Source organism: Streptococcus sp. KCJ4932, assembly GCF_004352745.1.
In the GTDB taxonomy this organism is placed as follows: Bacteria; Bacillota; Bacilli; order Lactobacillales; family Streptococcaceae; genus Streptococcus; species Streptococcus ruminicola.
Window position 1 is genome coordinate 1 of sequence record NZ_SJWW01000003.1, and the last position, 57,671, is coordinate 57,671.

59 protein-coding genes and 1 riboswitch (1 of these 60 running past the window's edge) are annotated in these 57,671 nt (G+C 38.3%); of the genes, 11 read left to right on the forward strand and 48 right to left on the reverse strand.

The window, feature by feature from the left end; genetic code table 11:
* Positions 1 to 90 precede the first annotated feature (90 nt).
* The 27 genes from E0E02_RS01790 to E0E02_RS01920 all read right to left on the reverse strand — a co-directional run bounded on the left by E0E02_RS01790 (position 91) and on the right by E0E02_RS01920 (position 25,710).
* A complete protein-coding gene (locus E0E02_RS01790; protein WP_206282009.1) occupies positions 91 to 609 on the reverse strand; it encodes a hypothetical protein in 519 nt (172 codons plus the stop codon).
* Between the two features lie 24 nt (positions 610 to 633).
* Positions 634 to 2,364, reverse strand: coding sequence for a DUF2075 domain-containing protein (locus E0E02_RS01795; RefSeq protein WP_133017685.1), 1,731 nt, complete (start codon positions 2,362 to 2,364; stop codon positions 634 to 636).
* A gap of 136 nt (positions 2,365 to 2,500) precedes the next feature.
* Positions 2,501 to 2,662: a hypothetical protein gene (locus E0E02_RS09400; RefSeq protein ID WP_165937127.1), complete on the reverse strand. Its 162-nt coding sequence runs from the start codon at positions 2,660 to 2,662 to the stop codon at positions 2,501 to 2,503.
* Positions 2,663 to 2,682: 20 nt separating this feature from the next.
* Positions 2,683 to 3,042: a hypothetical protein gene (locus tag E0E02_RS01800; protein ID WP_133017686.1), complete on the reverse strand. Its 360-nt coding sequence runs from the start codon at positions 3,040 to 3,042 to the stop codon at positions 2,683 to 2,685.
* A gap of 1 nt (position 3,043) precedes the next feature.
* The gene (locus E0E02_RS01805; RefSeq protein ID WP_133017687.1) at positions 3,044 to 4,459 is read right to left on the reverse strand and encodes a Y-family DNA polymerase; all 1,416 of its coding nucleotides are present in this window, start codon (positions 4,457 to 4,459) and stop codon (positions 3,044 to 3,046) included.
* Positions 4,460 to 4,663, reverse strand: coding sequence for a hypothetical protein (locus E0E02_RS01810; RefSeq protein WP_074563634.1), 204 nt, complete (start codon positions 4,661 to 4,663; stop codon positions 4,460 to 4,462).
* Between the two features lies 1 nt (position 4,664).
* A complete protein-coding gene (locus tag E0E02_RS01815) occupies positions 4,665 to 5,351 on the reverse strand; it encodes a helix-turn-helix transcriptional regulator (protein ID WP_133017688.1) in 687 nt (228 codons plus the stop codon).
* Positions 5,352 to 5,561: 210 nt separating this feature from the next.
* The gene (gene dhaM / locus E0E02_RS01820) at positions 5,562 to 5,939 is read right to left on the reverse strand and encodes a dihydroxyacetone kinase phosphoryl donor subunit DhaM (RefSeq protein ID WP_133017689.1); all 378 of its coding nucleotides are present in this window, start codon (positions 5,937 to 5,939) and stop codon (positions 5,562 to 5,564) included.
* Positions 5,932 to 6,522 (reverse strand): dihydroxyacetone kinase subunit DhaL, encoded by a 591-nt coding sequence (gene dhaL / locus E0E02_RS01825; RefSeq protein WP_133017690.1) that lies wholly within the window; start codon positions 6,520 to 6,522, stop codon positions 5,932 to 5,934. The genes dhaM and dhaL overlap by 8 nt, the downstream gene beginning before the upstream one ends.
* 156 nt (positions 6,523 to 6,678) lie before the next feature.
* On the reverse strand, positions 6,679 to 8,004 hold the full coding sequence (locus E0E02_RS01830; RefSeq protein ID WP_133017691.1) for an MATE family efflux transporter: 1,326 nt from the start codon (positions 8,002 to 8,004) through the stop codon (positions 6,679 to 6,681).
* A 151-nt stretch (positions 8,005 to 8,155) separates the two neighbouring features.
* Positions 8,156 to 8,815, reverse strand: a complete 660-nt coding sequence (locus E0E02_RS09530) for a CPBP family intramembrane glutamic endopeptidase (protein WP_240789005.1) — start codon at positions 8,813 to 8,815, stop codon at positions 8,156 to 8,158.
* A 231-nt stretch (positions 8,816 to 9,046) separates the two neighbouring features.
* Positions 9,047 to 13,396, reverse strand: a complete 4,350-nt coding sequence (locus tag E0E02_RS01845; protein WP_133017692.1) for a glycoside hydrolase family 70 protein — start codon at positions 13,394 to 13,396, stop codon at positions 9,047 to 9,049.
* 53 nt (positions 13,397 to 13,449) lie between these two features.
* Positions 13,450 to 14,346: an Rgg/GadR/MutR family transcriptional regulator gene (locus tag E0E02_RS01850; protein WP_074964681.1), complete on the reverse strand. Its 897-nt coding sequence runs from the start codon at positions 14,344 to 14,346 to the stop codon at positions 13,450 to 13,452.
* A 218-nt stretch (positions 14,347 to 14,564) separates the two neighbouring features.
* Positions 14,565 to 15,236, reverse strand: coding sequence for an isoprenylcysteine carboxylmethyltransferase family protein (locus E0E02_RS01855; protein ID WP_133017693.1), 672 nt, complete (start codon positions 15,234 to 15,236; stop codon positions 14,565 to 14,567).
* A 19-nt stretch (positions 15,237 to 15,255) separates the two neighbouring features.
* Entirely contained in the window at positions 15,256 to 16,077 is an 822-nt protein-coding gene (locus E0E02_RS01860; RefSeq protein WP_165937128.1) for a CPBP family glutamic-type intramembrane protease, read from the reverse strand.
* Positions 16,078 to 16,158: 81 nt separating this feature from the next.
* A complete protein-coding gene (locus E0E02_RS09535; RefSeq protein ID WP_240789006.1) occupies positions 16,159 to 16,899 on the reverse strand; it encodes a hypothetical protein in 741 nt (246 codons plus the stop codon).
* A gap of 27 nt (positions 16,900 to 16,926) precedes the next feature.
* Entirely contained in the window at positions 16,927 to 17,694 is a 768-nt protein-coding gene (locus tag E0E02_RS01870) for a type II CAAX endopeptidase family protein (protein ID WP_133017695.1), read from the reverse strand.
* A 147-nt stretch (positions 17,695 to 17,841) separates the two neighbouring features.
* Positions 17,842 to 18,579 carry a LiaF domain-containing protein gene (locus tag E0E02_RS01875; RefSeq protein WP_240789007.1) on the reverse strand — a complete coding sequence of 246 codons (738 nt, stop codon included), beginning with the start codon at positions 18,577 to 18,579 and terminating at the stop codon, positions 17,842 to 17,844.
* The gene (locus tag E0E02_RS01880; RefSeq protein WP_074563605.1) at positions 18,576 to 19,037 is read right to left on the reverse strand and encodes a LytTR family DNA-binding domain-containing protein; all 462 of its coding nucleotides are present in this window, start codon (positions 19,035 to 19,037) and stop codon (positions 18,576 to 18,578) included. The genes E0E02_RS01875 and E0E02_RS01880 overlap by 4 nt, the downstream gene beginning before the upstream one ends.
* A 127-nt stretch (positions 19,038 to 19,164) precedes the next feature.
* Positions 19,165 to 19,650: an NUDIX domain-containing protein gene (locus tag E0E02_RS01885; protein ID WP_074601844.1), complete on the reverse strand. Its 486-nt coding sequence runs from the start codon at positions 19,648 to 19,650 to the stop codon at positions 19,165 to 19,167.
* Positions 19,651 to 19,721: 71 nt separating this feature from the next.
* Positions 19,722 to 20,129 carry a helix-turn-helix transcriptional regulator gene (locus E0E02_RS01890; RefSeq protein WP_133017696.1) on the reverse strand — a complete coding sequence of 136 codons (408 nt, stop codon included), beginning with the start codon at positions 20,127 to 20,129 and terminating at the stop codon, positions 19,722 to 19,724.
* A 385-nt stretch (positions 20,130 to 20,514) separates the two neighbouring features.
* The gene (gene guaA, locus E0E02_RS01895) at positions 20,515 to 22,077 is read right to left on the reverse strand and encodes a glutamine-hydrolyzing GMP synthase (protein WP_133017697.1); all 1,563 of its coding nucleotides are present in this window, start codon (positions 22,075 to 22,077) and stop codon (positions 20,515 to 20,517) included.
* Positions 22,078 to 22,293: 216 nt separating this feature from the next.
* Entirely contained in the window at positions 22,294 to 22,761 is a 468-nt protein-coding gene (locus E0E02_RS01900; protein WP_133017698.1) for a GNAT family N-acetyltransferase, read from the reverse strand.
* Between the two features lie 15 nt (positions 22,762 to 22,776).
* A complete protein-coding gene (locus E0E02_RS01905; protein WP_133017699.1) occupies positions 22,777 to 23,427 on the reverse strand; it encodes an HD domain-containing protein in 651 nt (216 codons plus the stop codon).
* Positions 23,428 to 23,502: 75 nt separating this feature from the next.
* Positions 23,503 to 23,802: a rhodanese-like domain-containing protein gene (locus E0E02_RS01910; protein ID WP_133017700.1), complete on the reverse strand. Its 300-nt coding sequence runs from the start codon at positions 23,800 to 23,802 to the stop codon at positions 23,503 to 23,505.
* Positions 23,795 to 25,450: an FAD-dependent oxidoreductase gene (locus E0E02_RS01915; protein ID WP_133017701.1), complete on the reverse strand. Its 1,656-nt coding sequence runs from the start codon at positions 25,448 to 25,450 to the stop codon at positions 23,795 to 23,797. The genes E0E02_RS01910 and E0E02_RS01915 overlap by 8 nt, the downstream gene beginning before the upstream one ends.
* The gene (locus E0E02_RS01920) at positions 25,447 to 25,710 is read right to left on the reverse strand and encodes a rhodanese-like domain-containing protein (RefSeq protein ID WP_240789008.1); all 264 of its coding nucleotides are present in this window, start codon (positions 25,708 to 25,710) and stop codon (positions 25,447 to 25,449) included. The genes E0E02_RS01915 and E0E02_RS01920 overlap by 4 nt, the downstream gene beginning before the upstream one ends.
* A gap of 205 nt (positions 25,711 to 25,915) precedes the next feature.
* Between E0E02_RS01920 and E0E02_RS01925 the strand changes: the two genes are divergently transcribed.
* A complete protein-coding gene (locus E0E02_RS01925) occupies positions 25,916 to 26,176 on the forward strand; it encodes a metal-sensitive transcriptional regulator (protein ID WP_133017703.1) in 261 nt (86 codons plus the stop codon).
* A gap of 131 nt (positions 26,177 to 26,307) precedes the next feature.
* Positions 26,308 to 27,090: a protein-ADP-ribose hydrolase gene (locus E0E02_RS01930; RefSeq protein ID WP_074868748.1), complete on the forward strand. Its 783-nt coding sequence runs from the start codon at positions 26,308 to 26,310 to the stop codon at positions 27,088 to 27,090.
* Between the two features lie 73 nt (positions 27,091 to 27,163).
* Here the strand turns inward: E0E02_RS01930 and E0E02_RS01935 are convergent, their stop codons facing one another.
* The 3 genes from E0E02_RS01935 to E0E02_RS01945 all read right to left on the reverse strand — a co-directional run bounded on the left by E0E02_RS01935 (position 27,164) and on the right by E0E02_RS01945 (position 30,339).
* The gene (locus E0E02_RS01935; protein ID WP_133017704.1) at positions 27,164 to 28,135 is read right to left on the reverse strand and encodes an alpha/beta hydrolase; all 972 of its coding nucleotides are present in this window, start codon (positions 28,133 to 28,135) and stop codon (positions 27,164 to 27,166) included.
* A 207-nt stretch (positions 28,136 to 28,342) separates the two neighbouring features.
* Positions 28,343 to 29,707: an MATE family efflux transporter gene (locus E0E02_RS01940; protein WP_133017705.1), complete on the reverse strand. Its 1,365-nt coding sequence runs from the start codon at positions 29,705 to 29,707 to the stop codon at positions 28,343 to 28,345.
* Positions 29,708 to 29,838: 131 nt separating this feature from the next.
* Positions 29,839 to 30,339, reverse strand: coding sequence for a pyridoxamine 5'-phosphate oxidase family protein (locus E0E02_RS01945; protein WP_206282010.1), 501 nt, complete (start codon positions 30,337 to 30,339; stop codon positions 29,839 to 29,841).
* A gap of 169 nt (positions 30,340 to 30,508) precedes the next feature.
* On the opposite strand from E0E02_RS01945, the gene E0E02_RS01950 reads away from it, so the two are divergent.
* Both E0E02_RS01950 and E0E02_RS01955 read left to right on the forward strand, forming a co-directional pair.
* Positions 30,509 to 30,817 (forward strand): DUF898 family protein, encoded by a 309-nt coding sequence (locus tag E0E02_RS01950; RefSeq protein ID WP_133017707.1) that lies wholly within the window; start codon positions 30,509 to 30,511, stop codon positions 30,815 to 30,817.
* A gap of 58 nt (positions 30,818 to 30,875) precedes the next feature.
* The gene (locus tag E0E02_RS01955; RefSeq protein WP_133017708.1) at positions 30,876 to 31,646 is read left to right on the forward strand and encodes an FxLYD domain-containing protein; all 771 of its coding nucleotides are present in this window, start codon (positions 30,876 to 30,878) and stop codon (positions 31,644 to 31,646) included.
* A 52-nt stretch (positions 31,647 to 31,698) separates the two neighbouring features.
* Here the strand turns inward: E0E02_RS01955 and E0E02_RS01960 are convergent, their stop codons facing one another.
* Both E0E02_RS01960 and E0E02_RS01965 read right to left on the reverse strand, forming a co-directional pair.
* The gene (locus E0E02_RS01960; RefSeq protein WP_133017709.1) at positions 31,699 to 32,688 is read right to left on the reverse strand and encodes a lipoate--protein ligase; all 990 of its coding nucleotides are present in this window, start codon (positions 32,686 to 32,688) and stop codon (positions 31,699 to 31,701) included.
* Positions 32,689 to 32,758: 70 nt separating this feature from the next.
* A complete protein-coding gene (locus E0E02_RS01965) occupies positions 32,759 to 34,165 on the reverse strand; it encodes a PLP-dependent aminotransferase family protein (protein WP_133017710.1) in 1,407 nt (468 codons plus the stop codon).
* Positions 34,166 to 34,255: 90 nt separating this feature from the next.
* Here E0E02_RS01965 and E0E02_RS01970 point away from each other — a divergent pair, with 90 nt between their 5' ends.
* Positions 34,256 to 35,149, forward strand: coding sequence for a DMT family transporter (locus tag E0E02_RS01970; protein WP_039696939.1), 894 nt, complete (start codon positions 34,256 to 34,258; stop codon positions 35,147 to 35,149).
* A gap of 184 nt (positions 35,150 to 35,333) precedes the next feature.
* Here E0E02_RS01970 and E0E02_RS01975 read toward each other — a convergent pair whose 3' ends face one another.
* The 5 genes from E0E02_RS01975 to E0E02_RS01995 form a co-directional block, all read right to left on the reverse strand.
* Entirely contained in the window at positions 35,334 to 35,666 is a 333-nt protein-coding gene (locus E0E02_RS01975; RefSeq protein ID WP_133017711.1) for a DUF1648 domain-containing protein, read from the reverse strand.
* Between the two features lie 105 nt (positions 35,667 to 35,771).
* Complete coding sequence (lpdA, locus tag E0E02_RS01980) at positions 35,772 to 37,511, reverse strand: dihydrolipoyl dehydrogenase (protein ID WP_133017712.1); 1,740 nt, start codon at positions 37,509 to 37,511, stop codon at positions 35,772 to 35,774.
* Between the two features lie 26 nt (positions 37,512 to 37,537).
* Positions 37,538 to 38,881 carry a dihydrolipoamide acetyltransferase gene (locus tag E0E02_RS01985; protein WP_133017713.1) on the reverse strand — a complete coding sequence of 448 codons (1,344 nt, stop codon included), beginning with the start codon at positions 38,879 to 38,881 and terminating at the stop codon, positions 37,538 to 37,540.
* Positions 38,882 to 38,896: 15 nt separating this feature from the next.
* On the reverse strand, positions 38,897 to 39,901 hold the full coding sequence (locus E0E02_RS01990; protein WP_133017714.1) for an alpha-ketoacid dehydrogenase subunit beta: 1,005 nt from the start codon (positions 39,899 to 39,901) through the stop codon (positions 38,897 to 38,899).
* Positions 39,902 to 39,931: 30 nt separating this feature from the next.
* Positions 39,932 to 40,897, reverse strand: coding sequence for a thiamine pyrophosphate-dependent dehydrogenase E1 component subunit alpha (locus E0E02_RS01995; RefSeq protein WP_133017715.1), 966 nt, complete (start codon positions 40,895 to 40,897; stop codon positions 39,932 to 39,934).
* Between the two features lie 371 nt (positions 40,898 to 41,268).
* Between E0E02_RS01995 and E0E02_RS02000 the strand changes: the two genes are divergently transcribed.
* Both E0E02_RS02000 and E0E02_RS02005 read left to right on the forward strand, forming a co-directional pair.
* Positions 41,269 to 41,868 (forward strand): VTT domain-containing protein, encoded by a 600-nt coding sequence (locus tag E0E02_RS02000; RefSeq protein WP_133017716.1) that lies wholly within the window; start codon positions 41,269 to 41,271, stop codon positions 41,866 to 41,868.
* Positions 41,869 to 41,982: 114 nt separating this feature from the next.
* A complete protein-coding gene (locus tag E0E02_RS02005) occupies positions 41,983 to 43,440 on the forward strand; it encodes an alpha-amylase (RefSeq protein ID WP_133017717.1) in 1,458 nt (485 codons plus the stop codon).
* A gap of 76 nt (positions 43,441 to 43,516) precedes the next feature.
* On the opposite strand, the gene E0E02_RS02010 is transcribed toward E0E02_RS02005, so the two are convergent.
* From E0E02_RS02010 to E0E02_RS02050, 9 genes are all read right to left on the reverse strand, one after another.
* Positions 43,517 to 45,253 carry an ABC transporter ATP-binding protein gene (locus E0E02_RS02010; protein WP_133017718.1) on the reverse strand — a complete coding sequence of 579 codons (1,737 nt, stop codon included), beginning with the start codon at positions 45,251 to 45,253 and terminating at the stop codon, positions 43,517 to 43,519.
* Between the two features lie 3 nt (positions 45,254 to 45,256).
* Positions 45,257 to 46,981: an ABC transporter ATP-binding protein gene (locus tag E0E02_RS02015; protein WP_133017719.1), complete on the reverse strand. Its 1,725-nt coding sequence runs from the start codon at positions 46,979 to 46,981 to the stop codon at positions 45,257 to 45,259.
* A gap of 45 nt (positions 46,982 to 47,026) precedes the next feature.
* The gene (locus tag E0E02_RS02020) at positions 47,027 to 47,629 is read right to left on the reverse strand and encodes a lysozyme family protein (RefSeq protein WP_074601803.1); all 603 of its coding nucleotides are present in this window, start codon (positions 47,627 to 47,629) and stop codon (positions 47,027 to 47,029) included.
* Positions 47,629 to 48,606: a nucleoid-associated protein gene (locus E0E02_RS02025; RefSeq protein ID WP_039696955.1), complete on the reverse strand. Its 978-nt coding sequence runs from the start codon at positions 48,604 to 48,606 to the stop codon at positions 47,629 to 47,631. The genes E0E02_RS02020 and E0E02_RS02025 overlap by 1 nt, the downstream gene beginning before the upstream one ends.
* 41 nt (positions 48,607 to 48,647) lie before the next feature.
* Entirely contained in the window at positions 48,648 to 49,898 is a 1,251-nt protein-coding gene (gene glyA / locus E0E02_RS02030; protein ID WP_133017720.1) for a serine hydroxymethyltransferase, read from the reverse strand.
* Between the two features lie 82 nt (positions 49,899 to 49,980).
* Positions 49,981 to 50,580, reverse strand: coding sequence for an L-threonylcarbamoyladenylate synthase (locus E0E02_RS02035; RefSeq protein WP_133017721.1), 600 nt, complete (start codon positions 50,578 to 50,580; stop codon positions 49,981 to 49,983).
* Positions 50,573 to 51,403 (reverse strand): peptide chain release factor N(5)-glutamine methyltransferase, encoded by an 831-nt coding sequence (gene prmC / locus E0E02_RS02040; protein ID WP_133017722.1) that lies wholly within the window; start codon positions 51,401 to 51,403, stop codon positions 50,573 to 50,575. Before prmC ends, E0E02_RS02035 begins: the two co-directional genes overlap by 8 nt.
* On the reverse strand, positions 51,403 to 52,482 hold the full coding sequence (prfA, locus tag E0E02_RS02045) for a peptide chain release factor 1 (RefSeq protein WP_074482165.1): 1,080 nt from the start codon (positions 52,480 to 52,482) through the stop codon (positions 51,403 to 51,405). The genes prmC and prfA overlap by 1 nt, the downstream gene beginning before the upstream one ends.
* A 36-nt stretch (positions 52,483 to 52,518) precedes the next feature.
* Positions 52,519 to 53,100 carry a thymidine kinase gene (locus E0E02_RS02050; RefSeq protein WP_074869362.1) on the reverse strand — a complete coding sequence of 194 codons (582 nt, stop codon included), beginning with the start codon at positions 53,098 to 53,100 and terminating at the stop codon, positions 52,519 to 52,521.
* Positions 53,101 to 53,656: 556 nt separating this feature from the next.
* Between E0E02_RS02050 and E0E02_RS02055 the strand changes: the two genes are divergently transcribed.
* From E0E02_RS02055 to E0E02_RS02070, 4 genes are all read left to right on the forward strand, one after another.
* Entirely contained in the window at positions 53,657 to 53,935 is a 279-nt protein-coding gene (locus tag E0E02_RS02055) for a hypothetical protein (RefSeq protein ID WP_133017723.1), read from the forward strand.
* 11 nt (positions 53,936 to 53,946) lie between these two features.
* Positions 53,947 to 54,156 (forward strand): hypothetical protein, encoded by a 210-nt coding sequence (locus E0E02_RS02060; protein ID WP_074560026.1) that lies wholly within the window; start codon positions 53,947 to 53,949, stop codon positions 54,154 to 54,156.
* Between the two features lie 131 nt (positions 54,157 to 54,287).
* On the forward strand, positions 54,288 to 54,473 hold the full coding sequence (locus tag E0E02_RS02065; RefSeq protein ID WP_002888803.1) for a 4-oxalocrotonate tautomerase: 186 nt from the start codon (positions 54,288 to 54,290) through the stop codon (positions 54,471 to 54,473).
* Positions 54,474 to 54,589: 116 nt separating this feature from the next.
* Positions 54,590 to 55,525 (forward strand): FAD:protein FMN transferase, encoded by a 936-nt coding sequence (locus E0E02_RS02070; protein WP_133017724.1) that lies wholly within the window; start codon positions 54,590 to 54,592, stop codon positions 55,523 to 55,525.
* A gap of 53 nt (positions 55,526 to 55,578) precedes the next feature.
* On the opposite strand, the gene E0E02_RS02075 is transcribed toward E0E02_RS02070, so the two are convergent.
* Together E0E02_RS02075 and E0E02_RS02080 are read right to left on the reverse strand one after the other, a co-directional pair.
* Positions 55,579 to 56,847, reverse strand: coding sequence for a nucleobase:cation symporter-2 family protein (locus tag E0E02_RS02075; RefSeq protein WP_133017725.1), 1,269 nt, complete (start codon positions 56,845 to 56,847; stop codon positions 55,579 to 55,581).
* Between the two features lies 1 nt (position 56,848).
* A complete protein-coding gene (locus tag E0E02_RS02080) occupies positions 56,849 to 57,430 on the reverse strand; it encodes a xanthine phosphoribosyltransferase (RefSeq protein ID WP_039696962.1) in 582 nt (193 codons plus the stop codon).
* Between the two features lie 179 nt (positions 57,431 to 57,609).
* A riboswitch (purine riboswitch) is annotated at positions 57,610 to 57,671 on the reverse strand; it runs 34 nt beyond the window's last position.

Here is a 57,671-nt window from a genome sequence, read left to right on the forward strand (position 1 = left end):
CTATTATAATTAATTTCACCCAAGGCCATGGAACATTAGAAGGTGGGATAGAAAATGTTTTTTTAGCTAATTCTACTAAAGAATTGTAGTTTAATAAAAATAATGTCGGTAAAATAATTCCCAATATAGCAAGGGATAAGCGTGTATGCTCCGATTTTTCTTTGACTTAAATACTGTCAGTGGAATATTTTTTGAATCAGTCTGATGTAGTAACTGATTAATCACCTTTCCTTCGATAAGGTTAACTTGACTACTTGATTGATTTTGTTCTTCACTGACATCAATTTTTTCTTTCCCGTCATCCATAGCAGAAAAATGTGCTAATGAAATATGTATTGGTTTAAAGTTTTTATTAATCTCTTTATAAGTTTCAATAAAGCTACTTTTCCCTGAACCATAGTTTCCTGCTATGGCTACATTCTTAATATCATCATCCTCTAAAGCAAACTTCATAGCAGCAACATATGATTTATCAATATCAATATCATTTAAAGGAGTTAATTTTTTGAATTCAAAATTTACAACGTCTTTGTCTTGTTCAGTATTATTTTTAGGAAAGAATGTTTTTATTTTATGAAATAACGTTTTTATTTTATCTAGGCTCTTCATTTACACCTCTCAAAATAATTAATTTTACTCACTTGCCTCTTTCAACGCTTTTTGCAATTCTTCATCGATAGCAAACAGATACAAGCCGTTAACGCCACGAGTTAGTAAAACATTCAGTTCATTTTTTAATAATGTTTCGCCAAATTTCATTTTAGTTCCATCGGCTAGTGTTCTGTTGCGAATTGCCTTTTCGTTACAACTAGCGCTTGGATCAAAAATGATTTTTCCATCACGATATTTTACTGATGGCCCAATAATAACTGCAGCGTAGTTTAAGTCAAATCCTTGGATGGTATACGTTGAACCAACTTCAGCAATTGTTTGTTTCTGTTCTGCCCAAGAAAGACTTTTTGTTGCTTTATCTTTAGGAAGTTGTAAATTCCAAGGCATTGAAAAATCCCCAATTGTCACATTCCAATATTGGTCATCTTCTGGTTTAGCATTTTGCTTATATTTCCAATCATAAGTTGCTAACATTCGTGAAATGCCATGTTCTTGGTCTTGGTTCTTTTCTTTGATGGCTTCGTACATCTCTTGTGGAGAATCAAATACTCTAAAATCATATTTATCGTCTTTTCTGAACGGATAAATAACTTGCTCATCTACTAAACTGCGAATCCAATCAATGGTTGATTGTTGGGCATTAATTCGCATTTGATTACGTAACGATACTACATATTCAGCATCTAATTTGATTACTGCAAAATCATCACTTTCCCAAACTTGTTCAGTTGTCAAAATCTGATTTTCATCAAAAACGGCTACAACAACTTTGGCATTTGCTAATAAATCTTTTAAGTGATTTTTTCCTCGATATGATTGTTTCCCCTGAGTTAATAATAAGTGCGCCTCATCGACAATAACAATATCAGCTTTCGAATTAGTTTTAGACTGTGAATTAATAAAGCTTGTTGGTTTCATAACAACATCAACGCCATTTTTATTCTTCAATCCTAATTTCTTAGCCAATTGCTGATAAACCGTTAATTGTTGTTCATGGTTAACCAAAAGATGGACAGACACCTTATCTTTATCAATAGGAAGCTCGTCTGAATTAAACAGTTCATATAGCAAACTACTCATCAAAACTGTCTTCCCAGAGCCTGCTTCTCCCTCGACTAAGATTAATTTTCCTTCAATTTTTTTACCTAGAATTGAAATTATTTGAAGAAGGATATTATTTTTAGCATCGTCTTGTTCCCTTGTTAATTTATGAAAAGGTGATGCCTTAAATAGCGCCGAATCACGAATAACAGATTCTAATGGGAAAAGTACACTATTTAACGAATGTAGCTTACGCCATACTTTTGAAAAAATTGAATCCATCAATTCAGAAGTATAATAATCATTTTGAGGATTTCCTCTTCGATTACTAACATTTTTTACAGATTCTGAACTTAATAAGTATTGTAGGAGTTTATTTTCAATATCTAGCGTCAGCGATTTATTAAAATAACGATGACCTATGATATACATCTCAGATGTTGTTGACCCTTTTAATTTTTTAAAATCTTCACGAGCCTCATCATTTAAATGTTGTTTTGTCCGACGTTTAATGTCAGAGGTTTCCCCGACGTAAACACTGTAATTATGTTTTTTATTAGATAGTTCATCATCAATGATATAAACCGTTGGATAATCTAAAAGTAATTGTTCCTCTTTCTCAGAGAGGTTCTTATCCTTAATAGCTTTTACCGAGAAAGAATTATAACTCACCTTTTCTATAATTGGTGAGTATTTATCTTTGAGTGACATAATCTCAATCCTTTTCTGAAAACGTTTCGTTAGCTTCTATTATATCACTTAAAATCAAAAAATTAATACTTTGATACATCAAAAAACACCCTATCTAGCTACTTCATTAGCCAGATAAGGTGAATATTTATTTTTATTAGTCTTCCAACCCCACCAACTGTTGTTGGCGTTTGTTGGCTTGGTCTGCGATGTACTTCATCACAGTTTTAAATTCTTTTGCGGTGCCATTGTTAGACAGCTCTGAAAAGCTTTCGTTATATTTATCAACGATTCTTTTTACTTCTTCCTTTGTGGTCATTGTAGTCTCCTTATCTCTCCTCACACTCCCTCGACTTCGACGCCGATTGCTAGGATGTCCTTGGTTTTGATGAGGTGGTAGTGGGATTTTGTTTTGATGGTGATTTCTTGTGGGGTGATTTCGGTGATTTTGCCCCTGAGTTGTTGGCTGTGGTCTTTGTCTTTTGCGGTTGTAAAAACACCAGTGAGGTGGCTGGTGTAGAGTTGGCTGAGGAGCAGCGCTTTTTGTTCTTTAGTAAGGTTGGTGTGTAGGAGTTCTTTGGTTTTGTCAGCTTTTAGTGAGCTGGTGTGTTCTGATAAGAAAAAGCCCATCCATTTTTCCATGCCTCTGTCGTAGTGCTCACGCGCCGCTTGAAATGGTAAATAACTGCGGTCAATCATCTTAACTTAATCCATCCAATCCTCCCGCTGAATGCCCTCCGACCAATTTGCTGCGCTCTAAACTGCGTGAGGCTTCCTGCAGAGCATTAGCCTTTTGAATAGTTGTAAAGCCAAACTGATCACGAATAGCATCAATAGCTGATTGGAGCCTTTCTTCTTTTTCTATTTTTTCAATGTCATCAAATAAGGAAAACGTACTGTACGATTCATCGACTAAGCCTGAATAAGATACCGCGATATGTCTGACTGCACCCGAATTATATTTTTTGCGCAGCAAAGTTAAGACGTGCTCAGCCAGTTGCTTAGTGTTATTGCTAGGCTCGATTTTCATTTGCGCCTGAATACGGTGCTTTTTCTCTTGCTTTGAAAAACCGACATAAATCGACACATTTGTCGCCTTCTTGTGAGCTCTTCTCAGGCGAATAGCAACCTGCTCTGCCATTTCCCTAAAAACTAACTCAATATCGGCTTTCTTGCGATAATCACGTGGCAAAACCTGAGAATTGCCAATACTCTTAGATTTAGGCTTGTAGGGCTGGTGAACGTTGCTTTCATCAATGCCGTTAGCATGAAAGAAGAGGTCGACCCCCACGATACCAAGCTCTTTCTTGAGAATATCGGGATTGAAATTAGCGAGTTCTTTGATAGTAAAAATGCCAAGCTTATTAAGACGCTTTTCCATACGGCTTCCAATCCCCCAGAAGTCAGTCATCTTAGGAATCGCCCAAACCTTAGTCTCGACATCCTCGTAAGACCAATTGGCACGCATGTTCTGATTGTGCTTTGCTTCGTTATCAAGAGCAAGCTTTGCAAGCAATGGATTGGCATTTGACATGCCAACCGTTGAGTAGATGCCTGTCTTTTGCCAAATTTCTCGCTGAATCATAGCAGAAACCTTATCTAGCTTTTCTTTCTTACCTAGGGTCTTGTCAGGGATAAAATAGTTCAGCGACGAGGTCAAATCAATAAAGCCTTCATCAATAGAGTAAGGCAAAATGTCCTCAATGCTACCGTAATTCTGGAAAATATGCTGGATTTCCAGATTTTTCTCGATGTAACGGCTCATTCTCGGTGGCACAATCCAAGTCGCCTTTGCCCAATTTTCAATGAAAGCCACATACTCAGGCGTGATTGGTAAACCTTGACGTTTGGCATTGTAATAAGAAAACTTGCGCGTGTGCACATCAAAAGGCAAATCATAAGCACGGCTGACATTGGCTTTTCCAAAGACTTTTTTAAACATGGGCGACGAGGCTAGGATTAAGCCGCTAGCATTTTCAGCACGACTCATGACGCAAAGCGAAGTTTTTAACGGGTGCAAACCACGGTCGACACATTCCACACTAGCATAAAATGATTTCATATCCACAAAAGCGATGTCTGCGCGTGGCTCCCGTGAATAATCAAAGTAGCCCATCTAAGCCTCCATGGTAATCAGGATAGAATCATTGACCAAAAAGGCATATGGTGAGAGTTCGCTGTCTTGATTTTCTGGTAAATAAACTCTTGAAAACCGCTGATGCATGACAGATTCCGCAAAATCATCCATATCAAAAATTTCGACCTTGCTATCAGGAGCTAAGTCATATGAATCCAAGTCTAAAATATCTTTTAATCGCATCTTATCCTCCTATGATTGGTATAAAACTTCCGACGATTTTCCCGACAATGCGCGGATTTTCATCGTATGGTGCAAATTTATCGGCGTAATCTTTGTTAATCGATACTAGGCGTAGCCCATTTTCCTCGCGGTAAACTTTTTTGATATAAGTCTGTGAATTCCAAACAACGGCGTAAACCGCGCCGTCATAATCAAAACCAGTGTCACGAATGAGAGCTACTGAGCCATTATGATAAGTCGGTTCCATAGAATCCCCATCAATCCACGAGGCAAAATCATGCGCCAAGTCTTTATCAAAATAAACCGTATCGTAATCCATATCATCATAGACATTAGCACCTATACCAGCTGACAAACGTTCGTAAACCTTGTAGGCAAAACGTGGTTCTTGAACCATAGTAACCACCTTGCGCTGCTGTTCAAGTAAATCTTGAACATAAGTCAAAGCTTTATCCTGATTTTGGTCAGTTAATTGCTTATAAAGAGTCGCAATCTCAAGCTCAGAAAAATAGCCGTGCGACACTTGTAAAAGCTCTTCTAACTTAGCCAAGTTAGCTTTTGTTGGCTTTGCCGTACCTTTTTCCCAAGCAAAATAAGACTGCTTAGAAATCCCAAGCTCCTTTGCTAGTTCTGTCTGCTTCAAACCAAGCTCCAAACGACGATTTTTTAACTTTTCAGGATAATACATCAAACTCACCTCTTTTATCGTATTTTGTAAAGATAAACTGATTTGCTTTTAGAAGTCAGTTATATAACTGACTTAATTATATAAAAAAAGTGGAACATTGTCCACTTTGACATGTAGATGAAATCGCAAAGATTATTACCAATTTTTCCATTAAATCTGGATGTTTAGCAGAAAAAAAGCGAACCTAGGCCCGCTTAGATTTTTTTATCATTATTTATCGATATCCATTTCACGAAGTTGTCCAATGACAGCCTCAAATGGAACACCTGCTTGCAGTAAAGAGGCTGCTGTATAAGCCCCTTCAACGAGAGGAACTTTACACATAAGGATGTTCTTTTCAGACAATTCCCCAACCATTTCTAGATTCATCTTTGAAGAGCCAAAATCAAAGAATCCTAATATAGTATCTGCAGCATTATTGTCGACTGTTTCTTTGATTTGTTGGAAACTTGTTCCGATTCTGCCATCTTCAGTCCCACCAGAGAATGTAATGGGAACGTCTGTCGCAACTTGTGAGATTAATTCTACAACGCCTTGAGCAATATCTTTTGAGTGTGACACAATAACAATACCAGTTTTCTTAGACATAATCATTTTCCTCCGCTTCTAATAATGCTTTAAACAATAAACCTGATGAATACGAACCAGGATCGACAAGCCCAAGTGAACCATCTGCAGCATATGCATGACGTCCCTTTTTAGCTCTCAAAAGAGCTGTCTTTAGAATATACTCATCAATACGCTCTGGTGTTAACTGATGATTTTTCAGATCTTCCACCACAGGCGCCCAGACATCAACCATGGTCTTATCACCAATTTCTGCTCGACCACGTCTTTGAATCATAACCAAACCTTCTTTGATGTCTTTGTAAAGCGTGCCATCAACTTCTTCAGCTCTCGCCATTCCCAAGAATGCTGAACCATACAACGTTCCAGACACACCACCGACTTTTGTCAAAAGAAGCATCCCCGTTTCTGTAAACAAATCAACTGTCGATGCAAATTCTTTTGGTTCAACGGCATTGACAACAGCTGTCATACCACGTAGCATGTTTTCACCATGGTCTCCATCTCCTCCCATCGTTGAGTCCAATTCAGCTAAAACAGCTACATTTTCTTGGATTTTTTCGTAGAACAAGATGAGCCATCTTTTTGCAGTCTCTAATTTCATATAAAACACTCCTTTTATCATCCTAAACACTGCTAAAAAGAAAGCGGTATCATAGAAACCTTTTTCTTCATTATAAAACTTTTTAATCAAAAGGTCTCACATAAAGTCGTAAAACGGCCTATTTTTTGACAATTTGTCAATTTTGGTGAAAACAGCTTATTTAATGGTATTCATCCATTTTCTACTGCGGAACATAAAGACTGACACGATAAAACGGAACAATTCCTCTTGTGAGAGGATAAAATAAACCCAAACAATCGGTAATTTTAAGACCAAACCGGTAAAAAGTCCTAGTGGAACACCAATACACCAAGTCCCTAAAATATCGATAATCATAATATACTTAGTTCTACCACCACTTCGGATAACACCACCACCCAAAATCATATTTTGAACTTTAACAGGTGCTAAAATCGCAAAAGTCAACAAGAGTTGTGACCCGACTTGTCTAACATCAGGACCAACATTATATAAGTCAATGTAGAGATTTTCACCTAAAACCAAGAAGATTGATAAAATGAGTGACCCTACAAAGCCATAAAAACACAAACGTTTCGAATCATGATAAGCTCGTTCGTAATCATGCTCACCAAGCCTGCGTCCGATTAAAATCCCCGCAGCTTGTGACAACCCAGACAAAGCCCCGATAAATAGCCCCTGAATGGGACCAGTTAGAGACATCCCAGCAAGTTCGCTCGTTCCCATGTGCCCATAAATGTAGGTATTGACATTTTGCCCCAAAGTCCAAAGCAACTCATTAACCACAATAGGCGTTAGCATGATGAGGTACTGACTAATCTCAGAGCCCTTCATCCGCAAATCAAAGCTAAATTGACAAGTTCTATGGTAAAAATAAACCATCAAAGCCAGATTCACTACTTGAGACATTAAGCTAGCTAGCGCTGCCCCCTTGATTCCCATGGCAGGAAAACCAAAATGTCCAAAAATCAAGAGATAATTTAAGCATGTATTGACCACCGCAGCGACTGCACTGATGTAGAGCGGATACTTAGCGTAATTTCGGCAACGCAGCTGAACCGCTAAAAGCGTTGCAACCCCAGATAAAGGATAGACCCAAGCTAAGAGCTGAATATAGGGCTTAGCCGTCACCACAACTTCAGTATCCTTAGTAAAGATTCCTGCCAAAACATCAGGGAAGATTAAGCACAAGCACATGGTAAATAGAGCCAAGCACAGCATGACTAAGAGATTGACTGACATGCTGGTATTAATCTTTTTCTGATCATTTTTTCCCATATATTGAGAAACCATGATACCTGTTACGGTCGCAATTGCTCCGCTAACAAAGGCAAAGACAAACTGTGGCTTTCCGCCAACTTCCACAGCTGCAATGGCAGTCTTTCCAAGCTGTCCGACCATTAATTGGTCAATCATCGAAAAGGATGACTGCAGCATGGCTTGCAAAGCCACAGGGATTGCAATCGTCATTGCTTCTCTCAAGAAATGTTCTCTTTTTGCCATAATTTTTCTCCATCATTATTACTAAGTGCATTATATCGCAAGCGTTTGCATAAATCTAGTAGTAAGCCTGCACAATTTTTTTGGTCATTTAAACCTAAAAAAAAGCACCTCTAGCCAAATTCAGCTAAGAGTGCCTATTGTAAGATTTCAGTTAAGATAACCAATGAATCAAGGTAGCTATCACATCGCTACCATTGCCGATAAGATTTCCAATAAAATGCGCCGTCATGACAACGTAAATATTTCTAGTTCTGATATACGATAAGCTCAACGGTAGCGCCCAAATCATGGTCAAGAAAATTCCCCAAAAAGAAAGCGAATGTTCCAAAGCATAAAGTAACATACTAAAAAAGGTTGTGAGGAAAATTGCCTTCTTACTATCAAGCAGAATCATGTTCTTGCGGTAAAACGTCTCTTCTGTTACAGCTGGCAAAAAGATGGTCGAAATGGAAAATACGATTAAGGTCAGCCAACTATCTCTTCTTAAACTGATACTCCCTATCTCAAAGTTTGGAAAAAATCCTTCTAACATCCTTGTCAAAGCAAAGGTAAGCACGAATCCTAAAAACGTCAATAAAACCTGAATCCAGTACTTTCTGCCGCTTTTAAAACTCCTAAACCATTCTTTTAAATTAAGGTCTTTAGAGATGAGAAAATAAACCAAAAGCAAAAAGTAAAACAAAGCGTTGGTGTAGATAAGGTAGCTTGACGGAACAATCAAACACGACAAGATAAAAACCACTTCAATCAAAATAGGAATAGCATTTAAAGTAATATAATCTCTAAAACTAGTCTTTTTCTGTTTACTCATCATAGCCTGAAATCTCCTTTTTAGATGTTAACTTATCTTAGTATTGAAATACTAAAGCGTCTTCCTTCACCCAAATTATACACCAATGCTAATGAAACTTAAAGTTTTAAGCATAAAAAAGCTACCAAATACTAGCACGCACATCACTAGATTTGATAGCTTTTTATTATGGAGTTATTACTTGTTTAAATTTGTTTAGTATTTAAATACTAACACGCTTTTGATGACTGATTAAGCTTCTACAAGAGCTACATCTTCATCTTCCAAGTCACCAGTTTTTGCATCGTAATAGTGTTTGTTCCCTTCAGCGTCTGTTGCGAATCCGCCTTTAGTTTGAACACCATTTTCATCGAAATGCAATTCTTGACCGTTGATTTCTTGGTCACCAGTTACCACTTGACCGTTTTCGTCAAAGTAATACCAGTTGTCACCATCAGCGATAAATTTATTTGTGGCAAGGTCACCTGAATCTGGATCGTAAAAGTGACGATTTCCTTCTGCATCTGTTACGAAGATACCTTTAGCTTGGAGACCATCTTCAGCAAAGTAAAGTTTTTGACCACGAATAACTTGTGAACCTGTTGCCAAGTTACCATTTTCGTCAGCGAAATACCAGTGGTTGTCACCTGTTGTGAAGAAATCACCAACAAATTTTTCACCAGATTTAGCATCATAGTAACTACGTGTACCATCTTCATTGGTTACGAAGATACCTTTGGCTTGAACACCATTTTCATCGAAGTACAATTGTTGACCGTTAATAGTTTGAGCACCTTTAACAGCTACACCATTTTCATCGAAGTAATACCATCCACCGTTGATAAGAGCGAATTCAGAAGCAACCATTGCACCTGAGTCACCTTTGAAGTAACGTGTATTACCATCTTTGTCTTTAACAAGTTGACCTTTAACTTGGTTACCATTTTCATCGTAGTATTGGTAATCTTCACCGATTTTAACAAGACCACGCGCCATGATACCATCTTTACCGAAGTAGCGCCAGTTAGTTACAGTTTTGGCAACACCATCAACTGTTTCAGTTGTGTTGAAGGCATAGTAATGACCACCTTCGTAACGGCTACCTGTTTTACCAAAGTAGTATTGGTTTCCTTCTGCATCTTCATAGATAGCATCACGAAGTTCAATACCATTTGGCAAGAAGTAATAAGTTTGACCGTCGATTTCACGCATACCAGTTACCATGTGACCATTTTCGTCAAAGTAGTAACGGTTTCCGTTGTAAAGAACGAATGAAGATTTAGCTTGGTAACCACTTGTTGAGTAGTAAGTCATACCTTTACCATCATAGTAGAAACCAGTTTGTGCTGAATCTGATGTCATTTGTTTTGGAAGGAATGCGCCATTTTCATTAACTGTGAAGTAAGTACCTGTTGCTTGGTCGTTAAGAACGTAATCTGAACCTTTACCAAGGATGTTTGTACCGTTGAAGTATTCAGCTTTCCAAACTTTAATCTTAGTTGATGGGTCAATTTTCTTACCGTTAGAAATCATGACACGTTCAAAGATTGATGGGTAGTTTTCTTGAAGGTATTCTAAGAATTCACCACCGTATTTAGCTTGGTAGTCTTTACCACTACTTTTAGTGTTTGCGGCATATGGTTTGTTCTTAATTTGAGCACCTTCGCGTTCTTCACCGTAATCGTTAACACGTGTTGCAGTAACGATTTCTTCACCTGGAAGAGCGTAAATTTGGTCTGGAACCCAGTCAGCGATTACTTGAATACCTTTAGAGTGAAGGGCTTTGATAGCATTTCTAAGGTCTTCTGCTGAACCGTATTTATTGTTTTTACTCATTGCCAAGTCATAACGGTCACTGAAGGCATAACCATTTTGGATGATTGAGTCAAGGAATGTACCGTCAGTTGATGACACGTATTGTGGTGCCAATTCAAATGATGTGATACCCCATGAAGCAAAGAGATCAGCATTTTCAGCAATCACTTTGTTAGTGTATTGTGATGGATCTTTAACAAAGTCTTGGAAGTTTGAGAATCCTTCGAAGATAACTTGTGAATCAAGAGCTGCTGAAGTTTCGTAAGTTAATTTACCTGCTTCTTTTGCTTCTGTACTTGCTTTAACACGAATGTCTTGGTCAGCAGCTGCACCAACTGGTACCCAAACAGTAAGGAAACCATTCATATCAACAGTTTGGAAACCTTTGATTTCATCACCTGTGAAGTAGATAAATCCGTTTTCGTCTACAAGTTTAGTGATGTCTGTATCAGAATCGTTAAGGTAAGCTTGCAAACCATTTTCAGTTGGTGAAAGCAATGGACGGTAGTATTGACCAGCGTGAGCAATACCAACTTGTACAGCAATTCTATCTGAGCTGTTCAATTTAAGGTTTGGATTGTTAGAAATGATTGTCACAATACCTGAAGTTGGGACTGATTCATCAGTTGCTTTTTGATCAGCTGTCATGATACCTTTACCAAAACGAACAGATGTCAAAACGCCACCGTTAGCACCTTCTGGGTATTGAACGTTCATTGCTTGACCACCAGCTGCGTATTTGATACGTGATTTAAGAAGAGCTACGATTTGATCATAGTATGGAGATTTAACTGCCATGTATTGACCGTTATCAGTGAACAAATCACCGTAGTATACACGTGGAACAGATTCCATATTTGTCAAAAGAAGAGCGTAGGCTGCTGGGATATTGAAGTGAGTGTATTTTTTGTGAACACTGTTCATATCAGCGTTATAGATTTCAAAGGCTTTTTGCAATTCATCAAGTGTGAATGTGAAACCATCTGTTTTAGGATTGATTTGACCAGCGATGATTGATGCAATGATACCTTGAACTTCACTATCGTGTGCACGAACGAAAGCATATGATGGCATTGTATCACCATAAGCGCTATCTACAGTACGGTCAGTCATACCAAGGCTATTGTGAATCAATGATTCCAAGTTTGAACGGCTACCTTCTGGACGTGTCAAAACATCAAGGAAGGCCATACGAAGACCGTTATCGATAGCAAGTGCAGCACCGTTTGTATCGTGGTTGTAATCAGGGTCGTTAAAGCTCCAAGCTTCTAGGATAGAAATGTGAGCAAGTGCTTGTGCTTCTGTTTTGTTAACGCCGTAAGCTGCTTCAAACAAGTCAGTGTAAAGTTGAAGAAGGTCAGCATCCACGTTATCTACGGCATCGACACGAACACCATCAAAGTTAGCGTCAGCATCACCAAAGACCACTTTACCCCAGTTCATAAGGTAATAAAGTTGGTTCAATTGTTCTGCTTGAACAACTGGGTTTGAGTTATCAACGTCGTTTGCAAGCAAGAAGTCATAACCACCTGTACGGTCAGCTTTGTGGTAGTTTGTTTGACCATTTTGGTAAGTAGGTGCGCGGTTAAGAAGACGGTAGTCTGAATTAGCCCATTCAGTCAAATCGCTGTTAACGTAAAGAAGGGCACCACCTTGCAAGTGGTCAGTGTCACGATCTTCTGAGTTCATGTTCCATTTGTCTTGAGTTGATACAAATGAAGCAATGATATCACGCAACCAAGCTACGTCACCACGACGTTTGATTTCTTGTTCAATTTTAATTTGAATAGCTTCTGCTGCAACGTTTAGTGTTGATTGTTTATCAGTTGCTGAATATTTTTTATCCATGCCAAAGTATTCAGACATGTGGTTAAGGTAGTTCACTTGTGTGTCAACATCAGGCCACCATGCCATTACCAATGGACGGAAAGTTTCTTCAGTTGAATCTACCCATTTTTCACCATTATCTAAAACTTTAGTAGGGCGATACCAAGAATTAGCTGTTAAATAACCATCAACCAATTCAAAGCTTTTTTCTGTTGAATCGTAAGCTTGGTTATTTTTTGAGAAGTTATCGACAAGGTCTGTCAATCCTTCTGTAAATGAGTAAGTTGATGTTGATGACAAAGCACCTGTTTCAGCATCAAAGTAAAGCAATTGACCATTTACAGTGATGGCAAAGTTTTTCTTAACTGTACCATCTTCTTGGATGTAGTAGTATTTACCATCAATTTTTTTGATGTTATCCAAGCTCAATTGGTCAACAGCAGCTTTTTCGGCGTCTGAATCAGCAGCTTTGTTTGTTTTGTCATCACGCACTTCTTCATCAGTAGCTTTGTGTGATTCTTCTGATGGGTTAGTTTCAGAAGTTTCACTTGTTTCTGTTGAAGTAGCTTCTGAAGGTTTAATTGTTTCTTCAGATGATGCTTTTGTTTCTTCAGATGCTTCAGTTGCTGAAGTTTCAGTAGTCTTGTCATCAGCTTTAGCAGATGTAGCATCTGTTGTTTTTTGTGAGTCTTCCGCAACTACTGTTTCTTCTGTTGATGAAGCTTCAGTTGTTGTTTCTTGACTTTGTTCTGTAGCAGTGCTTGTTTGTGTTTGACTACTACTTGACGCTGGGGTGTCACTTCCTCTTGTAACGGCAACGACGTTTGTTTCGTCGGCAGATACTTCATGTGTAGAGCAAGCAACTCCAACACCAACTCCAACCAATGCCATACTTGTAACGGCAATGGTTACCCATTGTTTTTTAACTTTGTGTAGCTTATAGCGAATCTTGTTTTCCATAAATCCTCCTAAATAAATTCCATAAAAAGACTACACGTATAGTTTACTCAAAATTACAAATGGGTTAATTCTTTTTGCATATGTGATGTTTCTTGTTTTAAATCAGAAATTCTATCCAACATTTGCTGAGCAATGCTGTGGCATTCTAGAAACATCATGATTTCTGCGCATTTTTCCATTGTCTGAAGACCTGATAAATTCCCTGTTTTAAACAGGTAATAGCCTCTGCAGTACTTAATGGCGTTGCGAATGAACAGATCTGTTTCATCCTTTTTCAAATTATCAGCGTAATTCAGCAGCTTAAAAGCTAAGGAAAAACGACTTCTTTCAATACAAACGTTAATCACATTGAACAACATCTGATTGACCAGGCGGCGATTTTCAGGAATTTCTTGATAGAACTGCGTGCGGTTAATCATTTCACAAGCGAATGTTTCAACCAAGTTACTTGTCATCAATGAGGCACTGTAAGTGAAAAGCCAGAGCTCATAACGCCCCCATTCTTCAACTGAAAACAGGTAATCTACCAAGAATTGAACGTCCTTTTTTGCGACCTTTTCTTTCTTGTCACACTGCTGCAAAACAGCTTTGACAATGATTGTATTGAGTTTGTAAAATTTTTGGTGTGGTGATGAAGCTTCAAGTTGCTGACATTTGACTAGATAGTGTTTTAGGGTTAGTGTATTTTTTTCAATGTAAGCCTTAGCCACTTCATCTTGAAAAAGCAGTGTTTGATTTTGTAAGTAATTCCTACAAACACACTGAAATTCTGCAATAGAGACATTCATATTCTCCAAACACTGATAAAGCGTATCAGCGTTAATATTACTAACACCACGTTCAAAACGTGATAACTGCGCGATGGAAATAACCTCCCCAGCTATTTCCTTTTGCGATAAGCCTTTTGATTCTCTCAAAAGCTTAAAGCATTTTCCCAAATTATTTTCCATGTTGTATCCCTTTCCATAAAAAATAGAACAGTATCTATATTACTCCATTTTTAGGTTTATGAAAAGATATTTTTGTATGTTTTCAAGAAAATTTCAGAAAAGTTACAATTATCATTCGAATTTTGCAACATTGCAAATTATTAATTTGATAATTGAAATTATTTTTAGTGAAAAGGTAGTCAATAAATAAAAAAGCCATTTCAAAAAATGAAATGACTTTACCAAATAAATGGAATCAAACGATAACGAACTTTTTTCTGATAAACTTCATAACCTTGCAAGTCACGTACCAGAACCGCTTCTTCATTACGGATACGTTTTACAATAAGGGGCAAGTAAGCAAGTAATATGAGAAATGATACAAGGCTCCCGAGAACAAGTCCCATCGCAAAGAATAAAAGTAATGTTGCAGCATACATGGGGTGGCGAACAATGCTATACAATCCTGTATCAATCACTTTTTGCCCTTCTTGAACCTCAATCGTTCGAGCTAGATAGGCATTTTCACGCAAAACTTCTGCATATAAACCATAAGCTAGTAAGAATATCACAGCTGCAACATAACTGATATTAGGTGATAAGCGCAGCCAATGGAAACGAAAGCTAAAACCAGCTGTCAAAAAAGCTGTGATAAACATCAGCGCGCTAAACTTAATGACCTGCTGCTGCTCTTTTTCACTTTCTTTGGCATTAAGACGCTTTTTAAGCAATTCTGGACTAAAAATCATCATGACAAGCCCTGCGATAAACATGGGAATAAACAGAATCGCTAACAAAAGCCAAGCGTTCCAATAATACAAAGTCCCTGCCGAAAGAAATAACAAAGTAGCAACAAACAAAAAGCCAAAGAAAAATTTGCTGATAGCTTGCATAAAAAGTTTCTTACTCATTTATCTCACCCCATTCAAATCAAATAGGCAACCCAAATAAACAAAAGCGAATAAAATCAACGGTACCGTGAGCAATCATAGCCGATACAATATCTCGTTTTCTCTGCAAAAAAGCAAAAATCAGTCCAAAAATAAGGATGTATAAAACCACTGAAATCAGCCATTCCAGCAATCCAGATAGAAAACCATTGTTAAAACACTCCACCGTATGCGGTAATATATGCGGAACAGTCATCATGGCATAAGTTGTCAATTCCTGACCTTTCGTATTCAGCTTCTCGCCACTTATCATGGTTAAACAAAAAGCGTAAAAAACAGTTCGATATGCAACTTCTTCAATAATAGCTGGGCTTAAAGAAAGTAAAAAAGCTTTAAAAATACTAGAAGGCTGAAGGCCATTACTTCCCAACATCAGTATACAATTAATAGCACCCCAAATGAGTCCACATAGTATTCCAATACTAACACTTATTGCAATACTTTTTCTTGAATGTCCTTTAAACCATTTTAGTGCTCCTTCTGGTTTTTGAGCAAAAACAGCCATCACAGCACAAGCCGATAAAAAGACAAGTAAGATATTAAAAATCGACAAGGGTGTTGGATGAATCATTTCAGACAAGGTATACAAACCACAAAGTCCGCCTGAAATAATCAGGTGCTTAGGCTGCAAGTAACGATAGTATTTCCAAAGAATAGAGCTATCAATCACAAGGACATAAAACTCTAAAAGAAGCCAAACAAGCTGTTTTTGATTAAGTATTAGACTACCTAGCCAAAAAAACAGCAAATATATCAAAAATGATAGCCATACTCTATTTAATTTCGTATTTTCTTTTTTCATAATTCTCTTCATCGTGATTATTAATTATAGTTATCATATCATATTTAAAAATCTTTTACCCAAATTGAGTAAAAGATTTTTTTATTTTATAAATGCTTCTAATTCTGTCACATAGGCTGCCGTATTATCCGCAAAATAACCACAATGTGGGTAGCCTTTTCGAATAACCACATCAACTTTTGGAAGATATTTTTTAAAAGCTTTTTTAGAAACGCCGAGATCGAAATCTTTCTCGCCATATTCTAAATGAAGTTTGCTTTGTTGTTCTGCTGTTAACAGATGTAAATCATAATGGCAACATGCGTGACAAATAGCATCGATTTCCTGGTTGGTAATTCTATCAAAATTTTTCGTCATCAACTCAGCCAAATCATTACCATACATTTTAACAAGAGATTGTGATGCAGCTGCGCCTGACTTTTTTAGTGCTCTTTTCTTTTGTCTAAAAAGAAGGCGCGTGACATTTTCCAACAACCAAGCATTTTTCTTTAGAGCAACTCCATCAAACCAAGCGTGCTCAATTTTGAAGCCTTGGTCATTAAATAATCGCCATCCAATAGCTACACCCAGTGAGGCGCCATAAACCAGTTTAATATCAAAATACCCTTTTTCTTCCAAATAATATTTCAGATGTTGATATTCATCATCGGCACTCAAATACTGTCCCGCTTTACCATGACCACCTTGATCAGGTGCAATAATACAATAATCACCTTTTAAATAAGGCTTCATCAAATGATATAAATTCTCGCCAGATATCATCATCGGAGCTAAAAGAATTATTTTGGGATGTGCAGGATTACCAAATTCATGGATATACATTTATCACTCACTTCTTTCATTAATTTTTTAATCCTTGTTTTTTAAAAGGGACAAACCATAAATGCCTAACAAAACATAAGCTACAAGTGACGTTACCAAGGCAATTTGCGGATATTGATTGCTTGTTGAAAAACAGAAAGGAATGCCACAAAGGTCGATAACAAAGTGCAAGACGATTGGTACCCAAAGGTTACGAGTTTTTACATAGACACTTCCAAGATAAACACCAAGAGCCATTGCCCAGACAGTTTTACAAATAATTGTTCCAAGTGGTTGTCCAAGTGCCCCAAAGACATGACCAAAACCAAATAAGAAAGAAGTTATCAAAATAGCATACAAGACCGCATTCTGACTATTTTCAAAACAATCTTCTAAAAGATTTTGCAGCAATCCTCTCAAGTACACTTCTTCTACAACAGCCACACCAATATAATAAATAATTCCTTCAACTAAAACACGCCAAAAGGACGGTTGATTATCAAATGGTGCTAAGCCAATGCAAAAAGTAATTGCAACAGCTAGCGTCGCAATCACAGCTGGTAAGCCAAATCTTTGTAAACCTGAAAAAAGACCTGATTTTTGTAAACCAAACTTCAATGATTTAATCCAAAATTTTTGGCACAACCAGCAAATAAGCAAGGCTAGAATAAAATTTAGCATCAATGTAAAATACATTGGTTTAATATCTTTGAAAGTTACTTGACCTAAAAAAACTGCAGGTAGGGCTGAGAGCTCCATAAAAGCCATTAACAAGGTTAAAATAAGCACTTTCATTCTTGGTAGCTTATGTGTCATCGTTATCTCCTGATTCTAAGTGTCGCTGCCACAACTATTTTCATTAAATTTTCAAAACATTTTTATTATACGTTACCTAAAAATGCATTTCAAGACAAAACTAAAAAAGCCTCAAAGAAATTCTTTAAGGCTCTGTGCTTAGCAAGTCTACTCAAAATAAATATCCGTAGTTCCTAGACCATTGTCAACGTTAAGGGTCAAGAGCGGTTGGTTAGTATCTGTAGATGATGTGCCGTGTGTATTAATACTTCCAAGACCATTGTCAGCATTAAGGCGTACTCTAAATTCTTTTGGCACATAGACTTGCAGCTTACCTAAGCCATTATCGATATCAATCGTAGCGCCTGCTTCATCTAGACTTGTCCCGTTAAGATAAACCGTCAAACTGCCAAGAGCATTCTCAATTTTACCATGTCTTAACTCATTAACAGACATATATGCTGTTCGTTCGCCTAAACTATTATCAACCGCAAAAGTCCCTTCGCTATCAGAATATTCTTTAGAACTAAATCCATTGCTTTGTCGGTGTTCGTATTTAGTTGATGCGACGTTTACTCTTGGTGTGTGATCAAAAATCATTGATAAGCCAATCCCTACGAGAACTGACACCAAGATAATAGTAACAGGTGAAACCATGCTAATTCCAAGCAAATCAGAGAATAAACAAGCAATAATACCAAGTGGCACTGTCACTCCCAAAAAACTGCGTTTGCCAAAACCATTTACAATGATAAAGTAGATTAAAATCGCAATTAAAACTACTTTCAGCATCATTTTTACAGGCGGAAATGCTGTCAGAATACCCATTTTATTAAGCATTAGCATGACAGCAAATAAAATTAATAAAAGTCCTGTGATAATGGAATTGATTCTATGTCTTTTCATCTTTTTAACCTCTTTTCATTCATAATATCAATAAGTGCCTTAATGTAATTTCTTGATGCGTAAGCTTTTTTGCTGGAATGGCTAAAGGCAATCTCACTAGCTCCCGTGATATTTTTCTTAATGCCAGAAATCCTTAGCGTATTCACAATCGTTGAGCGCGAAACTCTGACAAAGTCCCTTGGAAGAAGCTCTTCTAACTCGTATAATTTTCGCCTCGTTTTGAAAATATCTGTTGACGTGTGAATCAGAATGTAATTGCCGTCAGATTCCATGAAAATAATGGACTTAAGCTCCAAAAAATGCTCAACATCATCTTGAAAAGCTGATAGACGAAGACTGCCAGAAGATTGACTGACCAAAGTCTTTTGCAGCTCCAAGATATCATCTGTCAACTCTTTACAATGAATGGTAATGTAATCTTGCTCCAAAGAATCATCGACATCAATGGTGATTTTCACTCCTCCAACCCTCCTTTTGATTATAGTAAAACATACTTGCTATTAATTAGCAATAGTTTGGGACAAGAGGTTAATTTTTGGTGATGAAAGGTAATTGAAAACAAAGGAAAAAGCTAACCAGATTTGGTTAGCTCAATTCTTCGATAAAGTTCTGTATTCTCTGCGTGGCTAGTTCTTCTCGAGACATTTGACGCAATTCTTCAGCTGTCACCCATTTATACGCTGATGTTTCACCTTCTTGCAAAACAATACTAGCCTTGTCTACATCAGTAAGGCACTGATAATTGACATAATAGGTCTGATGTCTCTGGTGCAACACTCGCCCCACCTCAACAAAATCACCTGTCACGATTCCTGTCTCTTCACGCAATTCGCGTTTAGCACACTCTAAAGGACTTTCACCTTGCAAAGCTGAACCACCAGCAGTCGCTTCCCACATACCACCAAGATTTTTTCTTGAATCTCTCTGAGTTAGCAAATAAGTCCCATCTTGATGCCTCACGATAACTTCACTCACCAAATGATAAACACCCTTTGGAATCTTTTTCCCACGAACCAAAACTTGACCACCGATAACATTCAAATGCGCATCATAAGCATCCCAAAGTTCCATTTCAAACCTCCTTTATTCCAGACAAATACTGTTAATAAGCTTTGATATTATACCACTTGATTTCTTTAAACTCAATTTTTCCTTTTATAAATTTTATCTTTTATAATCACATACGTTTCTATTCCTAACATAAAAAGAGTCGCAATCAGAAATCCAAGCATAAATATTTTATGAAAGATTAGAAAATAAAATATATACAGCACAATAGCTATTAAATACAATATCGTCAAAAAATGCCACTTTCTCGAAGAACTAGCTGCAATAAGTTTATTTTTTACCAAATTATCTTCTTTTACCAAGTCATCCAAACTAATATTAAATGTTTCGCTTATATTAATTAAATTTTGAATATCTGGATAGCCTCTATTAGTTTCCCATTTTGCAACTGCATTTCTTGAAACATTAATTCGCTCTGCAAATTTTTCTTGAGTTAAGTTTTCAATGTTCCTAATATTTTTGATTTTTTCTGAAATGTTCATTTAACTTTCTTCTCCTTTATGCAAATAGTACAATATATTGGTCATTTTTTAAATATCCTTTGATAAACAACATTGTTACTCTAAGTAACATCATAAAATAAAAGCCGACTATATCTGTTCTATTGTATAAAACATAATCCTTTCTTCTTAAGAAAATGTTATAACATGCAACATTAGCAAAAACTTAGCAATTTTTGGTGTTAAGCAAAAAATAAAAACCCACTTAGACTATCTTGTTCTAAGTGAGTATATCATTTAAACTCCCAGCAGTTCGTGGCTAGCTAATCACTGCGTCGTTTCTAGTTTCTACTCCTTGCTCTTAGGCCACTATTGCAGGGGTAATGCATCAGCTCTCTTGTACTAACGTACTGCGAATCGCTGTGCATTACTCCCACTCAACTGTTGCAGGTGGTTTACTTGTAATATCGTAGACGATGCGGTTAACGTGGTCAACTTCATTTACGATACGAACAGAGATTTTTTGAAGAACATCCCATGGGATACGTGCAAAGTCTGCTGTCATACCGTCGATTGATGTGATTGCACGGATTGCGATTGTGTAATCGTAAGTACGTCCATCACCCATAACACCAACTGAGCGAACACCTGTGTTAACTGTGAAGTATTGCCAGATATCACGGTCAAGACCAGCTTTAGCAATTTCGTCACGAAGGATAGCATCAGATTCACGAACTGTTTCAAGACGTTCTGCTGTGATTTCACCCATTACACGGATAGCAAGTCCTGGTCCTGGGAATGGTTGGCGCCAAACGATTTCGTCAGGCATACCAAGAGCTGTACCAAGCGCACGAACTTCGTCTTTGAAAAGTGTATTAAGTGGTTCAATCAATTCAAATTGCATGTCTTCTGGAAGACCACCAACGTTGTGGTGTGATTTGATTGTTTGTGCTGTATCTGTACCAGATTCGATAACGTCTGTGTAAAGAGTACCTTGTGCTAGGAAGTCAACACCTTTAAGTTTGCTTGCTTCGTCGTCAAATACACTGACAAATTCATTACCGATGATTTTACGTTTTTTCTCTGGGTCATCAACGCCAGCAAGAAGGTCTAAGAAACGTTTTGAAGCATCAACACGGATGATGTTCAAGCCGAATTTACCACCAAGCATGTTCATAACTTGGTCACCTTCTCCTTTACGAAGAAGACCGTGGTCAACGAAAATACATGTCAATTGGTCACCGATAGCACGTTGAAGAAGGACACCTACAACTGATGAGTCAACACCACCTGAAAGTCCCAAAAGAACTTTACGGTCTCCAACTTTTTGACGGATTTCATTGATTTGCAAATCGATGAAGTTATCCATTGACCAATCGCCTTTAGCACCACAGATTCGGAAAGCAAAGTTACGTAAAATATCGTTACCATATACTGAGTGACGAACTTCTGGGTGGAATTGGATACCGTAGATGTTTTTCTCAGTATTTTCAATTGCTGCGTAAGGGCAATCGGCAGAGTCCCCAACCAAGTGGAAGCCTGCAGGAATTTCAGTAACGGCATCACCGTGGCTCATCAAAACAGTTTGCTCTTCTGGTGTTTCAGCAAAAAGTTCTGATTTTGCTTTCAAGCGAAGTGTTGATTGGCCATACTCACTGTGACCAGTTTGTCCAGCAGGAACAACTTTACCACCGAGTTTATCAGTCAACAATTGCATACCATAGCAGATACCAAGAATTGGAATACCCAATTCAAAAATTTCTTCGTCAATGCCAAAAGCATTATCAGCATAAACTGAATTTGGACCACCTGAAAGTACGATACCAATTGGGTTGATTTCACGAACTTCGTCAGCTGTGATTTTGTGGCTTCGTAATTCTGAGAAGACACCAAATTCACGAATACGACGAGCGATCAATTGGTTGTACTGGCTACCATAGTCAAGAACAATGATTTTTTGAACATCGTTCAAAGTAGAATTGTCAGTCATTATTACCCTTTCTATTAACGTCAGCCCCTTTGGCTAACAGTATTCACTTTAATTGTAGCATAAATTTACACATTTGGCAGTAGATTTTAGGTATCTAATTAAAATTAGCAATTTAACAACTATTCTCATAATTATATAATCAGATAAAGCGGTTTCTGCACTTGATTTTAGAAATTTCAGCTGCTAAAAAGCCACGATTTCTCGTGACTTCTATTTTTAATCAATAATCTGTTCCATACGTGTTTCTTGTGGTGTCATGCCTTGGCGTTCATAGAAGCGCACAGCAGATTTATTAGCACTCCAGACATTCAACGTTAAGTTGTAACAACCAATCTCTTTGGCATACTGCAAGGCAAACTGATATAACTGCTCACCGATTTTTTGCCCACGCGCAGCTTCATCCACACACAAGTCATCAATAAAAAGTGTCTTTTGTGGCACTTTTGGCGCTGACGAATGCTCGATAATGGTAAACATATGCCCAAGAACTTGCCCCTCTTCATCTTCATAGACAAAAATCGGGCGATTATCATCAGCAATCAACTCAGCTAATTGGGCTTGTGTGTATTTAACACCTTTTTCTTGGAACAAATCAGGTCTAACCTTGTGGTGCACCAAGAGAACTTGCTCTAGTAAATCAATCAGTTTTGGAATATCACTTTCTTTTGCTCGTCTAATCGTCATATCAGTTTCTCCTTCTTACAACTTGCCGTCCCATTCTGCGTAGAATTCTTTTAGAAATTCTTCCAAAACAACGTGGCGGTGCTCAGCCATTTTTCTAGCGTGGCTTGTGTTCATCAAGTCTTTAAGTTTAAGCAGTTTCTCGTAAAAATGCATGATTGCTGTATCCTTGCCATTACGATACTCCTCAGCAGTCAAATGTTCTCTGGCAGTCATGTTGGGGTCATGAATCGGACGCCCCTTGCTACCTGAATAAGCCATACATCTGGCAATACCAATTGCACCAATAGCATCCAAACGGTCAGCATCTTGCACAATTTTTCCCTCTAAAGTTGCTGGAACACTGCTACCATCTCCTTTAAAAGACATGGTATTGATGATTTGAATGATGTGTTCAACGTCAGTTAGAGAGATTTGCTGATTGATGAGCCAAGCTTTCAAGTCAGCTAGAGCTTGCTTAGGATCATCATTTAACTTCTCATCAGCCATGTCATGCACCAAAGCAGTCAATTGACAAATGAAACTATCTGCTCCTTCTTTCTCCGCCAACTCACGCGCAGTATTTCTCACACGAACCGCATGCCACCAGTCATGACCACTAGCTTCTGCGTGTAATTTATCATAAACAAGCTTTTCAGCCTTTTGTAAAATATCATTTTTATCAGTCATAAAATGATTATATCATAAAAGCAGGACAAATTTGCCCTGCTAAAAAATAGGAAGATGTTTAAAAAGAATGTTCTATTAGTATTCTAATATTCCTGGCCACGCTGATGTGCCGCCATCAACATTTACCACTTTATAGCCTTGGTCATCTAGAAAAAAGCAGGCTTGTTCTGAACGGGCACCGCTTTGACAGATGATATGGTAAGTCTTGTCTTTATCAAGCGCTTGGTAGCTAGATACAAATTCACTTAAAGGAAGGTTAACTGCTGTTGGAACGTGTCCCATGGCAAACTCCATTCTCTCACGAACATCAATAATGTTTAATGGCTGTTCCTTTAAAGCCTCTTGTAGTTGACTAGCTGAAATGTATTTAATCACGTTTAATCTCCTCTGGTTTTACAGTACTATAAAGGTGGTATGCCCCATCAAGGTTCTTCACTTTAAAGCCATTTTGTTTCAAGATACGTTCGCCAATGTAAGAACGAAGACCGCTGTGACAGCTAATAATGTATTCCTTGTTAGGGTCTAACTCAGACAAACGGTCACGCAAACTATCTAGTGGTATGTTAATACCATTTGCAATATAACCTCTAGCAACTTCTGCTTCAGTACGGACATCAAGAAAGACCTTGCCTTTGGCTAATTCGTCAGCTAATTCATACCATTGGATAGATTCACTAACGCCTTCAATGATATTAAGTGCAGCATATCCTGCCATATTAACTGGGTCTTTTGCTGCTCCAAATGGTGGCGCATAAGTAAATTCTAATTCTGGAAGATCTGCCACAGTCAAGCCTGCTTTAATGGCTGTCGCTAAAACATCGATACGTTTATCAACACCTTTTTGACCAACTGCTTGAGCTCCATAAATAACACCAGTTTTCTTATTGAAAATTAGTTTTAGGACAACATCTGTCGCACCAGGATAGTAACCAGCATGATCTTTGTTATTTGTGTGAACAACAGCAACATCATCAAAGTTTTGACGAGCAATACGTTCGCTAAGTCCTGTTGAAGCAGCTGCTAAATCAAAGACACGAACAATAGCTGTTCCGATGCTACCTTTATTTTGGCGAGCAATCCCAGCAATATTATCAGCTACTTGACGGCCTTGACGGTTAGCTGGACTAGCAAGAGAAATAAGTGCATCTTGACCAGTGATTTCTTGTTTAACAATAATGGCATCACCCACTGCGTAAATATCTGGGTTACTTGTTTGGTAGTTTTGATTAACCAAAATACCGCCACGAAGGCCGAGCTCAAGACCTGCTTCTTTGGCAAGACTTGATTCAGGTTGAACCCCAACAGACATAATGGTAATATCTGAAGTCAACTCACTACCGTCTTCCAAAATAATCGTTTTTCCATTATCTTTGAAAGCTTTGGCAGATTGATTAGTGTAAACTGTGATACCGTTTCGTGCCAATTCGTTCTTCACAAAGGCTGCCATTTCTTCATCGAGTGGTGGCAAAACATGCGGTGCTTTTTCAACGATAGTCACCTTCAATCCTTTTTTAGCCAAGCTTTCTGCCATTTCAAGCCCGATAAATCCAGCACCGATGACTGTCGCATTTCCTGATTGTACATCAGATAAAGCTGCCATGATTTTATCCAAATCTGGAATATTGCGAAGCACAAAAACATTGTCTGCACTGTCTAGGCCTTCCATTTCTGGGACAAATGGTTTGGCACCTGGTGACAAGATTAGTTTGTCATATGATTCTGTGTAAACTTTGTCTTCATGTCGAACTGTGATTTCTTTTTTGTCTGCATCAACTGATAAGACCTCTGATTCTGGACGGACATCAATGTTAAAACGCGCCTTCAATCGCTCAGGTGTCTGAACTAGCAAGTTATCACGCTCTGCAATTTCCCCAGAAACGTGAAAAGGTAAGCCACAGTTAGCAAATGACACGTATGGTCCTTTATCAAAAACAATAATTTCAGCGTCTTCCATCAAGCGGCGAAGACGTGTCGCAGCTGACATACCCCCAGCGACACCACCGACAATCAAAATTTTACTCATTTGTTACCTCCAATTGTTTTTCCTTGCCAAGCAAGCATGCCACCTTTAACTGAAATAGCATCATAACCTTTCTTTTTCAAGAGTTTCGCAGCGCGTTTGCTACGTGCTCCTGAATGACAGATTAGGTAAACAGGACTTTCTTTTTTACCCTCGTAGGTATGAATCCTATCAAGCGGAAAAAGTCGTGCTCCCTTGATATGCCCCCCAGCGTATTCTTGAGCTGTTCGCACATCTAGTAAAACCGTAGACTTGTCCTGCATAACAGCTTCTAGTTCACTTGTCGTAATTGTTCTCACTGATTGAGAAAATAATTTTTTAAGAAAAATAAGCTTTTTTCTCCTTTCTAACGAATACCCCTATAGGTATGATAAAATAATATCACAGCCACTTTCATCCTGTCAACGAAAAGGTCTTCAGTTTGACAAATATACCTACCACCGGTATAATAAAATCAAAGGAGGCCTCATGAAAACAGATAAAAAAGATATTCTCAACCGTTTAAAACGTGCCGAAGGCCAACTTCGTGGCATTCAAAAAATGATTGACGAAAACCAAGAATGTATTGATATCGTGACACAACTAACTGCTGTTCGCTCAAGTATCAATCGTACCATTGGTATTGTCATTGGCAATAAAATCAATCAAGTCATCGAAGAGCCCGTGGCAGACCCTAAACAACAAGAAGAGAATCTTGCTAAAGCTATTGATTTGATTATTAAAAAGTAGAGATTGACTGAAAAAGCAATCTCTACTTTTTTAATTTCAACTTTCAAACTTCTTTTTCTTGATGCGAATTCCTTAAAAAGGTGATATACTAGCATTTGAGAAAGCGATTTTAAAATTAGTAAGGAGTCCATATGACTAAGAAAGAAATGGTAAGCTTCCTATTAGATTACCTTATTATGGAGAATCCGCAATTTAAAGCCATCGATGTTCCAGATGACTTACCTGGACAAGAAACTCTCTTGCGTGCTCTTCTTAATGTCAGACCGCCAATGGCTGTCTCAACGCGTTTTTTAATTATGCAAAATGATTACCTTCAATTAAAAAAAGCTGAACGGGTGGTCGTTTTTTTAAATCATTTACAGCCACTTGCGACAGACGACCGCTTGTATGTCTGGAAAGGTGATATTTCACGACTTCAAGTCGATGCTATCGTCAATACGGCTAATCGCCAAATGCTAGGTTGCTTCCAACCGCTTCACGAATGCACTGACAATACCATTCATACTTATGCCGGTGTTCAACTGCGTCTGGAATGCTATAATCTTATGAAAGACCAAGGACATGACGAACCAGAAGGTAGTGCTAAAATCACACCTGGTTATAATCTTCCAGCAAAATTCATTCTTCACACCGTTGGTCCTGCCATCAACGAGCACTTAACAGAGTCCGATGCTGATTTGCTTGCCCAAAGCTACCTCTCTTGCCTAACCCTGGCAGAAAAAAATCAACTCGAATCTGTTGCCCTATCATCCCTAGCAACTAATCATGACAAACACTTTATCAACGAAGATGCTGCTAGAATCGCTGTAAACACTGTTAAAGCATTTCTAGATCAAAGTCAGTATGTCAAAAAAATCATTTTCAATGTTGACCAAGACGATGAAGCAGCTATTTATCACGAATTGTTGCATTAAGCAAACCAAAACCTTCCGCCAATTAGACGGAAGGTTTTTCTTAATAACAAAGGAAGTTAACTAAATATTGATATTATAGATGTGCTAAAATAAAGTTCTCAATATCATCAAATGGAATAATATCTTTTTGATCGTAAAGATCACAATGACTAGCACCTGCAACAGAAATCATTTTCTTATTGTCGCCAGTTAATTTTGCAAAAGCATCTTTTCCCATATAATATGAGTGAGCTTTATCACCATGAACAATCAGCACCGCATTACGAATTTCATCGGTATAGTGAAGAAAACGTGTGTTTAGGAAACTTGTATTTGCTTGAACTGCCCAGCCATTATTAGAATTAAGACTGCGAGCATGGTAACCACGTGGTTGTTTGTAATAAGCATAATAGTCTTTGACAAATTGCGGTGCGTCGTCTGGAAGAGGGTCAACCACACCACCAGCTAGAGCGTAATCACCATTTTGATAATCTTTGGTACGTTGATTTGCAAGTGCTAAACGAGCTTGATAACGTGCTTCTTCGTTATCTGCTTCATCAAAGTATCCATTTCCAGAAACACGTGACATGTCGTACATTGTTGAAGCTACTGTTACTTTGATACGTGGATCAATCGCTGCAGCATTAAGCGCAATACCTCCCCAACCACAAATACCGATGATACCAATTTTATCCGCATCAACATTTTCAAGCGTTGATAGATAATCAACAGCTGCTTGAAAATCTTCGGTATTAATGTCTGGAGATTGCATATAACGTGGAGTACCGCCTGATTCTCCTGTGTAAGACGGGTCAAAAGCAATTGTCAAGAAACCACGCTCTGCCATTTCTTGCGCATAAAGTCCTGAAGATTGTTCTTTCACAGCTCCAAAAGGTCCTGACACAGCAAGTGCTGGCAATTTGCCTGAAGCATTCTTAGGCGTATACATATCGGCAGCTAAAGTAATACCAAAGTGATTATGGAAAGTCACTTTTTTGTGGTCAACTTTGTCACTTTTTGGGAAAACTTTATCCCATTCTTGTACCAAATGTAATTGTTCAGTCATCTTTTTTCTCCTTTTCATCATGTACCTATTACGTTACCTAAAGTGTAACACTAACCTAAAATAATTTAAAAAATTTATCGGCAAAAAGCTTTGAAATCTTTTTCTAATAGTTACTTTACACCCTTGAGTCAACTCTAAGTCAACTACTTTTTTAAATTTTTAATCATTCAAAAGGAACTGGATAATCCAGTTCCTTTTTTAGTTTTATCATACTAATTTGTAATTTTTCCAAGTGCCTTTGCAGTAGCGGATTTCATAGATGAGTCCTTTAACAAACCAATCTAAGAACATGGCTACCCAAGTGCCAAGCATTCCCATACCAAAATTGACCGATAAAAAGTAGGCGCATACCACGCGAACTAAAAGCATTGAGGCAATACCGATAACCATTGGGAAATTAGCATCTCCCGCACTACGAAAGACTACAGGCAAGACATAACCTGAATTCCAGAAAATACTTACTAAAATCCCATGAGCAAGCACAATAATCCAAACATAGCGTGTCGCTTGGTCTGACAAATCATAAATCATCATCAAAAAAGGCATTAAAGCAACGACAACTACTGAAAATAAAGCATTTGCAGCATGAATGATGCGGCTAACTTTTCGCTTGTAAAACTCAGCCTGCTCATAGTCACCAGCACCGACACATTTTGAAATGATAACAGCTAAACCAAGTACAATTGAAATTCCTGGCAAACCTTGAAACATGATGATGGTTCCACCAACTGAATTAGCCGCAATCGCTGCTGTCCCAAACAAAGAAACAACAGACAAGACAATCAAGCGTCCAAGGAAAAACATGCCATTTTCAAAACCAAATGGTAGTCCAATACCAAGAACTTTTTTAATCATTTGCCAGTCGACTTTTTCTTTTAAGAAGTTTCCTAAGGTCAAATCTGACTTGATATGATGCGCAAACCACAGAATTAACAGCATGGCACCAACGCGAGAAAGAAGAATTGGAACAGCCACTCCTTCAACGCCCCAACCGCAACCATAAATCAAGCTGACGCCCATGACAATATTCAAGCCATTCATCACCAGCATGATATTCATCGGCAAGCGTGATTTATTTAAGGTTCTGAAAATCGCTGCGCCCGAATTGTAAAGAGCGATAAACGGTGTTGAGAGTGCGACGATATTAAAATAACGATCAGCTTGCGCGTGAACTTCAGGCGTGATTGACCCAAACAGGTGACTCAAAATAAAAGGTTTGATTGCAAAAATCAAAAGCGTAATCGCTAAGCTAAAGTACAAAGTGAATTTCACCAACTGATTAACTGCTTTATTAGCATTTTTGCTATCGCGGTCCCCGAGATATTGCCCAGCAACAATCCCACCACCAGTTGCAAAAGCCGCAAAAATACTGATAAAGAGTGCCATCAAGAATTCAACCAAAGATACACCTGACACCGCTGCTTCGCCAACCCTTGAAACCATGATAGAAGCAATTAATCCGACCAAAAATTCCAAACCCTGCTCGATAATTAATGGAATAAATAATTTAGCTAAATCACGATTACTGAAAAAGTAATCCTTTTTCATAGCCCTATCCGAAAAACTGTCCATTTCTTCCTCCTATGTGAATATCTACTACATAATATTACACCTTGGAGTCTACTCAAAGTCAAGAGCTTTTTTAATTTTTCTGGAATTTTAATGATAAAAGCAACCAAACTAAAGTGTTTAGTTGCTTTGTGTTATTTTTTAGGCATCATTTTCTTCGCTTTGGCTGAGTAATCTGTTACCACGACCTTTATCACAGCTACTGGCTTGGTCATTTTCTCGGTGAATTCAAATCTTTTTCCAGTTTGATGTTGCATTAATTGATTTAAAGCGTGTGCTTTTTCATCATGTTTTTCTAAAAGTTCTGCTTTTCCGCGTCCAATATACGATGTAAAGAAGGCACCATACTTACATGGAATTTCATGATTGTAATCAGGTATCACTTCACCTTCAATTTGAATACAAACTTTTGGATTTTGAGCAATCAAATCAAGTTTATGTCCTTGCCTTGCTCCATGCATGTAAAAAATAAATTGATCCTTTTCTTCATCGTATTCATAGCCATAATGAAGAGGAACCACATAAGGAAACTCTTTATCAAAAAGCCCTAAATGTAAAATCATATTTTTCTCAACGATTGCCTGAATTTCTACTAAATCAGTCACTTCTCGGTCACGGCGTCTCATCTCTGGCATAAATCTACCACCAATCCTTTTTTAAACATTATAACAAAAATGTAAGTTTTTTCTGTCGCTGAATTTTCACTATTTTTTCAATCTATATTGCATAGCTATTTTCAATATGTTAAACTAATATCGTTTTGCTAACATTAAAATGTTTAGAATTTCACATATAGGAGTTTTTATGAATCAAGAAAGCTATTTTGATGGTGGCTTACTAAGCTACATTGGACACTGTATCATCGCTACTTTAATTACTATTTTTACACTTGGTATTTGTGCTCCATGGGGAATTTGTATCATGATTAATTGGAAAGTCAAACACACTGTCATCGATGGTCACCGTTTGTACTTTGACGGCACAGCCATGCAACTCTTTGGAAACTGGATCAAGTGGCTACTTCTTACAATTATCACAGTTGGTATCTACTCATTCTGGCTTAACATCAAGTTGGAACAATGGATTACCAAACACACACATCATTTAGATTAATAAAGAATACACGTGCAAAAACTGAACCACGTAAAAAGCTGATAGGAGAATTAAAAGCATGAAAAAATGGTTTTTAGGTTTCATTACCATTATTTGTCTAGTTTTAGTTGGATGTTCTAAAAAGACTGATGAAAAAACGTATTACGATGATAAATTTATGTCATCTCTTGCAAAAGGTTTAGAGTCAAGATGGGCTTACACAGATAGCTGCGACGATGAATCAAAAGAATTCTACACTACTGCTATCAAAAAAGAACTTGACGAAATCGGTGAATATAGCAATCTCTCATTCAAAGATAGTAAATTACAAGAAGAAGCTATTGCTTATATCAACTCATTAAAAGAATGTAATAAAGTTGCTCAAACATTCGGAGCAGATTCATTTTATGAAAAATGGTTTGATGCTTATGATAACAGAACTGAAGTTTTAAATAAAATTAACAAAATCAAAAAGATAAAAGTTTCAAAAGCTAATCAAAAGAATTTAGATGAACTCTTAGCTTCTGGTAAAGAAGTTCAAAACAATAATAATGCAAAAGAACAAGTTCTTAATCTAATTAACTCTTTGTCATTTGCTAAAAACGAAGAAGATTCTTTCGAAGAGTATGCAGAATACACTGCTACTGTAACTAACAACACAGAATTTACAATTGAAGACTTAAGCGTGGTAGCAAAATTAAAAAATGATCAAGGCGTAGTTGTTGATGAAGAATATTTATCTCTTAACAACTGGACACCTAGCGAAACTCGTCAAGTTGAATTTGGGACTGATAAAACATTCTCAACAATTGAATATAGCATTGATTACATTGAAATAAAAGATAATTAAAACTATCCAAAACCCCAGCTAGCATTTTTTCTAGCTGGGGTTATTTCTTTCCTCACTCCACGATTGCTCCCGCAATTTCTTGTGGGGTGATGTTGGTGAAGTATGGTGTGGTGTCAATTGTTTGGAGTTTGGCTAAAATATCATGGTATTCGTAGCGAAGGCCAATGAGTTCTTCTTCAATATCTGAAACGTCTTTGATGCCAAAAAAGTCACCGTAAATTTTAAGACCTGTAATCATCGATTTTTCAACTTTGACGTAGCTTGTAATCTTACCAGCTGGATAGCGAACTGAGCGTTTAATAGTATAATCTGGCGATTTGCCAAAATTCCAATTCCAAGTTGCAAATTGGTTATCGGCTAGATTTTGAATGTTTTCTAAATCAGCTTCAGAAAGAACATACTCCGTCATGTCAGGGTATTGTTCTTTTATTTTGTTAAGTAATTGTTCTGAAAATGCTTCAACAGTCATTTTTTCTGGCAATTCATCTAAGATATTGGTCACACGTGCACGCACTGATTTGACACCTTTTGATTCAATTTTATCCTTTGAAACTTGCAGAGCATTTTCAAGCACCGTCATATCCACGTCAAACAACAGACAACCATGGTGCATCATCCGTCCTTTGAAATAAGCTTGTGCATTGCCACAAAACTTCTTGCCATCAATTTCAAGGTCATTACGACCAGTAAAGGTCGCTGTCACCCCTAAATCAGCTAAGGTTTCAATGACAGGTCTTGAAAAGGTCTTAAAATCAAAGGTTCCTTCTTGTGATTTATTAGAAATAATCGTGTAATTCAAATTATTGAGGTCGTGGTAAACCGCACCACCACCTGACAAGCGACGGACCACATGGATGCCATGCTCATCTGTATAAGCTTTGTTAATCTCTTCAATAGCGTTTTGGTGTTTGCCAATGATAATCGCAGGCTCATTAATCCAAAGAATAAAAAGCTCATCTTCGTCTCGCAATTCACGAAAAGCATAAGCTTCCAAGGCAATATTGTAAGCGGGATTGTGGGACTTGTTAACGATGTATTTCATCTGAAAGCTCCTTCATTTTCATTAGGCTTAGTATATCAGAATCCAATCCCACCGTCTCTTAATTTGCTCATTAATTCTCCCAAGCTTTTCTAAGTCGTCTGACACAATCTGGAATGTCTTCCAAATCAATCTTACTAAATCCAAGAAATAGACTTTCCTGCAAGCAATCGGCTTTTTCTTGCCAAAATTGCATGGTGTCATAAACTCGAACACCTTCTTTTTCTGCACGCTTGATAACATCACACTGGTTGATTTTATCCGGAAAAGTCACCAAAAAATACTGTCCACTGACGTTTGAAGACAATTTTATCGGCGCATTAAACTGCTCAAACTCCTTTTTAAAGGCTTCATAGCGCTTTTTGAAAACATGATTCATCTTGCGAACTAAGCGGTCATAATCACCACTTGATAGGATATTGGCTAGAGCAATCTGATTTAACAGATTGACCGTGCTATTGTAGAGCTTGAATTTTTCTAGAAAACTCTCAGTGAACTGTTCCGGTAAAACCATATAGCCCATACGAAAAGAGGGTGAAAGAATTTTTGAAAAAGTCCCCAGATAAATCACTCGATCCAGATAATCAATTGATTTCAAGGCTGGAATGGGACGTTGGTAATAGCGGAGCTCGCTGTCATAGTCATCCTCAAGAATAAAAGAATTGTGCGCTTCAGCAAAACTCAAGAGTTCACGACGTCTAGAAATCGGCATGATCATACCAAGCGGAAATTGGTGAGATGGTGTGGTGTAAATCATTTCAATCTCAGCATTTCTATCTACCTGCGTCAATTCTAAGCCCTTGTCATCAACGTCAGCAGTTATGATAGGATAGTTATTTTTCTTAAAGATTTCACGCGCCTTGGGATAACTCGGGTCCTCCATCAAGACACTTCTTTTCGTATTCCCTAAAAACTGGCAAATATAATCCAGCGATTGTTGAAGCCCGCTAGTGATAATGATTTGGTCTGGATGACATTTTACCCCACGAATACGCTCCAGATAACGACTGATTTCCTTCCTCAGCTTGTACTCTCCCTGAAAAGGCTGCAAGGTCGACAATTGCTCTGCTTTATCTAGCTCATCAAGGGCATTTTGATAATGTTTTTTCCAAACTTTCTTGGGAAATAGATTACTAGTATGGCTGCTGTTGGTCAAATCGTAAACAATGTGGTCGTCATCAGACTTGGCTTCAGTTTTTGAAATGGGCTCGGTCAAAGTTCTTTCTGACTGAAAAGCCTTTGGCATTTTTAAAACGTAAAAGCCTGCATTTTGACGGCTCTCGATATACCCTTCTAGGGTCAGCTGCATGTAAGCTCGGTCAACCGTATTTCGGCTGACGCTTAGCATTTTTGCTAGGGTTCGTGTTCCTAACAGTTTCTCATCAGGCGCTAAATAGCCCTGCAAAATATCTGATTTTATCTGTTGGTAAATCTGCTGGTACAGGGGACTACTCCCTGCACTGCGATTAAGATGTATCATATTTCCTCCAAAGTGGCACCTAAAAATTTTTAAATACTGGTACTTTTTATTATACCACGTATCCTTTACAATTTAGACTGAGGTGAAAAAATGAAGCAAAATCGTACAAATGATAGCAAATATATTTTCTTAATTTTTCTAGCTATCTGTTTTTTAGCAACTGGTGGCATCTTTGTCAAACTCAGTCCCCTACCACCAATCAACACTGGATTTTACCGTGTTTTATTTTCCATTCCTATGTTGATGCCTTTTCTCAAGAAGTCTGAGTTACAGGCTTTAAACCGCAAACAAATCGCAACAATCGTTTTAGCGGGAGCATTTTTAGCAGGGGATTTGACTTTATGGAATAGCTCATTTTCGTATACTAGTGTGGCTAATGCCAATCTTTTGGTGAATCTTACCCCATTCACTGTTATTCCAGTCAGTTATTTCCTATTCAAAGAAAAAATGACGCCTAAATTTTTGTTTGGCGGTCTCGTTACACTTATTGGTGTGCTGGTTCTCATGGCAAATAAAGTGAGTATGTCTCCAGACCGTCTGCTTGGAGATTCACTGAGTCTTGGCTCATCTGTCTTTTACGCCATGTTTATGATTACAGTTTACAAATTGCGCGATTCGGTAACATCAACCATCATTATGTTTATCAGTGCTTTTGGAACTCTACTGGTACTAGCTACTGTGATTTTCTTTACCGAAGGCTTTTATGTGCCACAGAATTTTGGTGAGCTTTGGCCACTTTTGGCACTAGCTCTCGTCTCTCAAATTTTAGGGCAAGGCTTATTAGCTTATTGTTTGGGAAAAGTAAATGCTTGCCTATCATCCTTAATTACCCTATCTCAGCCAGTCGTTGCCGCATTATACGCTTGGGTAATTTTTAACGAGAACTTAAATCTGCAAACTGTCATCGCCATTTTAATTACATTGACAGGTGTTTACCTTGCTAAAACACAAACATCAACTAACATCGCACAAGAAAAAGCTTAGTCTTTTTAATTGTTACATTCAAAACAGAAACATCCTCAAAACTTAATTCACACTTCAATTTTCATGCTCAACTAAAAAGGATTGCAATAAACACTTAATTGTGACTGCAATCCTTTTTTTATTTTGTGAAAAATTCACCTATAAAGAAGTTGAGAATCTTATCTCGTACTCCTTTTAATCTATACTAACTGGTAAGAACTTGTTGAATCATAGCACAAATAAATGCCAAATTTATCAGTAAATAAACCTGAAGAAATCTGATTTCACCTGGAAAAAGTAACGGAAACTCTTGTGTATTTTCTTTTTTTCGATAATATTTTGAAAAAAAGATACTGATTTCACCAATTAACAAAGAAATAATAAAGAATACATAAAGAAATATTCTATTGTCATAACCATCAGGTATACCATTATTGAAATGTACCACAATTATCTCAGGTGAGAATAAAAATAGAGCCGTTGCAAAGACAAATACTAAAAAATAAAGCAACCTAACATATAAAGAAAATTTGTTCATGTTACACTTCCAATAAACTAGTTAATTTTATAATGTCTAATTTCTTAAAAAGTATACAACTTAAAAATAATTTTTCAAGTGTTAACATTCATAGCACAGGAAAAACTATCTTTCCGGCATGTTATGGATGGCTTGTCCGATAGTGTCTAGGAAGGCTTCGTACATGTTTTCTGAGAAGGTTGGGTGCCCATGGATAGCTTGAGCCACGTCATCAACGGTCAATTCATTTTCCATGATAGTTGCTGCTTCGTTGATGAGCTCCGCGGCTGCTGGTCCAATGATATGAACCCCCAAGATTTCATGGTACTTGCTATCTGCAATGACTTTGACAAATCCTTGGGCTTCATTTGAAGCGATAGCACGTCCATTTCCTGAAAAACTTGATTTGCCAATCAAAATATCACCGTATTGCTTGCGCGCAGCTTCTTCGGTCAATCCGACCATGGCAACTTCTGGATGCGTATAAACTGCTGCGGGAGTGTACTTGAGTTTTGCTTTGCGATGATTATCAGAAAGAGCATTCTCAGCAGCCACTTCTCCCATGCGGTAAGCAGCGTGCGCCAGCATTTTCTGACCGTTGACGTCGCCTGGAGCATAGATGCCTGGTATTGACGTCTCTTGATAATCGTTAACTTTGATACGATTGTCGTCCATCTCTAAGTCGAGATTTTCAAGACCTTTCATCTGTGGCACACGTCCAATAGATAGCAGAGCTTTATCAGCTTGGAGAGTCTCACCATTTGTTAATTTCAAGCTTAAGTAACTTGTCTCATCAATGATTTCGCTCACCCCAACATTTGTCTTAATGGTCATGCCTTTTTTCGTCAAGATGTTTTGCAATTCTTGTGAGATTTCTTTGTCCATTGCTGGAATAATGCGGTCAGCCATTTCGATAACAGTCACCTCAACGCCGTAAGATGCCCAGACCAAACTAAGCTCGATACCAACAACGCCACCACCCATGACAACAAGAGATTTCGGCATCTCACGTAAATCAAGAATCTCATCAGATGTCAAAACACGTGGCGAATCAATGCCAGGAATATTGATACGTGACACTTTGGAACCTGTAGCAAGAATAATTTTGCGCCCTTTGATGATTTCAGAACCGATATGGACTGTTTTATCAGGATTGACTTTGGCAAGTCCATTAAAGATGGCTACTTTATTGGCTTTTAGAAGTGAACGGACACCGCCTGTTAAGGTTTTAACAACCGCATTTTTAAAGTCAACGGTCTTATCCATGTCAATGCTATAATCCGTTGAGACAAGATTAATGCCTCGACCTGCAGCGATTTTAAGGCCGTCTAAAATTTCAGCATTCTTGAGATAAGTCTTGGTTGGGATGCAACCGACATTCAAGCAAGTGCCACCAAATTCTGATTTTTCAATGATAGCAACCTTAGCCCCTAACTGTGCGCCACGAATGGCGGCATAATAACCCGCAGGTCCACCACCGACGACAATCAAATCATATTCATCAGCCGCTAAATCAGCTGCGCTAAAATCTCCAGCTTTAGCAGAAACAGCATTTGGCACTTCAAGACCTGCAGACTCAAGTTGACTAGCAGCTTCCTTGAGACTGACATCTTCAGCAAGCACTTCCCCTTCTGCTCCGATATAGCCAATCACTTCAGTCACTGGCACCACATCACCATCTGGGTGCACGATTTTCAAAAGCAAGCCCGAATCCTCGGCCTCAACTTCAATATTTGTCTTGTCAGACATGATTTCAAGGAGAATGTCACCTTCATTTACAACATCGCCTTCAGCTTTTTTCCACTCAAGAATTTCTCCTTCTTGCATGTCCACACCAAGCTTTGGCATGATAATTTCTACTGCCATAAATTTCCTTCCTTATCTTTTTAATCTCAAATCAGTAGTTGCAAAGGATTTTCCAACAGCGCTTTTAAATCCAACATAAATTTAGCGCCATTCATCCCGTCGACCAAACGGTGATCAATGGTCAAGCTAAGTCCCATAATTGGACGAATCACTACCTGTCCATCAATAGCAACTGGCGTGTCAACAGTCGCAGAAATCCCTAAAATGGCAGAGTTTGGCTGGTTGATAATCGGGTTAAAGGACTTAACTCCAAACATCCCTAGGTTTGTGATAGAGAAAGTTGACCCAGACATATCAGCTGCTTTTAATTTACCAGCTTGCGCTTTCTGAATCACATCTTTTGAGGCAACCACAAAATCAGACAAGGTCATCTTATCAGCACCATGAACAACTGGAACCACCAAACCATCTGGCAAGCCCACGGCAATACCCAGATTAACAAAATGATGCAACTCAATAGCTTTCGCGTCATTAATCAAAGAGGCATTTAAATAACGATGCTCCTCTTTCATCAAGGTCTTCGTAACCGCAAGTCCAATCAGGTCGGTAACAGTCACCTTGTAGCCCGTTTTTGCCATGATTGGCTCAATCAACTGCTTACGAAGCGCCAAAAGATTCGTCATATCAATGTCATAATCAAGCGTGAAAGTTGGAGCTGTAAAGTAAGACTTCGACATGCCTTTTGAAATCGCCTGACGCATGGCAGACATTTTAATCACTTCGATACCATCTGGCACACTGTGAACCTCCTCACTACTCTCATTCTTATCGGCACCTGCTTTAGCAAGGACATCATCTTTAGTAATCTTGCCACTAGCACCAGTTCCAGCGATACCAGAAAGCTCAAGGCCCATATCTGCCGCAATCTTACGAGCAAGCGGCGTGACGCTCACCTTAGCAAACTTCGCCACGTCATCTTTATGAATACGCCCATTTTCACCAGTCCCACTGATGCTATCAAGCACGATTCCACGCTCTGCGGCTAGCTTTCTTGCTGCTGGTGTCGCACGTATCTTACCTTTTTGAAAAATAGCTGGCGCATCAGACGGTTGAGAGAAATCAGCTGATGCTTCCTGAACAGGCTCTAACTGTTCAGCCTGCCCTTCTCCCACCAAATCATCAACGTTTTCCCCTACTGCTCCGATATAGCCGATTACCTCAGTCACTGGCACCACGTCGCCAGCAGGATGCACGATTTTCAGTAGAACACCTGAGTTTTCAGCTTCGATTTCCATATTAGTTTTGTCGGACATGATTTCAAGGAGAATGTCACCTTCGTTCACTACATCGCCTTCGGAAAATTTCCACTCGAGAATTTCTCCCTCTTGCATGTCAACGCCAAGTTTTGGCATGATAATCTCATTTGCCACAGAAAGCACCTCCTTTTAATTCGCGCGCCCGTTTCGAGTCATCTTATAAATAGCCGCTTTAATCTTTTCGACATCAGGTAGGATAGCTTGTTCCAAAACACTGGCATAAGGCACTGGTACATCTTCACTCGCCAAACGCACAATTGGATAATCAAGATAATCAAAAGCTTCGCTTTCTGTAACCTGCGCAGCTATTTCTCCAATAAAACCACCTGTTTTATAAGCGTCATTGACTAACATCAACTTGCCCGTTTTCTTAACCGAATTGATAATCAAATCCTTATCAAGCGGAATGAGGGTGCGAGGGTCAACCACTTCAACGCTAATGCCGTCAGCAGCAACTTCATCAGCAGCTTTAAGAACACGCTCTAACATGCGACCATAAGTCACAATCGTCAAATCAGTCCCTTCTCGCTTAATGTCTCCCTTACCAAGTGGAATGTACTCATCACTATCAAGAGAAACCTCTTCTTTCTTGCCATAAAGTGCCTTAGGCTCCATGAAAATGACAATATTGTTATCTCGAATAGCTGATTTTAAAAGGCCCTTGGCGTCATTTGCAGTACCAGGTGCTACTACTTTTATCCCTGGAATATGTGTCAGCCAAGCCTCCAAAGATTGCGAATGCTGAGCCGCTGAACCGATTCCTGAACCTGATGCTACCCGAAAAGTGACCGGCGTTTTCAACCCACCACCAAACATGTAATTGTTTTTAGCACCATTGTTGACAATGGCATCCATCATAATGGTGATAAAATCCATGAAAGTCACGTCAACAATCGGACGAAGACCTGTAATAGCAGCTCCAATTGCACTCCCAGCAATAGCCGCTTCTGAAATTGGAGTGTCTCTGACACGTTCTGGACCAAATTCTTCAAACATTCCTACAGACGTGCCAAAATCTCCGCCGTAAATTCCGACATCTTCTCCCATGAGAAAAATGGTCTCATCTTTTCGCATTTCTTCTGTCATGGCAAGATTGATTGCCTCGCGCAAGGCCATTTGTTTTGTTTCAGTCATTATTTTTCTCCTCTATTAACGAAAGGCTGCTTAGTCTACCCAGACATCTTCAAAAGCGACTGACAAATCTGGTGCAGGACTATTTTTAGCAAATTCATAAGCCTCATCGACTTCTTTCACCACTTGAGCATCAATAGCATCAAGTTCGGCAATACTTGCTAGCTCATGTTCCGTCAAATAAGTACGGAATTTGACAAGCGGATCTTTTTTCTTCCACTCACCCACCTCTTCTTTGCTGCGATATTTTCCAGCATCAGCTGTTGAATGCCCGAACCAACGGTAAGATTCTACCTCAACAATCGCAGGGCCATTACCAGAACGCACATGTTCCACTGCCTTGCCCATTGTCTCGTAAACTGCTAAAACATCATTGCCATCCTCACAATAAAATCCTGGAATACCATAAGCTTCTGCGCGTGTATAAAGGTGAGGTGTATTTGTCGCACGCTTGATATTCATCGAAATTCCGTAGCGATTATTGATGATATAAAAAATCACTGGGAGTTTCCAAGTAGCTGCTAAGTTGACCGATTCATGAAAAGAGCCTTCGTTGGTTGCCCCGTCGCCAGAAAAAGCCACAACGATATTACCAGTTTTTTGATAATCTTGGGTAATAGCTGCGCCAACAGCAAGGGCATATCCACCACCAACAATCCCATTCGTGCCGTAATTGCCTTTTTCAAAATCAGCCAAGTGCATAGAACCACCGCGACCTTTTGACACACCCGTTGCTTTTCCAGCAAGCTCGGCCATCATTTTATTCAAATCCATATCTTTGGCAATGCTTTGTCCGTGACCACGGTGGTTTGAAAAAATAATATCATCGTAAGATAAATGAGCAATCGCTCCAACACTAGCCGCCTCTTCTCCAACAGAAAAGTGCGTCATTCCTTGGACAAAGCCACGACGGACTAGCTTATTAATTCGCATATCAAATTCACGAATACGCTGCATCTTCAGATACATTTCCATATATAGTTCTCGAGACAAAGTCATCTTTTGCCCTCCAAATATCTTTCTTAGTTAGTCCATTAATCATAAGCTATTATGTCTCAAATCACAAATAATTTAACCGCTTTTTTGGAAGCGTTTAAAGAAAAATAAAAAAGACGCACAGCGCGCCTTGGATTAACAAGATTTCTAAAATTAGTCGGCCAATAAAAAAAGCAAGCGGCCGGGAAAACCACTTGCTTCGGAGTTATATGAAAAGTTTTTAGGATGGTTATATTATATGATTTTCTTTATTAAGCTGCATCCGTCTTAAGACCTATTTTCATTTTTTAGGCATTTCTTTAAACGTATTGACTTATCTGCAAAAAGTTTTACAATGATAGCAGCAAAGAAAGAATTAGATGGGAGATTAGTTTTTGTTTCAGCACTATAAAATTATTCAACGCTTAATTCATATCCTGTCAGCTCTTGTCTTTATCGTTTCGTGTGCCTGTATTTTCTGGCTATATCAGCACGGTTATCTGACCAATCAGGAAAAAATTCAAGCACTCATCGGTCAGGATAAAGTCTGGGGAGCAATCATGTTCACCATCTTCCAGATGATGCAGGTTGTCGTTCCTATCGTTCCTGCTAGCCTTACTATGATGCTTGCTGTCATGACTTTCCATCCTCTTGTTGGCGTTTTGACAAGTTGTATCGGCATTATTATTGGGACAATGATTTTGTTTTTACTGACACGTTGGTATGGAAAGCGTTTCTGCCTTCTTTTCATCAAAGAAGCCACACTAAAAAAATACGAATCCTTGATTGCTGGACACAAATCTTTTACCGTGATTTTCATTATTTGTATGCTTCTACCTTTTGCCCCTGCAGACTTACTGGTTATGTTAGCAGCTCTCAGTAACATGCCGTTTAAAACCTTCGCTAGAATCATCATCTGCTGCAAACCCATCTCAATTATTGGTCACATTTTACTGCTTTTTTATGGTGGTGAATGGGTCATTCATATCATCTAAGTTCTGGGATTTTTTCTTAGAACTTTTTAGTTATTTTTACAGCGCAAACGTTTGCATTATTTGAACTTTCTGCTAAAATAAAAGAAAAAGTCTTTCTCTTTGAGGTACTCTATCATGACAAATGAAACTTTGATGCAATACTTTGAATGGTATTTACCAAATGACGGTAAACACTGGAAACGTTTGGCAGCCGATGCTTCTCATCTTGCCCAAAAAGGTATCACCAAAATTTGGATGCCCCCTGCTTTTAAAGCGACGCATGATGGTGATGTGGGCTATGGCGTCTATGACCTTTTTGACCTAGGTGAATTTAACCAAAAAGGAACCGTTCGAACAAAATACGGAACAAAAGCTGATTACCTAGAAGCTATTTCAGCTCTTAAAAATAATGGTATTGAGCCTTTAGCTGACGTCATTTTAAATCATAAGGCTGCTGCTGACCACACCGAAACCTTTAAGGTTGTTGAAGTTGCTCCAGAAGACCGAACAAAGGTTCTCAGTCAGCCTTTTGAAATTGAAGGGTGGACAAATTTTACCTTTGAGGGTCGCCACCGTGCCTACAACGACTTTGAATGGCATTGGTACCACTTTACGGGCACAGACTATGATGTCAAAACTGGTAAAACTGGCATTTTCCAAATTCAAGGAGACAACAAAGGTTGGGCAAACCAAGAATTGGTTGACGGTGAAAATGGAAATTACGATTACCTCATGTATGCCGACCTAGATTTCAAACATCCAGAAGTCATCAAAAATATCTACGATTGGGCAGATTGGTTTGTTGAAACAACTGGAGTTAAGGGGTTCCGTTTAGACGCCATTAAGCACATCGATTCTTTCTTCATGGGAAACTTTATCCGTGATATGAAAGCCAAGTACGGCAATAGTTTCTATGTTTTTGGTGAATTTTGGAACGGTGATGAAAAGTCAAATAATGATTACCTAGCAAGTACTGATTATCGGTTTGATTTGGTCGATGTTCGCCTCCACCAAAATCTCTTTGAAGCAAGTAAAGCCAAGGAAACTTATGATTTACGTCAGATTTTCGAGCAAACCTTGGTGAAAAATCATCCAGATTCTGCTGTTACGTTTGTTGATAATCATGATACCCAACGTGGTCAAGCACTGGAATCAACTATCGAAGAATGGTTTAAACCAGCAGCTTATGCTTTGATTCTGCTTCGACAAACTGGACTTCCTTGCATTTTCTACGGAGATTATTACGGCATTTCGGGACAATTTGCTCAGGAAAGCTTCCAAACTGTCATTGATAAATTGCTTGAACTTAGAAAAAACGCCGTTTATGGTCAAGAACTAGATTACTTTGACCAAGCTAACTGTATAGGCTGGACTTGCCTTGGAGATGACAAACACCCTACTGCTCTTGCTGTTCTCATCAACAATAGTAAATCCACATCAAAGCGCATGTTTGTTGGAGAAAAATGGGCTGGTAAATTGTTCACTGATGCTCTTGGCAACCAAACTGAACATGTCCAAATCGATGAGCAAGGCTATGGCGATTTCCTAGTCGGTGAAAAATCAATCAGCACTTGGATACCACTAACAAAATAATGATCTAAAAAAAGCGATTAGAAAATATTTCTAATCACTTTTTGCATATTTATATTTATGTAACAAAACAAATGGTCTATCCTGCTTGTGCTGTTTGCATTTGATAATAAACGCCTTGTTTTGTCATTAATTCATCGTGGGTACCGTATTCTACGATATCACCATCAACCATTACTAAGATACAGTCGGCTGATTGAATCGTTGACAAACGGTGAGCGATGATAAAGCTTGTACGACCTTTCATCAATTTTTCAAAGGCTTCTTGAACAAGGATTTCTGTGCGAGTATCGATAGATGATGTCGCTTCGTCCAAAATCAAGATTTTTGGTAATTTCACAAAAATACGAGCGATGGTCAAAAGCTGACGTTGACCTTGTGACAATGACGCTCCCGCATCAGACAAGTATGTATCATAACCATTTGGCAATTGACGAATGAAGAAATCTGCGTTGGCTGCTTTTGCTGCTGCAATCACTTCTTCACGAGTAGCCTCTGGATTACCATAAGCGATGTTATCATGAATTGTTCCGACTTTTAACCAAGTCTCTTGCAGAACCATCCCGATTTGTTGGCGGAGCTCTTCAACTGAGTAATCAGCCATTGACACGCCATCAAGGTAAATTGCACCCTTATCAACTTCGTAGAAACGCATCAAAAGATTAATCAAAGTTGATTTACCAGCACCAGTCGGCCCAACGATAGCAACTTTTGAAGCGGCAGGGATTGAGAGATTCAAATGATTAATCAAAGTTTTCTGTGGTGTGTAACCAAATGACACATCTTTAAATTCAATTTGTCCTTGAATCTTATCAGCCTCAAGCTGTGCTTTTACTGGAAGTGGCTCGTATTCTTCATCTAAAATATCGTAAAGTCGTTCCGCACAGGCAATGGCACCTTGCAATTCAGACAACACTGATGAAATATCATTAAATGGTTTGGTATATTGAGTGACGTAATTCAAGAAAGTTGTCAATTGACCAACGGTAAAGGCACCTGACATGATACGGAGAGCCCCGACACCTGCAAGCAAAGCGTAAATCAAACTATTGATAAAGCGTGTTGATGGGTTAACCGTTGATGAATAGAAAATGGCACCTTGTGAATAGTCCGCATAAGTATCATTGATTTCTGTGAAAGTATCAATCGCTGCTTCTTGCGCATTAAAGACATGCAAAAGACTTTCTTGACGAATCATCTCTTCAATGTACTGCGTTTGGCGACCACGAGATTTAGTTTGTTTTTGATACAAATGATAGCTCTTATTAGCAATAAAGCGTGCTAAGAAAAGAGATAAAGGTGTCAAAATAAGCACCAAACCAAGCATCAATAAATCAATGTCAGCCATTGTCACGATAGTAATGATAATTGTCAAAACCCCAATGAAAAATTGGTTGAAGACCATCAAGAGACCATTACTTAATTGCTCAGCGTCAGTTGTGACACGACTGACCAAATCACCAGAGCTTTTCTTATCCAAATAAGAAATCGGCATTTGGTTCAATTTTGCCATAACTCTTTGACGAAGATCATAGATATAACCAAAGGTCAAACGATTGTAAATCAATGGATTCAACCACTGAACCAAAGTATTTAGACCAATGACAATTGCCATTTTCGTGATAATCGGGATAATCAAGGTCAATGATTTTGGTGATAACACCACGTCAACTGCATTACCAATTAGGACAGGAAGGTAAACCGTTAGAGCCACTTGGGCAATTGTTCCAAGAGTCGCTCCAATCACAAGTCCCTTTTGAGAAAGAAGTTCTTTAAACAAACGACGACTTGTATCAGATTGTTTTCTAGCTTTCATCTTCTAGTCCTCCTTTCCTTTTTGGTGTTGTGAGTAATGGATGTCTCGGTAAAGCTCATTAGTTGCAAGCAATTCATCGTGACTAGCAAATCCTAGTTGATGTCCCTTATCCAAAAGCAAAATCTTATCAGCAGCCTTCAAACTATTAGTACGTTGTGAAATCAAAATCAAAGTTGTATCACTCAATTGCTCATGAATAGCAGTCAATAATTTTGATTCTGTCAAGTAATCAAGGGCTGATGTAGAATCATCCAAAATAAGAAGCGGAGCTTTTTGAACAATAGCACGCGCAATCGTCAAACGTTGACGTTGTCCTCCAGAGAAATTACGGCCAAAGGCTTCAACTGTCGCATCTAACTGTCCTTCTTTTTCAGAAACAAAATCACTCGCTTGTGCAATATCCAAAGCTTTCCAAAGCGTCTCATCGCTCACATCACCCTTCATTCCTAGAGTTAAGTTAGAACGAATCGTACCTTGGAAAAGCTCGGCTTTTTGCGGCACCACATTGACCCATGAGCGCCACTCACCTAAGGTTTTAGGCGATTTTTGATTTTGGAAAATGGCTAAGCGACCTTCCTGAGGTGTGTAGAGATGTGTAAGGAGTTCAACTAAGGTTGATTTCCCTGAACCAGTTCCCCCAATAACTCCTAAAAAGTCACCTGGATTTAGTTGAAAATCAATGTGTGATAGTGATGGTTCTGCTGCTGTTGGATAAGTGAAGCTCATATCACTCACGCTAACCGCAAAATCAGATGTCATTTCTTCAAGCTCAGTCGACAAGTCTTCAGACTCTTTTTCAAAAACTTCTGTGATACGTTTAGCACTGATAAATGATTGGTTAAGAGAGGTTACAAGCATTGTCATCTTAAGCAATTCAGTCAAAATTTGCAAAAGGTAGTTAACCAAGGCAATCAACATTCCTTGAGAAAGAAGACCTTTACCGATTTGGATATTTCCTTGCCAAATCACAAGAACCAAAGTGCTATTAACCACAAGGTAAGTCAGTGGAGTTACCAAACTTGATAAGCGCCCCGCTTTTAATTGCAAGTCAGTGTAGTTTTGGTTAGCAGCCGCAAATTCTCTTTCTTCTTTGTCCACTTGACCAAAAGCTCGAATAACACGAACCCCTTCCAACTGCTGACGTGTCATGTTAACAATCTTATCTGTTGCACGACGAATGCTAGCATAAATTGGATTCAACAGATGTGACATGGTAAAGACAATCATAAATAAAATGGCAACCATGACCAAAAAGTCGATAGTCATCTTAGGGCTGATATTAAAAGCCATGATGATGGCACCAAAGACAATAATCGGCGCGCGTAAGAAAAGACGCAAGAATTGGTTAATTCCTGTTTGGATTTGGTAAGTATCGCTGATTAAGCGTGTTACCAAACTTGAAGTTGTCAGTTTATCACGGTCTTCCTTACTCAAGCCCATGATTTTTTTAAACAAATCTTTGGTCAGCTGACGCGTATAGCCAACTGCGGCTTTTGAAGAAAAGTATTGTGCGGTAATCGCCACAATGACACCGACAACAGCGAATAGGAACAAAAGTCCAATCATCAAAACAAGATTCATCTTGTTATTGCTTGGAATAATCGTATCAACGATTCGCGCAATGATAATAGGAACTAATAATTCAAAAGATGCTTCAAACAATTTGAAAAGGGGACCTAAGATAGTCTCTTTAAGGTACCCTTTGAAATAACGACTTAAATATTTCATATTTCTCTTTTTTAATAGAGATATTAAACTCTAAACCTTACTATTTTAAAATAAGCTCATTAATTCAATCAAATATAAATTAAAATGAACCTCACGCGAGTAGTAAATATTACCACCATTTCGATATAGCTGTCCACCTGAAATCAAAGCCAGAGGATGATAGTAAAAATAAGATTCACCAGTCGTGTTACCAAGACTTGGAGCTACTACATCGCGTGAATAAGTTTTAGCTAAAGTAATTGTATTTTTACTACCGTGCCTTGCAACATAATCAATATAAGATGTTCCAAAGTTATAAGCTTGAACAGCTGTCCAAACATCTACTCCTGCCTCATGGGCTAAAGAAAGATTTTCTGAAAGGACTGTGACCCCTTGGCGAATACTCGTTTTACTATCAGTGATGGAATTAGCAACGCCGTCTGAACTTTCACTAGATTGCATAACGTCGCCATCATTTCCCTTTGTTTCTGTGTAAATCATTGCCAAGACCAACTCAACGTTGGCTGTGGTGTCATTATCGTCTAAAATCTCTTTGACCATGCTTTTATACTGCAATACATTATGAACATTTTCATGAGTGACGTAAACTTGGTAGCCACAGAAAATGACAAATGCCAGTACAATCAGGCGTTTTAAGAACTTAAACATTATTTATTTTGAATATCCTCTATATTTTTAATCAAGATGGAATAGGTTCCATTTGGATTTTGAATAAATTCAACCGACTCAGCGTCTTCATAAACATTATTAGGAACAATCAATTGAATACCATTTGACAGTGATAATTTTTGATTCTCTAATTTTTTCGTTTGGCGCGAATGGTCAATGTCTGAGACCTGAATTGGCTCTGGGATGCTCTCTTTCAACTCATCAACAAAGGTTAAACGAGCTGTTAAATTATTGTCAAAGAGTTGATCTGCCAATTTTTCAGGTGATAATTCTTGCTCTTCTTCCAAATTTTTATGAATAGCTGCTTTCATTTTAGATTGGAAAGCAAAATCATCTTGTTGGAAGTTTTCAGCAATTTTTTGGGCTGCTTGTTCCACCATTTTAATCGATTTTTTGACCGACTGTTCAGGCTGAACTTGCAAGAGATTCTCTGAGAAATAGTTGGCAAAGCTACCATTGTGCTTAATGCGTTTTTCAATCAAATAATAATGATGGTTAACACGATTAATCACCAAGGCTTCATCTGGTGTTTGAGCCGCAGATGGGTAATTATTTTGTGTGATTTTAATCGGACTTTCACTGTCACTTGAGATATGCGTGAAATTTTCTCTTAACGCAACACGAAGGAAAGCAAAATGCTCAACACCGTCTTTATCAAATTGGATGAAGACCAAATCATTTGTCTTTTGATTATCAGAAATGACAAACTCTTCTTTCCAAAGCTGAGCGATTTTAACGGATGATTCCATCAAATCATCACTCAAATAACTAAGAAAGACATTGTCTTCTGAGAACGTTCCACGTTTGGCTTCATCTGAGAAAACTTTGCTTAATTTTTTACGAAAATACTCATCAATACGCGGCGTAATCGTCAATAACTGATCTGACAAAATCAATTCCGTATCATTTGGCGTAAATTGATGAATAACAATGCGTTTAATATACAAATCAATCATGGTTAAGTCTGTCTGAACACTTAAAAGTGTTCAGCTGTTCGTTAATAAAGTGGGAAAGCATCTGTCAATGCTTTAACCTCACGACGAACCTCCTCTAAAATAGTTTCGTTTTGATAGTTTTCAAGAGCTTTTACAATCAATTCAGCAATAAGGCATGATTCTTTCTCACCCATTCCACGACTGGTAATGGCTGGTGAACCAATACGAATACCAGATGTCTTAAATGGTGACAAGGTTTCAAATGGAATTGAATTTTTGTTGAGCGTAATGTTAACAGACTCAAGAATATTTTGTGCCAATTTTCCATTTTCAACCACTTTAGTCACGTCAACCAAAAAGACGTGGTTATCTGTACCGCCTGAAATGACACGGAAATCAGAGTGTTGATTAAAGACATCAGCCATAGCAGCTGCATTTTTAATCACCTGTTCACCGTATTCTTTGAAAGCTGGATCCAGCGCTTCTTTTAGAGCGACAGCTTTTCCAGCAATCACATGCATCAATGGACCACCTTGAAGACCCGGAAAGACTGCAGAATTAATCTTCTTAGCAATAGCTTCATCATTTGTCAAAATGAGTCCGCCACGAGGGCCACGAAGGGTTTTGTGAGTAGTTGTCGTTGTCACATGAGCATATGGGACTGGACTTGGGTGATGACCAGATGCCACAAGACCAGCAATGTGGGCCATATCAACCATTAGATAAGCACCAACGCTGTCTGCAATCTCGCGAAATCTCGGAAAATCAATAATACGTGAATAAGCTGATGCCCCAGCAACGATTAACTTAGGTTTGACTTCCTTAGCCAAATCTGCCAATTTATCATAATCGATACGTTCTGTGACAGGGTCAACTGAATAAGAGATAAAATGGTATGTTTTTCCTGAAAAGCTGACTGATGCCCCATGAGTCAAGTGACCTCCCGCAGCCAAATCCATTCCTAAGACAGTATCCCCAGGTTGGATTAAAGCCATGTATGCTGCGGCATTAGCTTGACTTCCTGAATGCGGTTGAACATTGGCAAACTTAGCACCAAACAATTCTTTGGCACGTTCGATAGCCAAATTTTCAACCACGTCCACACAATCAGTACCGCCATAATAACGTTTGCCAGGATAACCTTCGGCATATTTATTTGTCAGTACTGTTCCTTGAGCTGCCATAACAGCTTTAGAAACAACATTTTCAGAGGCAATGAGTTCAATGTTATTTTGTTGACGAACTTCTTCCGCATGGATAGCTTGCCAAAGTTCGGTGTCAAATGCTTCGTAGTTTTCCTTGTCAAAAATCATATCCTTATCTCCTTTTGATAAGATCAAGTCACAATCTTCTCTCGATTGTAAAAGCCGAAACAGTATCAAATAAATTCCAAATCTAATCTTTTGCAAACGTCAACTCAGGGACACGCGCCAACAAATCTTCTTTTGTAATAGCTCCCTGACGTAAAATACGTGCAAAATCACCAGACAAATCCAAAATTGTCGAGTCAACACCAGTGATGGCAGCATCGTCAGCAAGCCCTTCAACTGAGTTGCCAAACTGCTTCTGAATTTGTACAAAAACTTTGCCACTTTCTTGACCAGAAATATTGGCTGACGGTCCAATGAGAGGACCGGTCTCTTTAATAAGTGCCAAAGTCTGCGGGTGTTTTGGAATTCTAAAACCAATTGTTGATAAGCCAGAATTGATCCAAGCTGGCACACGGTCATTTGCCTGTAAAATAATGGTTAACGGTCCAGGTAAAAAAGCATCATACAGTTTTTTAAGATAAGATGGCTGATTTTTGGAAAAAGCTAAAATTGTCTCATAATCTGCCACATTAAGATTCATGGCTTTGTCTTTAGGACGACGTTTTAAGTGATACACATGTTCAACTGCTTCATCATTCATGGCTTGTGCAAAAAGCCCATAGACGGTTTCTGTCGGCAAAATCACCGCACCACCCGTTTGAAGTATTTCTTCCAAATTAGCCATTATCCATCACGACCATTCTATCTTTACCAAATATGTCTTCTAAGACACGGACACGTTTTTGTGGGAAATGTTTGCTAAGCAAAGCACGCAAACCATCTCCTTGCTTGTAGCCAATTTCAAAATAAAGTTTACCATTTTCTGATAAATGCTCACCAGCACCTTCGATAATTTGACGGTAAATAGCAAAGCCATCCTCGTCCGCAAAAAGCGCCAAGTGAGGTTCAGAAGCAAGAACATTCACCCCAACTTCATCCTTATCATCATAAGCAATATAAGGCGGGTTTGAAATAATCACATCAAAAGTCCCTGTAATCTGGCTAAAAACATCTGATGCCACAAAATCAAGCGACACTTGATTGAGCTTACTGTTTTCTTCAGCCAATTGCAGAGCAGCTTGCGAGATATCTGAGGCTGTAACTTGCCAGTCAGGTCGCGCAGACTTAAGTGAAATGGCAATAGCTCCGCTGCCCGTTCCAATATCTAAAACACGTAAATCTGCTTTACCATTTTCCTTTAAAACCAAATCAACCAATTCTTCCGTTTCAGGTCTCGGAATCAAGACACGCTCATCAACCGCAAGCTCCAAATCACGAAAATAAGCTTTTCCAGTGATGTACTGCGGTGAACGATGATCTTCTAGCTGACCCATGATTGACTCAAGGAGCTTCTGATCTGATTCAGTCACTTCTTTATTTTGATGTAAGATGAAATCAAGAAGACTCCAGCCCTTTAACTCACGAAAAACGTAAGTGAGGTTTTCTGGATCTTCTCCAATTTCTTGTAAGTTTTTTTCTAGTTGGCTGATTGTTTCAGCGTAGTTCATTATTTATTTAACTCTTCTAGTTTCTTAGTTTGATCAAAAAGAATAAGCGCATCAATCACTTCATCCAATTTACCTGACAAAATGCTATCAAGTTTTTGCAATGTCAAACCAATACGGTGGTCTGTCACACGGTTTTGTGGGAAGTTATATGTACGGATACGTTCTGAACGGTCACCAGTACCAACTGTTGATTTACGTTCAGCATCTTGTTCATCTTGAGCGATTTGAGCAAAGTGGTCAGCGACACGCGCACGGATAACTTTCATGGCTTTATCGCGGTTCTTTTGTTGTGTACGTTCTTCTTGCATTTCAACTTTGATACCAGTTGGAATGTGAACCATACGAACGGCAGTCGCAACTTTGTTGACGTTTTGTCCACCAGCACCTGATGCGTGGTAGATATCTACACGCAAATCTTTTGGATCGATTTCGTATTCAACTTCTTCTACTTCTGGCATAACAAGGACAGTAGCTGTTGATGTGTGAACACGACCTTGGCTTTCAGTTACAGGGACACGTTGCACACGGTGAGCACCTGATTCATATTTCAATTTAGAATAAACAGATTGACCTGATACCATGACAACAACTTCTTTGATACCACCGACACCATTGTATGAGGCTTCCATAACTTCAAATTTCCAGCCTTGGCTTTCAGCGTATTTTTGGTACATTTGAAGAAGGTCACCAGCAAATAGAGCAGCTTCATCACCACCAGCGGCACCGCGAATTTCCAAAATGATGTTCTTATCATCGTTAGGGTCTTTTGGTAAAAGAAGAATTTTAAGTTTTTCTTCGTAATCTTCTTTTGCTGCTTTTGATTCTTTGAGTTCTTCTTTTGCCATTTCTTCAAGTTCTGGATCGCCACCAGCATCTTTAATCATTTCTTCGGCATCTTCGATGTTTTGAAGAACTTTTTTGTATTCACGGTAAACGGCTACTGTTTCACGCGTGCTTGCTTCTTCTTTTGACAAAGCCATGAAACGTTTTGTATCACTAACGACATCTGGGTCACTTAGTAATTCTCCTAATTCCTCATAACGGTCTTCGACCGCTTGTAGCTGATCATAAATGTTCATGTGTGTTTGTTATCCTCTCTCTTACAAATTCATTTCTTATTTTTCAGTTGAAATCATGGGATTAAAATAGTGTTTACGGCAAACAGGGATGTAAGTTTCATTTCCACCAATTTGAATTTGGTCTCCCTCGTAAACCGGTTTTCCATTTTCAGTTCGCAAAACCATTGTGGCTTTTTTTGAGCAAAATTGGCAAATGGTTTTAATTTCATCAATTTTATCTGCTAAAAGCAGTAGGTATTTTGAACCTTCGAATAATTCATTCTGAAAATCATTTTTTAACCCAAAAGCCATCACAGGGACTTCTAGTTCATCAACTACACGAGCTAATTCATAGACATGCTTTTTCGTTAAAAACTGACATTCATCAATAAGAACACAATAAGGTTTCTCTGGTAAAGCTTTGACGTAAGCAAAAACATCCATCTCATTAGTAATTGCAATAGCTTCACGGCGCATACCGATACGACTAGAAACAACACCATAACCATCACGTGTATCAAGTGCTGAAGTCATGATGACAACAGGTTTTCCTTGTTCTTCATAGTTATGAGCTACTTTCAAAATTTCAATGGTCTTACCAGAATTCATGGTTCCATATTTATAATAGAGTTGAGCCAAAAGTGACAATCCTACCTTCTACTAATATTCTACTATTCTACCATAAAATCGCTCATGGATAAACAAGTAGGATAAGCAAATTAACCAGACAAAAACGTCTACACCCCACCAGACTAAGTATTTGACCAACAAAAAAAGCTAAAGCAAAATTTGCTTTAGCTTTTATCACAAAATGTGATATCGGTAACCAACACTATTGAATAACAAATCAACGCACTAAAGAGCGACTAAAACGCCACTCCTTGTGCTGTTAAGTTGTTAATGCTCACTGAAAATTATAACACAGCAAGTCATGTAAATTTGATGACACTTTATTAAAAGAATCACGATTATGTTACAAAAATATTTAAGAAACAGTATTGACGAAGGAAAAACAATGGAGTATCTTATAACATGTTATAAAAAAACATACAAAGGAAAGTCAAAGTGAAATTTATTATAATCACAGCACTATTAGCCATCTTCATTGCTTTATATGCTGGAGATAAAAATAATCAATAGTTTTATGTGCAAAGAATGAATCACGTTAAAAGTTGAAAATATGGAGAAAAAGAAAATGGCATTGTTTGGAAAAACAAAAGAAGAAAAAACTGAAGCTTACCTTGAAGCGCGTGGCGTTAAAGGTTTATCTCAAGATAGTTATGCTCAAGTTCAACGTATTGCAAATGAAATGGCCGGCAACGGGCTTATCAAAGCTGGGCTAGCGCTTTCGTTTAACAACGGCGTTGACCAAACTAAACTTTCTTATTTGTCTGCATTAGTAGAACAAAACTGGCTTTTAATTAATCAAAATCAACAGATTATTGACGAACTTAAAAAATTTAATAGTAAGTAAGAGGTACAATCATGAAAGTTGGATTTCGAAAACCGAGTTTAAAGAAGAGCTTGAAAGCTCGTACTACTGCTAAATGGAAAAGACAAGCTAAAAAAGCTATCATTCCAGGATATGGGAAGAAAGGTTCAGGTTGGATTAAAAATCCGAAAAAAGCAGCTTACAACAAGGTCTATCACAAAACAACCTTTGGCTTGTCAGACATTTTAAAACTCTTCAAATAAATTTGTCTCAAGAACACTATTTTAGCAAGATACGGAAATCAAGTTAGCCTTGAAACTTTCTAAAAATTTCCTGAATTTTCCTGCAAAATATGCTACAATGTTACTATTAAATGATTAAAAAGGAGACTCTTATGCCATTCGTAAAAATCGATTTGTTTGAAGGTCGTACTCAAGAACAAAAAGTTGAGCTTGCTCGTGAAGTAACTGAAGTTGTTTCACGTATTGCTAAAGCTCCAAAAGAAGCAATCCACGTTTTCATCAATGACATGCCAGAAGGTACTTACTACCCACACGGCGAAATGAAAAAGAAAAACTAATTTTTCATAGCAACTATGCTTGAGGCGATTGTCTCAAGCTTTTTTACTGACTTAGAAATTGCTTTTTTGACCAGAAAACATTATGCTAAAACTAAGAAATTTTCAGGAGGAAAAGCATGCAACTTAGCCATAGTATTCAGATGATGGGAACTACTATTGATATCTTAATTGATTCTGACACCCCAAAAGAGCACATCGCCGAAGTGTGTCGTCTGCTTACACTTTATAAAAATCGCTTTAGTGCTAACGATGCTGATTCAGAGCTCATGGTCATCAACGACAACTCTAGCATCGCTCCTGTCACTGTTCACCCAGATTTATTTGATTTAATTGCGATTGGAAAAAAGCATAGCTTAGCAACTCCTAGTAACCTCAACATTGCTATTGGTCCTTTGGTACAAAGCTGGCGCATTGGTTTTGACGACGCTAGAGTTCCTAGTCCTCAAAAAATTCAAAAAGCGCTAGCCTTATCTAAACCAGAAAATATTATATTAGATGCGACTAAACAAAGTGTCTTTCTAAGCCAAAAAGGCATGAAAATCGACCTCGGCGCTCTTGCTAAAGGTTATATCGCTGATAAAATCATGGATTACTTAAAATCAGAAAAAGTCACTTCTGCCATGATTAACCTTGGTGGAAATGTCCTTGTTTACGGCGATAATCCAAGAAACGATAAAGGCATCTGGCGAATTGGCATTCAAAATCCTCAAAAACCAAGAGGCAATCATATCGGGATTTTGACTCTCAAAAATCAATCTGTCGTCACTTCAGGTATTTACGAACGTCGCCTAAAAGCTGGAAATAAAGAATACCACCATATTTTTGACCAAAAAACTGGCTATCCTATCGAGACCGAAATGGCAAGCCTTACCATCGTTTCTGATTTGTCTGTTGATTGCGAAATCTGGACGACACGACTCTTTGGTCTTCCTGTCATGCAAGCTCTAGCAACTATTCAAGCCACTCCGCATATAGAAGGCATTCTCATCACTAAAGATAATCGTTTAGCTTTGACAAATGGCTTACGCTCCCACTTTCAACTTCTAAGATAAAAGAAAAACACATCTAGGAAAAATCCTAAATGTGTTTATTTATGTCTAAACGCTTATTTTTTTGGTTTTCCGTTTAAAATCAAATTAAGAACAACAGCAAATAATGCAGCAATAACAATACCATTTGTTAAGAACATTTGAACTGTATTTGGAAGGCTAACAAAGAGATTTGTTCCGTTAAAACCAACTCCACAAGCGATTGAAACCGCAGCAATGATAAAGTTGTATTCGTTTTTTTGGAAATCAACTTGATTGAGCATTTGAATCCCTTGCAGAGCAACCATACCGAAAAGTACAATCATAGCACCACCAAGAACTGGACTTGGAATCATTTGTGCCATTGCACCGAATTTTGGAAGAAGCCCAAGAATCACAAGGAACAAAGCTGTATAGTAAATTGGACGACGTGTTTTGATTCCTGAAATACGAACCAAACCAACGTTTTGTGAGAATCCAGTATATGGGAAAGTATTGAAAATACCTCCAAGAAGAACGGCTGCACCTTCTGCACGGTAACCGTTACGAAGACGTTTGCTGTCTAATTTTTCACCAGTCAAATCTGACAATGCAAGGTAAACACCAGTTGATTCAACCATTGAAACAGTTGCAATGATACACATCATAATGATTGATGTGATTTCAAATTTTGGTGCGCCAAAGTAGAATGGCTGTGGAATGTGAACAAGCGGTGCGTTAGCGACTACTGATGTATCAACCAAGCCCATAAAGGCAGCCACAATCGTTCCACCAATTAAACCAATCAAAATGGCAATTGATTTAATGAAGCCTTTAGCAAAAATATTAACCGCAAGAACAATCGCAATGGTTACAAGAGCCAAAATCAATGATTGTGCTGTTGGTTTGTCTGAGTTATCACCCATGTTACCGATAGCAACTGGAATCAAAGTCAAACCAATAGTTGTGATGACAGAACCAGTAACAACTGGTGGGAAGAAATCAGCAATTTTTGAGAAAATGCCAGAAATCAAAATCACATAAATACCAGAGACAATCAAAGCACCAAACATGTAACCAGAACCTTGTTTAGCCCCAATGATTGATAACGGTGCAACAGATTGGAAGGCACAACCAAGAACAACTGGAAGTCCGACACCAAAGTGCTTACGTAACTGCAATTGCAAGAATGTAGCAACCCCACACATGAAAATATCAGTTGAAATGAGGTAAGTTAATTGTTCAGCTGAATAGTTGAGGGCGCTGGCAATCATGATAGGAACCAAGATTGACCCTGCATACATGGCAAGTAAATGTTGCAAACCTAGAATAGCGGCTTGTGAGTGTTTTTGTTCATTCATTTCCATATTATGCATCAGCCTCCATAAAGACAACTTGACCATCTTTAAATTCTTTGATTCGAGCTAGAGACGTTACAGGAACACCTGTTTCTTCAAGTAATTTACGACCTGTTTGGAAAGATTTTTCAATCACAATACCGATACCAGCAACTTTTGCACCAGCTTGACCAATAATTTCAAGTAGCCCTTTAGCAGCTTGTCCATTTGCCAAGAAATCATCAACGATAAGAACAGTGTCGTCTTCTGACAAGAATTTACTTGCGATTGATACTGTGCTTGTCACGCGCTTAGTAAATGAATAAACTTCTGCTGTTAAAATACCTTCTGTCATTGTGATATTTTTAGCTTTTTTAGCGAAAATCATTGGAACGTTCATGGCTTGTGCCGTATATAAAGCTGGTGCAATACCAGATGCTTCAATTGTAACTACTTTTGTGATACCAGCGTCTTTATAAGCTTCCGCAAGAACTTTACCAATTTCTTGCATGAGTTCATAGTCAACTTGATGAGTGAGGAAACTATCTACTTTCAAGATATCCTCACCCAAAACATTACCATCTTTTAAGATGCGATCTTCCAATAATTTCATGGATTCTCCTTTTGAAAAATTTTTAAAATCGGATTGTTAAAACAAACAACTTACTATGAAACTTTTCAAGCGTCATTAAACAAAGACAGATTGTATAAAAAGAGGTGTTTACGAATTGTAAACACCTCTTGCAAAACTCAGTCACATTTTTACAGGTATGCAAAAATGTTTTCTCAGACAGCAACTGAGAATTGACTTATTGTTAGACATTACGGTGTCTTGTAGAAACGCTACGCCTATT

What these genes read in the sequence shown, in the direction of transcription:
- E0E02_RS01790 (WP_206282009.1), bottom strand. Translation starts at nt 609, where the DNA reads ATGAAGAGCCTAGATAAAATAAAAACGTTATTTCATAAAATAAAAACA.
- E0E02_RS01795 (WP_133017685.1), bottom strand. Translation starts at nt 2,364, where the DNA reads ATGTCACTCAAAGATAAATACTCACCAATTATAGAAAAGGTGAGTTAT.
- E0E02_RS09400 (WP_165937127.1), bottom strand. Translation starts at nt 2,662, where the DNA reads ATGACCACAAAGGAAGAAGTAAAAAGAATCGTTGATAAATATAACGAA.
- E0E02_RS01800 (WP_133017686.1), bottom strand. Translation starts at nt 3,042, where the DNA reads ATGATTGACCGCAGTTATTTACCATTTCAAGCGGCGCGTGAGCACTAC.
- E0E02_RS01805 (WP_133017687.1), bottom strand. Translation starts at nt 4,459, where the DNA reads ATGGGCTACTTTGATTATTCACGGGAGCCACGCGCAGACATCGCTTTT.
- E0E02_RS01810 (WP_074563634.1), bottom strand. Translation starts at nt 4,663, where the DNA reads ATGCGATTAAAAGATATTTTAGACTTGGATTCATATGACTTAGCTCCT.
- E0E02_RS01815 (WP_133017688.1), bottom strand. Translation starts at nt 5,351, where the DNA reads ATGTATTATCCTGAAAAGTTAAAAAATCGTCGTTTGGAGCTTGGTTTG.
- dhaM (WP_133017689.1), bottom strand. Translation starts at nt 5,939, where the DNA reads ATGTCTAAGAAAACTGGTATTGTTATTGTGTCACACTCAAAAGATATT.
- dhaL (WP_133017690.1), bottom strand. Translation starts at nt 6,522, where the DNA reads ATGAAATTAGAGACTGCAAAAAGATGGCTCATCTTGTTCTACGAAAAA.
- E0E02_RS01830 (WP_133017691.1), bottom strand. Translation starts at nt 8,004, where the DNA reads ATGGCAAAAAGAGAACATTTCTTGAGAGAAGCAATGACGATTGCAATC.
- E0E02_RS09530 (WP_240789005.1), bottom strand. Translation starts at nt 8,815, where the DNA reads ATGAGTAAACAGAAAAAGACTAGTTTTAGAGATTATATTACTTTAAAT.
- E0E02_RS01845 (WP_133017692.1), bottom strand. Translation starts at nt 13,396, where the DNA reads ATGGAAAACAAGATTCGCTATAAGCTACACAAAGTTAAAAAACAATGG.
- E0E02_RS01850 (WP_074964681.1), bottom strand. Translation starts at nt 14,346, where the DNA reads ATGGAAAATAATTTGGGAAAATGCTTTAAGCTTTTGAGAGAATCAAAA.
- E0E02_RS01855 (WP_133017693.1), bottom strand. Translation starts at nt 15,236, where the DNA reads ATGAGTAAGAAACTTTTTATGCAAGCTATCAGCAAATTTTTCTTTGGC.
- E0E02_RS01860 (WP_165937128.1), bottom strand. Translation starts at nt 16,077, where the DNA reads ATGAAAAAAGAAAATACGAAATTAAATAGAGTATGGCTATCATTTTTG.
- E0E02_RS09535 (WP_240789006.1), bottom strand. Translation starts at nt 16,899, where the DNA reads ATGTATATCCATGAATTTGGTAATCCTGCACATCCCAAAATAATTCTT.
- E0E02_RS01870 (WP_133017695.1), bottom strand. Translation starts at nt 17,694, where the DNA reads ATGACACATAAGCTACCAAGAATGAAAGTGCTTATTTTAACCTTGTTA.
- E0E02_RS01875 (WP_240789007.1), bottom strand. Translation starts at nt 18,579, where the DNA reads ATGAAAAGACATAGAATCAATTCCATTATCACAGGACTTTTATTAATT.
- E0E02_RS01885 (WP_074601844.1), bottom strand. Translation starts at nt 19,650, where the DNA reads ATGGAACTTTGGGATGCTTATGATGCGCATTTGAATGTTATCGGTGGT.
- E0E02_RS01890 (WP_133017696.1), bottom strand. Translation starts at nt 20,129, where the DNA reads ATGAACATTTCAGAAAAAATCAAAAATATTAGGAACATTGAAAACTTA.
- guaA (WP_133017697.1), bottom strand. Translation starts at nt 22,077, where the DNA reads ATGACTGACAATTCTACTTTGAACGATGTTCAAAAAATCATTGTTCTT.
- E0E02_RS01900 (WP_133017698.1), bottom strand. Translation starts at nt 22,761, where the DNA reads ATGACGATTAGACGAGCAAAAGAAAGTGATATTCCAAAACTGATTGAT.
- E0E02_RS01905 (WP_133017699.1), bottom strand. Translation starts at nt 23,427, where the DNA reads ATGACTGATAAAAATGATATTTTACAAAAGGCTGAAAAGCTTGTTTAT.
- E0E02_RS01915 (WP_133017701.1), bottom strand. Translation starts at nt 25,450, where the DNA reads ATGAGTAAAATTTTGATTGTCGGTGGTGTCGCTGGGGGTATGTCAGCT.
- E0E02_RS01920 (WP_240789008.1), bottom strand. Translation starts at nt 25,710, where the DNA reads ATGCAGGACAAGTCTACGGTTTTACTAGATGTGCGAACAGCTCAAGAA.
- E0E02_RS01925 (WP_133017703.1), top strand. Translation starts at nt 25,916, where the DNA reads ATGAAAACAGATAAAAAAGATATTCTCAACCGTTTAAAACGTGCCGAA.
- E0E02_RS01930 (WP_074868748.1), top strand. Translation starts at nt 26,308, where the DNA reads ATGACTAAGAAAGAAATGGTAAGCTTCCTATTAGATTACCTTATTATG.
- E0E02_RS01935 (WP_133017704.1), bottom strand. Translation starts at nt 28,135, where the DNA reads ATGACTGAACAATTACATTTGGTACAAGAATGGGATAAAGTTTTCCCA.
- E0E02_RS01940 (WP_133017705.1), bottom strand. Translation starts at nt 29,707, where the DNA reads ATGGACAGTTTTTCGGATAGGGCTATGAAAAAGGATTACTTTTTCAGT.
- E0E02_RS01945 (WP_206282010.1), bottom strand. Translation starts at nt 30,339, where the DNA reads ATGCCAGAGATGAGACGCCGTGACCGAGAAGTGACTGATTTAGTAGAA.
- E0E02_RS01950 (WP_133017707.1), top strand. Translation starts at nt 30,509, where the DNA reads ATGAATCAAGAAAGCTATTTTGATGGTGGCTTACTAAGCTACATTGGA.
- E0E02_RS01955 (WP_133017708.1), top strand. Translation starts at nt 30,876, where the DNA reads ATGAAAAAATGGTTTTTAGGTTTCATTACCATTATTTGTCTAGTTTTA.
- E0E02_RS01960 (WP_133017709.1), bottom strand. Translation starts at nt 32,688, where the DNA reads ATGAAATACATCGTTAACAAGTCCCACAATCCCGCTTACAATATTGCC.
- E0E02_RS01965 (WP_133017710.1), bottom strand. Translation starts at nt 34,165, where the DNA reads ATGATACATCTTAATCGCAGTGCAGGGAGTAGTCCCCTGTACCAGCAG.
- E0E02_RS01970 (WP_039696939.1), top strand. Translation starts at nt 34,256, where the DNA reads ATGAAGCAAAATCGTACAAATGATAGCAAATATATTTTCTTAATTTTT.
- E0E02_RS01975 (WP_133017711.1), bottom strand. Translation starts at nt 35,666, where the DNA reads ATGAACAAATTTTCTTTATATGTTAGGTTGCTTTATTTTTTAGTATTT.
- lpdA (WP_133017712.1), bottom strand. Translation starts at nt 37,511, where the DNA reads ATGGCAGTAGAAATTATCATGCCAAAGCTTGGTGTGGACATGCAAGAA.
- E0E02_RS01990 (WP_133017714.1), bottom strand. Translation starts at nt 39,901, where the DNA reads ATGACTGAAACAAAACAAATGGCCTTGCGCGAGGCAATCAATCTTGCC.
- E0E02_RS01995 (WP_133017715.1), bottom strand. Translation starts at nt 40,897, where the DNA reads ATGACTTTGTCTCGAGAACTATATATGGAAATGTATCTGAAGATGCAG.
- E0E02_RS02005 (WP_133017717.1), top strand. Translation starts at nt 41,983, where the DNA reads ATGACAAATGAAACTTTGATGCAATACTTTGAATGGTATTTACCAAAT.
- E0E02_RS02010 (WP_133017718.1), bottom strand. Translation starts at nt 45,253, where the DNA reads ATGAAAGCTAGAAAACAATCTGATACAAGTCGTCGTTTGTTTAAAGAA.
- E0E02_RS02015 (WP_133017719.1), bottom strand. Translation starts at nt 46,981, where the DNA reads ATGAAATATTTAAGTCGTTATTTCAAAGGGTACCTTAAAGAGACTATC.
- E0E02_RS02020 (WP_074601803.1), bottom strand. Translation starts at nt 47,629, where the DNA reads ATGTTTAAGTTCTTAAAACGCCTGATTGTACTGGCATTTGTCATTTTC.
- E0E02_RS02025 (WP_039696955.1), bottom strand. Translation starts at nt 48,606, where the DNA reads ATGATTGATTTGTATATTAAACGCATTGTTATTCATCAATTTACGCCA.
- glyA (WP_133017720.1), bottom strand. Translation starts at nt 49,898, where the DNA reads ATGATTTTTGACAAGGAAAACTACGAAGCATTTGACACCGAACTTTGG.
- E0E02_RS02035 (WP_133017721.1), bottom strand. Translation starts at nt 50,580, where the DNA reads ATGGCTAATTTGGAAGAAATACTTCAAACGGGTGGTGCGGTGATTTTG.
- prmC (WP_133017722.1), bottom strand. Translation starts at nt 51,403, where the DNA reads ATGAACTACGCTGAAACAATCAGCCAACTAGAAAAAAACTTACAAGAA.
- prfA (WP_074482165.1), bottom strand. Translation starts at nt 52,482, where the DNA reads ATGAACATTTATGATCAGCTACAAGCGGTCGAAGACCGTTATGAGGAA.
- E0E02_RS02055 (WP_133017723.1), top strand. Translation starts at nt 53,657, where the DNA reads ATGGCATTGTTTGGAAAAACAAAAGAAGAAAAAACTGAAGCTTACCTT.
- E0E02_RS02060 (WP_074560026.1), top strand. Translation starts at nt 53,947, where the DNA reads ATGAAAGTTGGATTTCGAAAACCGAGTTTAAAGAAGAGCTTGAAAGCT.
- E0E02_RS02065 (WP_002888803.1), top strand. Translation starts at nt 54,288, where the DNA reads ATGCCATTCGTAAAAATCGATTTGTTTGAAGGTCGTACTCAAGAACAA.
- E0E02_RS02070 (WP_133017724.1), top strand. Translation starts at nt 54,590, where the DNA reads ATGCAACTTAGCCATAGTATTCAGATGATGGGAACTACTATTGATATC.
- E0E02_RS02075 (WP_133017725.1), bottom strand. Translation starts at nt 56,847, where the DNA reads ATGGAAATGAATGAACAAAAACACTCACAAGCCGCTATTCTAGGTTTG.
- E0E02_RS02080 (WP_039696962.1), bottom strand. Translation starts at nt 57,430, where the DNA reads ATGAAATTATTGGAAGATCGCATCTTAAAAGATGGTAATGTTTTGGGT.